This window comes from Sphingobium sp. SG1 (assembly GCF_057063145.1).
This window is the reverse complement of the sequence record NZ_JBVVOJ010000012.1, coordinates 55,795-109,810: the sequence shown is the minus strand read 5'-3', so window position 1 is coordinate 109,810 and position 54,016 is coordinate 55,795. Positions and strand designations below refer to the sequence as shown.

General features: G+C 66.0%; 58 protein-coding genes (2 of these 58 running past the window's edge). 28 read left to right on the top strand and 30 right to left on the bottom strand.

Annotation, left to right across the window (positions count from 1 at the left end):
• A protein-coding gene (gene cobS, locus AC0KVN_RS21085) for a cobaltochelatase subunit CobS (RefSeq protein WP_004208944.1) crosses the window boundary here: on the bottom strand, positions 1 to 271 show its start. The gene continues 737 nt to the left of window position 1, outside the view; only the first 271 of its 1,008 coding nucleotides appear in the window; it begins with the start codon at positions 269 to 271; its stop codon lies off the left edge, out of view.
• Between the two features lie 86 nt (positions 272 to 357).
• The gene (locus AC0KVN_RS21080) at positions 358 to 1,650 is read right to left on the bottom strand and encodes an Hsp70 family protein (RefSeq protein WP_435567772.1); all 1,293 of its coding nucleotides are present in this window, start codon (positions 1,648 to 1,650) and stop codon (positions 358 to 360) included.
• Positions 1,651 to 1,970: 320 nt separating this feature from the next.
• On the opposite strand from AC0KVN_RS21080, the gene AC0KVN_RS21075 reads away from it, so the two are divergent.
• The gene (locus tag AC0KVN_RS21075) at positions 1,971 to 2,240 is read left to right on the top strand and encodes a DUF1294 domain-containing protein (protein ID WP_435567773.1); all 270 of its coding nucleotides are present in this window, start codon (positions 1,971 to 1,973) and stop codon (positions 2,238 to 2,240) included.
• Between the two features lie 114 nt (positions 2,241 to 2,354).
• Here the strand turns inward: AC0KVN_RS21075 and AC0KVN_RS21070 are convergent, their stop codons facing one another.
• Positions 2,355 to 2,972 (bottom strand): DnaJ domain-containing protein, encoded by a 618-nt coding sequence (locus tag AC0KVN_RS21070; protein ID WP_435567774.1) that lies wholly within the window; start codon positions 2,970 to 2,972, stop codon positions 2,355 to 2,357.
• Positions 2,973 to 3,017: 45 nt separating this feature from the next.
• Between AC0KVN_RS21070 and AC0KVN_RS21065 the strand changes: the two genes are divergently transcribed.
• Entirely contained in the window at positions 3,018 to 3,305 is a 288-nt protein-coding gene (locus AC0KVN_RS21065; RefSeq protein ID WP_004208941.1) for a BolA family protein, read from the top strand.
• 22 nt (positions 3,306 to 3,327) lie between these two features.
• Positions 3,328 to 4,233: a pirin family protein gene (locus AC0KVN_RS21060; protein WP_435567775.1), complete on the top strand. Its 906-nt coding sequence runs from the start codon at positions 3,328 to 3,330 to the stop codon at positions 4,231 to 4,233.
• Between the two features lie 9 nt (positions 4,234 to 4,242).
• Here the strand turns inward: AC0KVN_RS21060 and AC0KVN_RS21055 are convergent, their stop codons facing one another.
• Positions 4,243 to 5,097, bottom strand: coding sequence for an MJ0042-type zinc finger domain-containing protein (locus tag AC0KVN_RS21055; RefSeq protein WP_435567776.1), 855 nt, complete (start codon positions 5,095 to 5,097; stop codon positions 4,243 to 4,245).
• Positions 5,098 to 5,277: 180 nt separating this feature from the next.
• Between AC0KVN_RS21055 and ftsE the strand changes: the two genes are divergently transcribed.
• The 4 genes from ftsE to AC0KVN_RS21035 are packed head-to-tail and all read left to right on the top strand — an operon-like array spanning position 5,278 to position 8,113.
• Complete coding sequence (ftsE, locus tag AC0KVN_RS21050; RefSeq protein ID WP_004208937.1) at positions 5,278 to 5,988, top strand: cell division ATP-binding protein FtsE; 711 nt, start codon at positions 5,278 to 5,280, stop codon at positions 5,986 to 5,988.
• The gene (locus AC0KVN_RS21045) at positions 5,988 to 6,890 is read left to right on the top strand and encodes a cell division protein FtsX (RefSeq protein ID WP_122928397.1); all 903 of its coding nucleotides are present in this window, start codon (positions 5,988 to 5,990) and stop codon (positions 6,888 to 6,890) included. Before ftsE ends, AC0KVN_RS21045 begins: the two co-directional genes overlap by 1 nt.
• Positions 6,887 to 7,417 carry a YdcF family protein gene (locus AC0KVN_RS21040; protein WP_010338644.1) on the top strand — a complete coding sequence of 177 codons (531 nt, stop codon included), beginning with the start codon at positions 6,887 to 6,889 and terminating at the stop codon, positions 7,415 to 7,417. The genes AC0KVN_RS21045 and AC0KVN_RS21040 overlap by 4 nt, the downstream gene beginning before the upstream one ends.
• 3 nt (positions 7,418 to 7,420) lie before the next feature.
• Complete coding sequence (locus tag AC0KVN_RS21035) at positions 7,421 to 8,113, top strand: lysophospholipid acyltransferase family protein (RefSeq protein ID WP_435567777.1); 693 nt, start codon at positions 7,421 to 7,423, stop codon at positions 8,111 to 8,113.
• A gap of 94 nt (positions 8,114 to 8,207) precedes the next feature.
• Here AC0KVN_RS21035 and AC0KVN_RS21030 read toward each other — a convergent pair whose 3' ends face one another.
• From AC0KVN_RS21030 to AC0KVN_RS21015, 4 genes are all read right to left on the bottom strand, one after another.
• On the bottom strand, positions 8,208 to 9,113 hold the full coding sequence (locus tag AC0KVN_RS21030; RefSeq protein ID WP_313393661.1) for a prephenate/arogenate dehydrogenase family protein: 906 nt from the start codon (positions 9,111 to 9,113) through the stop codon (positions 8,208 to 8,210).
• Positions 9,114 to 9,117: 4 nt separating this feature from the next.
• Positions 9,118 to 10,227 carry a histidinol-phosphate transaminase gene (hisC, locus tag AC0KVN_RS21025; RefSeq protein WP_037522150.1) on the bottom strand — a complete coding sequence of 370 codons (1,110 nt, stop codon included), beginning with the start codon at positions 10,225 to 10,227 and terminating at the stop codon, positions 9,118 to 9,120.
• Positions 10,228 to 10,273: 46 nt separating this feature from the next.
• Positions 10,274 to 11,065, bottom strand: a complete 792-nt coding sequence (locus AC0KVN_RS21020; protein ID WP_284113138.1) for an acid phosphatase — start codon at positions 11,063 to 11,065, stop codon at positions 10,274 to 10,276.
• 102 nt (positions 11,066 to 11,167) lie between these two features.
• On the bottom strand, positions 11,168 to 11,794 hold the full coding sequence (locus AC0KVN_RS21015) for a TetR/AcrR family transcriptional regulator (protein ID WP_125988648.1): 627 nt from the start codon (positions 11,792 to 11,794) through the stop codon (positions 11,168 to 11,170).
• Positions 11,795 to 11,968: 174 nt separating this feature from the next.
• Between AC0KVN_RS21015 and AC0KVN_RS21010 the strand changes: the two genes are divergently transcribed.
• Both AC0KVN_RS21010 and AC0KVN_RS21005 read left to right on the top strand, forming a co-directional pair.
• Entirely contained in the window at positions 11,969 to 14,326 is a 2,358-nt protein-coding gene (locus tag AC0KVN_RS21010) for a TonB-dependent receptor (RefSeq protein ID WP_435567778.1), read from the top strand.
• Between the two features lie 94 nt (positions 14,327 to 14,420).
• On the top strand, positions 14,421 to 15,671 hold the full coding sequence (locus AC0KVN_RS21005; RefSeq protein WP_097384764.1) for a spinster family MFS transporter: 1,251 nt from the start codon (positions 14,421 to 14,423) through the stop codon (positions 15,669 to 15,671).
• 44 nt (positions 15,672 to 15,715) lie between these two features.
• On the opposite strand, the gene AC0KVN_RS21000 is transcribed toward AC0KVN_RS21005, so the two are convergent.
• Entirely contained in the window at positions 15,716 to 17,293 is a 1,578-nt protein-coding gene (locus AC0KVN_RS21000; protein WP_017502740.1) for a peptide chain release factor 3, read from the bottom strand.
• A gap of 145 nt (positions 17,294 to 17,438) precedes the next feature.
• A complete protein-coding gene (locus AC0KVN_RS20995; RefSeq protein ID WP_435567779.1) occupies positions 17,439 to 18,320 on the bottom strand; it encodes an aldose 1-epimerase family protein in 882 nt (293 codons plus the stop codon).
• Positions 18,321 to 18,517: 197 nt separating this feature from the next.
• On the opposite strand from AC0KVN_RS20995, the gene AC0KVN_RS20990 reads away from it, so the two are divergent.
• A complete protein-coding gene (locus AC0KVN_RS20990; protein ID WP_004208924.1) occupies positions 18,518 to 19,012 on the top strand; it encodes a hypothetical protein in 495 nt (164 codons plus the stop codon).
• Here AC0KVN_RS20990 and AC0KVN_RS20985 read toward each other — a convergent pair.
• From AC0KVN_RS20985 to rpmI, 7 genes are all read right to left on the bottom strand, one after another.
• Positions 19,002 to 19,706, bottom strand: coding sequence for a DUF4386 domain-containing protein (locus AC0KVN_RS20985; RefSeq protein WP_435567780.1), 705 nt, complete (start codon positions 19,704 to 19,706; stop codon positions 19,002 to 19,004). The genes AC0KVN_RS20990 and AC0KVN_RS20985 overlap by 11 nt on opposite strands.
• A 17-nt stretch (positions 19,707 to 19,723) precedes the next feature.
• Entirely contained in the window at positions 19,724 to 22,141 is a 2,418-nt protein-coding gene (gene pheT / locus AC0KVN_RS20980) for a phenylalanine--tRNA ligase subunit beta (protein ID WP_483656372.1), read from the bottom strand.
• Entirely contained in the window at positions 22,138 to 23,229 is a 1,092-nt protein-coding gene (gene pheS, locus AC0KVN_RS20975) for a phenylalanine--tRNA ligase subunit alpha (protein WP_004208920.1), read from the bottom strand. The genes pheT and pheS overlap by 4 nt, the downstream gene beginning before the upstream one ends.
• A gap of 62 nt (positions 23,230 to 23,291) precedes the next feature.
• The gene (locus AC0KVN_RS20970) at positions 23,292 to 23,618 is read right to left on the bottom strand and encodes a GIY-YIG nuclease family protein (protein ID WP_017502635.1); all 327 of its coding nucleotides are present in this window, start codon (positions 23,616 to 23,618) and stop codon (positions 23,292 to 23,294) included.
• Between the two features lie 48 nt (positions 23,619 to 23,666).
• On the bottom strand, positions 23,667 to 24,287 hold the full coding sequence (locus AC0KVN_RS20965) for a LysE family translocator (RefSeq protein ID WP_048938155.1): 621 nt from the start codon (positions 24,285 to 24,287) through the stop codon (positions 23,667 to 23,669).
• 212 nt (positions 24,288 to 24,499) lie between these two features.
• Positions 24,500 to 24,862, bottom strand: a complete 363-nt coding sequence (gene rplT / locus AC0KVN_RS20960) for a 50S ribosomal protein L20 (RefSeq protein WP_004208917.1) — start codon at positions 24,860 to 24,862, stop codon at positions 24,500 to 24,502.
• Between the two features lie 13 nt (positions 24,863 to 24,875).
• A complete protein-coding gene (rpmI, locus tag AC0KVN_RS20955; protein WP_004208916.1) occupies positions 24,876 to 25,079 on the bottom strand; it encodes a 50S ribosomal protein L35 in 204 nt (67 codons plus the stop codon).
• Positions 25,080 to 25,238: 159 nt separating this feature from the next.
• Here rpmI and AC0KVN_RS20950 point away from each other — a divergent pair, with 159 nt between their 5' ends.
• From AC0KVN_RS20950 to AC0KVN_RS20940, 3 genes are all read left to right on the top strand, one after another.
• Entirely contained in the window at positions 25,239 to 27,401 is a 2,163-nt protein-coding gene (locus AC0KVN_RS20950; protein WP_435567782.1) for an AsmA family protein, read from the top strand.
• 68 nt (positions 27,402 to 27,469) lie between these two features.
• Positions 27,470 to 27,883, top strand: a complete 414-nt coding sequence (locus tag AC0KVN_RS20945) for a VOC family protein (RefSeq protein ID WP_069336104.1) — start codon at positions 27,470 to 27,472, stop codon at positions 27,881 to 27,883.
• A 4-nt stretch (positions 27,884 to 27,887) separates the two neighbouring features.
• Entirely contained in the window at positions 27,888 to 28,424 is a 537-nt protein-coding gene (locus tag AC0KVN_RS20940) for an O-acetyl-ADP-ribose deacetylase (protein WP_483656371.1), read from the top strand.
• A 91-nt stretch (positions 28,425 to 28,515) separates the two neighbouring features.
• Here the strand turns inward: AC0KVN_RS20940 and AC0KVN_RS20935 are convergent, their stop codons facing one another.
• From AC0KVN_RS20935 to AC0KVN_RS20925, 3 genes are all read right to left on the bottom strand, one after another.
• A complete protein-coding gene (locus tag AC0KVN_RS20935) occupies positions 28,516 to 28,707 on the bottom strand; it encodes a helix-turn-helix transcriptional regulator (protein ID WP_004208912.1) in 192 nt (63 codons plus the stop codon).
• Complete coding sequence (locus tag AC0KVN_RS20930; protein ID WP_278392277.1) at positions 28,704 to 29,291, bottom strand: hypothetical protein; 588 nt, start codon at positions 29,289 to 29,291, stop codon at positions 28,704 to 28,706. Before AC0KVN_RS20930 ends, AC0KVN_RS20935 begins: the two co-directional genes overlap by 4 nt.
• Before the next feature lie 94 nt (positions 29,292 to 29,385).
• Positions 29,386 to 29,823, bottom strand: coding sequence for an ExbD/TolR family protein (locus AC0KVN_RS20925; RefSeq protein ID WP_435567784.1), 438 nt, complete (start codon positions 29,821 to 29,823; stop codon positions 29,386 to 29,388).
• 170 nt (positions 29,824 to 29,993) lie between these two features.
• Between AC0KVN_RS20925 and thrS the strand changes: the two genes are divergently transcribed.
• A complete protein-coding gene (thrS, locus tag AC0KVN_RS20920) occupies positions 29,994 to 31,976 on the top strand; it encodes a threonine--tRNA ligase (protein WP_303759434.1) in 1,983 nt (660 codons plus the stop codon).
• 127 nt (positions 31,977 to 32,103) lie between these two features.
• Positions 32,104 to 32,637: a translation initiation factor IF-3 gene (gene infC / locus AC0KVN_RS20915; protein ID WP_029547879.1), complete on the top strand. Its 534-nt coding sequence runs from the start codon at positions 32,104 to 32,106 to the stop codon at positions 32,635 to 32,637.
• A 226-nt stretch (positions 32,638 to 32,863) separates the two neighbouring features.
• Here infC and AC0KVN_RS20910 read toward each other — a convergent pair whose 3' ends face one another.
• Entirely contained in the window at positions 32,864 to 33,052 is a 189-nt protein-coding gene (locus tag AC0KVN_RS20910) for a hypothetical protein (RefSeq protein WP_153039473.1), read from the bottom strand.
• Complete coding sequence (locus AC0KVN_RS20905) at positions 33,024 to 33,851, bottom strand: inositol monophosphatase family protein (RefSeq protein WP_435567785.1); 828 nt, start codon at positions 33,849 to 33,851, stop codon at positions 33,024 to 33,026. Before AC0KVN_RS20905 ends, AC0KVN_RS20910 begins: the two co-directional genes overlap by 29 nt.
• Positions 33,852 to 34,049: 198 nt before the next feature.
• On the opposite strand from AC0KVN_RS20905, the gene AC0KVN_RS20900 reads away from it, so the two are divergent.
• Both AC0KVN_RS20900 and AC0KVN_RS20895 read left to right on the top strand, forming a co-directional pair.
• Positions 34,050 to 34,490, top strand: a complete 441-nt coding sequence (locus AC0KVN_RS20900; protein WP_435567786.1) for a VOC family protein — start codon at positions 34,050 to 34,052, stop codon at positions 34,488 to 34,490.
• Positions 34,491 to 34,539: 49 nt separating this feature from the next.
• A complete protein-coding gene (locus AC0KVN_RS20895; RefSeq protein WP_435567787.1) occupies positions 34,540 to 34,776 on the top strand; it encodes a hypothetical protein in 237 nt (78 codons plus the stop codon).
• 99 nt (positions 34,777 to 34,875) lie between these two features.
• On the opposite strand, the gene AC0KVN_RS20890 is transcribed toward AC0KVN_RS20895, so the two are convergent.
• On the bottom strand, positions 34,876 to 35,811 hold the full coding sequence (locus tag AC0KVN_RS20890) for a ribose-phosphate pyrophosphokinase (RefSeq protein ID WP_435567788.1): 936 nt from the start codon (positions 35,809 to 35,811) through the stop codon (positions 34,876 to 34,878).
• Positions 35,812 to 36,033: 222 nt separating this feature from the next.
• Here AC0KVN_RS20890 and AC0KVN_RS20885 point away from each other — a divergent pair, with 222 nt between their 5' ends.
• The 3 genes from AC0KVN_RS20885 to AC0KVN_RS20875 all read left to right on the top strand — a co-directional run bounded on the left by AC0KVN_RS20885 (position 36,034) and on the right by AC0KVN_RS20875 (position 39,615).
• On the top strand, positions 36,034 to 37,695 hold the full coding sequence (locus AC0KVN_RS20885; protein WP_435567789.1) for an NAD+ synthase: 1,662 nt from the start codon (positions 36,034 to 36,036) through the stop codon (positions 37,693 to 37,695).
• A gap of 91 nt (positions 37,696 to 37,786) precedes the next feature.
• On the top strand, positions 37,787 to 39,121 hold the full coding sequence (gene gltX / locus AC0KVN_RS20880; RefSeq protein ID WP_435567790.1) for a glutamate--tRNA ligase: 1,335 nt from the start codon (positions 37,787 to 37,789) through the stop codon (positions 39,119 to 39,121).
• 44 nt (positions 39,122 to 39,165) lie between these two features.
• Entirely contained in the window at positions 39,166 to 39,615 is a 450-nt protein-coding gene (locus AC0KVN_RS20875; RefSeq protein ID WP_435567791.1) for a hypothetical protein, read from the top strand.
• Positions 39,616 to 39,619: 4 nt separating this feature from the next.
• On the opposite strand, the gene AC0KVN_RS20870 is transcribed toward AC0KVN_RS20875, so the two are convergent.
• The 4 genes from AC0KVN_RS20870 to hemC form a co-directional block, all read right to left on the bottom strand.
• A complete protein-coding gene (locus AC0KVN_RS20870; protein WP_048938144.1) occupies positions 39,620 to 40,369 on the bottom strand; it encodes an esterase/lipase family protein in 750 nt (249 codons plus the stop codon).
• Between the two features lie 111 nt (positions 40,370 to 40,480).
• The gene (locus tag AC0KVN_RS20865) at positions 40,481 to 41,353 is read right to left on the bottom strand and encodes a hypothetical protein (protein ID WP_037522086.1); all 873 of its coding nucleotides are present in this window, start codon (positions 41,351 to 41,353) and stop codon (positions 40,481 to 40,483) included.
• A 28-nt stretch (positions 41,354 to 41,381) separates the two neighbouring features.
• On the bottom strand, positions 41,382 to 42,041 hold the full coding sequence (locus AC0KVN_RS20860) for a uroporphyrinogen-III synthase (RefSeq protein ID WP_435567792.1): 660 nt from the start codon (positions 42,039 to 42,041) through the stop codon (positions 41,382 to 41,384).
• Positions 42,038 to 42,964, bottom strand: coding sequence for a hydroxymethylbilane synthase (hemC, locus tag AC0KVN_RS20855; protein WP_435567793.1), 927 nt, complete (start codon positions 42,962 to 42,964; stop codon positions 42,038 to 42,040). Before hemC ends, AC0KVN_RS20860 begins: the two co-directional genes overlap by 4 nt.
• A 44-nt stretch (positions 42,965 to 43,008) precedes the next feature.
• On the opposite strand from hemC, the gene tsaD reads away from it, so the two are divergent.
• Genes tsaD through AC0KVN_RS20840 form a run of 3 tightly spaced genes read left to right on the top strand, consistent with a single transcriptional unit; the run spans position 43,009 to position 46,577 of the window.
• Complete coding sequence (gene tsaD, locus AC0KVN_RS20850; protein WP_435567794.1) at positions 43,009 to 44,043, top strand: tRNA (adenosine(37)-N6)-threonylcarbamoyltransferase complex transferase subunit TsaD; 1,035 nt, start codon at positions 43,009 to 43,011, stop codon at positions 44,041 to 44,043.
• Positions 44,040 to 45,011: an NAD(P)H-dependent glycerol-3-phosphate dehydrogenase gene (locus AC0KVN_RS20845; protein WP_435567795.1), complete on the top strand. Its 972-nt coding sequence runs from the start codon at positions 44,040 to 44,042 to the stop codon at positions 45,009 to 45,011. Before tsaD ends, AC0KVN_RS20845 begins: the two co-directional genes overlap by 4 nt.
• Positions 45,012 to 45,044: 33 nt before the next feature.
• Complete coding sequence (locus AC0KVN_RS20840; RefSeq protein ID WP_017502654.1) at positions 45,045 to 46,577, top strand: lipopolysaccharide biosynthesis protein; 1,533 nt, start codon at positions 45,045 to 45,047, stop codon at positions 46,575 to 46,577.
• Between the two features lie 66 nt (positions 46,578 to 46,643).
• Here AC0KVN_RS20840 and AC0KVN_RS20835 read toward each other — a convergent pair whose 3' ends face one another.
• Positions 46,644 to 47,642: an adenosine kinase gene (locus tag AC0KVN_RS20835; protein WP_435567796.1), complete on the bottom strand. Its 999-nt coding sequence runs from the start codon at positions 47,640 to 47,642 to the stop codon at positions 46,644 to 46,646.
• Between the two features lie 119 nt (positions 47,643 to 47,761).
• Here AC0KVN_RS20835 and AC0KVN_RS20830 point away from each other — a divergent pair, with 119 nt between their 5' ends.
• Together AC0KVN_RS20830 and AC0KVN_RS20825 are read left to right on the top strand one after the other, a co-directional pair.
• Positions 47,762 to 48,436 (top strand): EI24 domain-containing protein, encoded by a 675-nt coding sequence (locus tag AC0KVN_RS20830; protein ID WP_435567797.1) that lies wholly within the window; start codon positions 47,762 to 47,764, stop codon positions 48,434 to 48,436.
• Entirely contained in the window at positions 48,436 to 48,804 is a 369-nt protein-coding gene (locus AC0KVN_RS20825; RefSeq protein WP_004208885.1) for a hypothetical protein, read from the top strand. Before AC0KVN_RS20830 ends, AC0KVN_RS20825 begins: the two co-directional genes overlap by 1 nt.
• Here the strand turns inward: AC0KVN_RS20825 and queG are convergent.
• A complete protein-coding gene (gene queG / locus AC0KVN_RS20820; RefSeq protein WP_435567798.1) occupies positions 48,785 to 49,843 on the bottom strand; it encodes a tRNA epoxyqueuosine(34) reductase QueG in 1,059 nt (352 codons plus the stop codon). The genes AC0KVN_RS20825 and queG overlap by 20 nt on opposite strands.
• Before the next feature lie 22 nt (positions 49,844 to 49,865).
• On the opposite strand from queG, the gene AC0KVN_RS20815 reads away from it, so the two are divergent.
• The 3 genes from AC0KVN_RS20815 to msrB are packed head-to-tail and all read left to right on the top strand — an operon-like array spanning position 49,866 to position 52,513.
• Entirely contained in the window at positions 49,866 to 50,831 is a 966-nt protein-coding gene (locus AC0KVN_RS20815; RefSeq protein ID WP_037522117.1) for an ABC transporter ATP-binding protein, read from the top strand.
• A complete protein-coding gene (locus tag AC0KVN_RS20810) occupies positions 50,828 to 52,018 on the top strand; it encodes an ABC transporter permease (RefSeq protein ID WP_010338686.1) in 1,191 nt (396 codons plus the stop codon). The genes AC0KVN_RS20815 and AC0KVN_RS20810 overlap by 4 nt, the downstream gene beginning before the upstream one ends.
• A gap of 18 nt (positions 52,019 to 52,036) precedes the next feature.
• Entirely contained in the window at positions 52,037 to 52,513 is a 477-nt protein-coding gene (msrB, locus tag AC0KVN_RS20805) for a peptide-methionine (R)-S-oxide reductase MsrB (protein ID WP_017503464.1), read from the top strand.
• Here msrB and AC0KVN_RS20800 read toward each other — a convergent pair.
• Positions 52,500 to 54,016: the 3' portion of a hypothetical protein gene (locus AC0KVN_RS20800; RefSeq protein ID WP_435567799.1), read on the bottom strand. It continues 253 nt past the right edge of the window; 1,517 of the gene's 1,770 nt are visible here — the last part of the coding sequence; its start codon lies off the right edge, out of view — the gene reads right to left on this strand; it ends in the stop codon at positions 52,500 to 52,502. The genes msrB and AC0KVN_RS20800 overlap by 14 nt on opposite strands.

Below are 54,016 nucleotides of genomic sequence, written 5' to 3'. Positions count from 1 at the left end.
GCTCGATATGGCTCGACTTGCCGGTGCCATGATAGCCCTGCACCATGACGCGGCGGTTGAAGGCGAAACCGGCCAGGATCGCCAGCGTCGTGTCCGGGTCGAACACATAGGCGGGGTCGAGGTCGGGCACGCGCTCGTCGGCCTGGGAAAAGGCCGGAACCTTCATGTCGATGTCGATGCCGAACATCTCGCGCACATCGACTTCGCGGTCGGGCGCCTCCATCAGCGTCTCGGAACGGGCATCGGGCTGGATGTTGGAAATGTCGGTCATGTCGTCATCATCTTCCTGCGAGTCACTCTCGCCCTAAACGATCGGGCAAGGGTGTGTCGAGACAGTGGGGGCTCGGCGTCCGGCGATCAAGCGGCCCATTCGGTCAGATTGGCCTCCTGTCCGACCAATGCCAGCCCATGGGCGATCGAAGTCAGCTCGCCGCCGGTGGCAATCCGGTCATGGCCGAAACGGCGGAAGAAGATGTCGCGGATCGCCGGGATCAGCGACGATCCGCCGGTCAGGAACACCCGGTCGATGCTTTCCGGGGCGACATTGGCCTTGGCCAGCGCCTTGTCGACGGTCGCCTCGATCGCGGCGATGTCGGCCGCGATCCAGCGCTCGAAATCGGCACGCGCTACCTCGGTCTCGATTCTGATGCCGCCACCCTCGAAGCGGAAGGTGGCGCTGTCCGCGTCCGACAGGGCCCGCTTCAGCGCGCCGACCGCGTCATAGAGCGGATAGCCCAGTTCCTTTTCGATCACGGTGATCATCCGGCCGATCGCGGCGGGATCGCGCGCCGCCTTCTGCAATTTGGCCAACTCGTCCATCGTCCGCCGGTTGCGCATCAGCGCCAGGCGCGACCAGTCGGCGAAATCGGCGAAATAGCTGCGCGGTATCTCCAGCTCCTTGCCGAAGGAGGTGTAGGCGCCGCCCTTGCCCAGCATCGGCAGCACCAGCTGGTCCATGATGCGATAGTCGAACCGGTCACCGGCGAGGCCAATGCCCGCCGATCCCAGCGGTACGCAGCGCCGCGCCGCGCCCGGCGCCTCGACCCGTACCAGCGAAAAGTCGCTGGTGCCGCCGCCGAAATCCGCGACCAGGATGGTCGCCGCGCTGTCGAGCCGGCTGGCATAGCTGAACGCGGCGCCCAGCGGCTCATAGACATAATGGATCTCGCTGCCGAAGCTGGCGAACATCGCGTCATAGCGCTGCCGCGCCAGCGCCTCGTCGGGCCGCGCGCCGGCATATTCGACCGGCCGGCCGACGACGATGCGTTCGGGCCTCTTGTCCAGCGTGCCGCCGGCATGGCCGATCATCCGCCCCAGGAACATCTGCCCCAGTTCCTCGAAGCGATAGCGTTTCTCGAAGATGCTGGCGCTTTCGAAGATCGGGCTGGCCGCCACCGACTTGAAGGATTGCAGGAACCGGCTGTCCTCGGGAAATTCCAGATATTCACTGATCGCCCAGGGGCCGGCTTCATGCGCCATGCCGCCCTTCACATGGCTGTCATGCCAGAAACACAGGGCCGACCGGAACACCGCGCCGGTCGCCTGCGCGCCGGCAAATTCGACCAGCTCCGACTGGCCGGCATCGGCGATGGCGGCGACGCTGTTGGTCGTGCCGAAATCAAGGCCCAGGGCGCGGGGCGGGGTCTGCATATATGTCTCCGGGGGAAGGGGGCGGCGCCTATGGCAGGGCTATAGCCTTGCTGCAATAGCGAGCAAAATGCTTCCTTGTCGCGGCTGCGGCCGATGCCGGTCCCGTGACTGTCCTACAGGCGGGCCAGGATGCTATGCCGAAACCGGCTCTTTCCCATCGTCGATTGTCGCAAAATTCTTGTAATGAAATTACGGATGTTGGAATTTAAATGTCAAAATGTGCGGGAAATATGCGAAGTTAAGCGTAATTTCTTCCTATTTTGAACTATCGGCAATTGGACGGAAACCGCTTGTTAAAACGGGTGGGCCATGGATGCTCGATGCTTATTGTCATCCTCACCATTCTCTTCCTGGCGATCAACGGCTGGACCATGCTGATGTTCAAGGCGGACAAGATGCAGGCGATCGCCGGCGAACGGCGCGTGCCGGAGGCGAACCTCCTGATGCTGGCCTTCATTGGCGGCACGCCCGGTGCCTTTGCTGCCCGCCATCTGTTCCGTCACAAGACGCGCAAGGAACCCTTCTCGACCCAGTTGATGGTCATCGCCGTGGTGCAGGTCGGCGTCCTGATCGGCTGGTTCCTGTTATAGAGCAGATTCCGATCCGACTGCGTCGGCTCGACTGCTCTATGCTCCCTTTTCGGCGCGTTTTCCGAGTCATCAGGTGATTCACCTGATTGGAAAACGCTCTAGCGGCGAACCTGCCTAAGCGAACACCGGTGCCTTGCGCAGATGGCCATAGGCCTCGATCACATTCTGCAGCTGCCCCTCCTTGGTGCGGTCGCCGCCATTATGGTCGGGATGATAGCGGCGCAGCAATTCGGTATAGCGGGTGCGCAGCGCTTTGCGGTCGGCGTCGATCGGCAGGCCCATCACCGACAGCGCCTTGCGGTCCTCGGATGACAGAAATTGGCCGTCCTGCCGCACCTGCGCATCGGCCCGCGCCTTGGCGACCCGCTCCTTGAACTTGGCGCCGATCGCATCGAGCGGGTCCTGGAAGTCCGACCATTTGGGCGGCGGGCTGGCGGCATTGCTGGAAAAGGCGCGGGTCTCCCGCTCCCAGCCGGCATAGGGGCGCTGGGCCGCGGCAATTTCCTCCGGGCTCATGCCGGTGAAGAAATTATAACCCTGGTTGAAGGCGCGGACATGGTCCAGGCACAGCCAGCGCCATTGCGGCCCCTCGTGATGCGATCGGTGGCCATCCTGCAATGGCGCGCGAAATTCGCCCGGTTCCGGGCAACCGGGCACGGCGCAGGGGCGGTCGCTTTCCACGCGGCCGTGAAAACGGTTGAAACGACGGGTCGAGAAGGGATCGCTGCTCAAGATTGTCCTGATGGAATGGCTGGCAAAGCAGCCTATATAGGGCGCATGACCACCGACCTCAAAGGCCCTGTCGCCACCGAAATCGAGGCGCGGCTGCGCGCCGCCCTGACTCCTGCCCATCTCGCCGTCATCGACGATAGCGAAAAGCATCGCGGCCATGCCGGTCATGACGGCTCGGGCGAAAGCCATTTCACCGTGGAGATCGTCGCCGAACGGTTCGTCGGCCAGAGCCGCGTCGCCCGCCAGCGCCTGGTCAATGCCGCGCTCGCCGACCTGCTGCGCGACAAGGTCCATGCCCTGGCGATCAAGGCCCGCGCGCCCGGAGAAGCCTGACCCCAACGACAGGAGCCGTCCCATGTCGAGCGACAATGTGCTGCTGCAGACGATCACGCCAACGACCCATGATCTGGGCGATTTCAAGGTGCATCGCGCGCTCCCGGCGAAGGAGCGGACCATGGTCGGCCCCTTCATCTTCTTCGACCAGGCGGGGCCGGCGCTATTGCCGACGGGGCAGGGGGTGGACGTCCGCCCCCATCCCCACATCAACCTCGCCACCGTCACCTATATGCTGGAGGGGACGTTCCTCCACCGCGATTTGCTCGGCACGCAGCAGTTGATCGGCCCCGGCGCGGTTAATCTGATGACCGCGGGCAAGGGCATCGTCCATTCGGAACGCACCTCGCCCGCCGATCGCGGCCATGACAAGAAAGTGCTGGCGATCCAGACCTGGCTCGCCTTGCCGGAGCGTGACGAGGAATGCGACCCGGCCTTCGAGCATGTCGAGGGCGGCGGCCTGCCGGTGCTGGAGGATCATGCCTCCTGGGCGCGGGTCATCATGGGCACGCTCTGGGGCGAGACGGCACAGGTTTCGACCTATGCCGACACCATCTATGCCGATATCCAGCTGCGTCCCGGCGGTTCCATCCCCGTCGATGCGATTGCCGAGGAGCGGGCGCTCTATCTCTGGCAGGGATCGGCCACGCTCGACGGCGTCGAGCTGCTGCCCCAGACCCTCTATGTGCTGCGCCCCGGCGTGCCGGCTACGCTGCACAGCGATCAGGGCGCCAATCTGGTCCTGTGCGGTGGCGAGGCATTCGCGACCCCGCGCCATGTCTGGTGGAATTTCGTGTCCTCGACCAAGGACCGGCTGATGCAGGCGCGCGAGGATTGGGAAGCGATGCGCTTCCCGCTCATTCCGGGCGACGATCAGGAATTTATCCCGATCCCGCAGGGCCGGCCCAAGACCATCAGCTACCCCTGACGGTCAGGCTTATTCGACGAAGGTCAGCGACAGATTCTCGGCATTCTTGGGAATGTCGATCCGGCTTTCGTTGATCGACGCTTCCTCGCCGGGCTTCAGCCGGGCCTTGTCCGCCTTGGTGGTCCAGCTGAACACCAGCCGGTTCTGCCGGTCGCGCAGCTGCACCAGCACCGGCGGCACCGGCAGCGCCTGCTTGCCGCTGTTCACGATCCGCGCGCCAAAGGCGAAATATTCCTCGCCGGTCGGCAGCTTGCGCCGCTCGGCAGGCTTGGAGAGATAGAAGAGCAGGTCCGGATCGCCCTCTTCGGCGACCAGACCCATATTCACCGCCCAGGCCGGCGGCCCGAAATAATGGAGCGCAGCGCCGGCGGCCGCGACTAGCAGGAAGAAGAGGACGGCGGCCCAGGTCAGCAGCTTGGCGCCATTGCGCCGACGCTTGGCCGGCAGCGACGGCGGCGGTGGCACCTCTTCGGCCGGCTGCGATACGCCGGCATAAATGTCGTCGAACCGGTAATCGGGTGCGATCGCCGGCGTCGGCTCGGCCGCAGGTTCGACCGGCGGCGGTGCAGCGGCCTGCGGCTGCGCGGGTGCGACCGGTTCCGGCTCGGGCGCCGGCGTGAATCGCATCGGCGCTTCGGCGGGCGCCGCTTCCACGGGGGGCGGCGGCGGTGGTGGAGGAGTGGGCGGCGGCGCGACCGGTGCGGGAGCGGCCGGTTCGGGTGCCTCTTCGCGCGGTGCGGGGGCGGGGCCTTCCTGGAACCAGCTATGCTTGCAGGCGGCGCACCGCACCTGGCGTCCGTCCGGGCCGACGGCGGTGTCGGGCACGATGTAGCGCGTCGCGCAATTGGGGCACACCAGGATCATTCTGCTTCATAGGCATGGCAGGGACTCTAGGGCAAGAGTCTGAAACACAGACCCGCTCATGGGCGCGACTCGCGGCATTGCGCGGGATAGTTTGTCGGCCTGCCCTTTACGCGTCCCCGCCGCCTGTGCCATGGCAGGGCTTCGGGGAAGCAGGGAGCGCATCGGCGCCACACGTCACTTATGTCGGCCATCGTCCAGTTCGAAAATGTCGGCCTGCGCTATGGTCTAGACAGCGAGACCCTGTCCGACGTCAGCTTCTCGCTCAACAGCGGCGATTTTTATTTCCTCACCGGCAGCTCGGGCGCGGGCAAGACATCCCTGCTCAAGCTCCTTTATCTCGCCCAGCGGCCCAGTCGCGGCGTGATCCGCCTGTTCGGCGAGGATGTGGTGACGCTCCCCCGCAAGCGCCTGCCCGGCTTTCGCCGCCGCATCGGCGTCGTGTTCCAGGATTTCCGGCTGGTCCCGCATCTGTCCGCCTATGACAATATCGCCCTGCCGCTGCGGGTCGCGGGCATGGAGGAAAGCGAGATCGACGCGCCGGTCAGCGAAATGCTGAACTGGGTGGGGCTGGGCGATCGCGGTCAGGCGCGCCCCGCGACCCTGTCGGGCGGGGAGCAGCAGCGCGTCGCCATCGCCCGCGCGGTGATCGGCCGGCCGGAGATTCTGGTCGCCGACGAACCGACCGGTAACGTCGACGCGGACATGGCCCGCCGCCTGATGACCCTGTTCGAAGCGCTCAATCGCCTGGGCACCACCATCGTCGTCGCCACCCATGACCTGCCGCTGATGGCCCAGGTGGCGAGCGCGCAGATGATGCGGCTGGACAAGGGGCGGCTGGCCGATCCGACCGGTGCGCTGCGCTATCCGCCCCGCCCGCAGGGCGGCGCCTGATGGCCGGAGGCAATCGTCGCAGCGCGGCCGCCGCGCGCCATCGCCTGCTGCCCGCCGGTCGGGTGGCGGGGCCGATGCCCTGGATCATCGCGATCATGATGTTCCTGACCGTGCTGGCCGCTGCTGCGGGCCTGGGCCTTGGCACCGCCGTCCGCGCGATGAGCGCCGATCTTGCCGGCCGCGCCACGGTTCAGGTGGTGGAGGCCGATGCGCAGCAGCGCGACCGTCTCTCCGCCCGTGTGCAACAGGCGCTGCGCGGCAATCGCGATGTGCGCCAGGTCGCACCGGTCCCGGCCGCGACGCTGGCGCAGCAACTGCGTCCCTGGCTCGGCGCAGACGTGACCAGCGGCGACCTGCCGATCCCGGCGCTGATCGACATCAGCCTGACGCCGGGCGATGCGACGGCCAAGGTCGATCGGTTGCGCCGGTCGCTCGCCACCCTGTCGCCCAGCCTGCGGGTCGAACCCCATGCCGCCTTCCTTGCGCCGTTGGCCGGCCTGCTCACCGCACTGGGCTGGCTGTCGGGCGGGCTGGTGCTGCTGATGGGGCTGGCCACCGGCGCCGTCGTCGTGCTGGCCGCCCGCGGCGCGCATGACAGCCATCGCACCACGATCGAGGTGCTGCACCTGATGGGCGCGACCGATGTGCAGATTGCCCGCCTGTTCCAGCGCCGGATCGCGCTCGACGCCACCATGGGCGGCGCATTGGGCTTTTCCTTCGCCGTGCTGGTGATCCTGCTGATCGGCGCGCGCCTGTCGGCCACCGGATCGCAGCTGATGGGTGCGGTCGCCTTGCCCTGGACCAGCTGGGCGCTGCTTGCGGCGCTGCCGATTGCCGGCATTCTCCTGTCGACGCTCACCGGCCGCTGGACCGTGCTGCGCGCACTCGGGCGCTCGCTATGATCGTCCGCCTGATCGCCGTTACATTGCTCGGCTGGATGCTGGGCTTTGCCTGGTTCGCGATGTTCCTGCCCCAGCCGCTCGACGGTCGACAGACCGACGCGATCGTCGTGCTGACCGGCGGCGCCGGTCGGATCGACCGGGGGCTGGCCCTGCTGGAGGAAGGCGCGGCCAAGCGCATGCTGATTTCGGGCGTCGACCGCTCGGTCCGTCCGGTCGAACTGGCGGCCGAATACAAGACGCGGCTGTCGCTCTTCACCTGCTGCATCACCTTGGGGCGCGAGGCGATCGACACCCGCTCCAACGCGATCGAGACGGCCCGCTGGCTGGAACGGCGCGATTATAAGAGCGTCCGCCTCATCACCACCGACTGGCATATGCGGCGTTCCGCGCTCGAACTGCGTCAGGCGCTTCCGGGCCGCATCAACCTTGTCTATGACGCGGTGCCCAGCCGTCCCAGCCTCACCATATTGGTGCGGGAATATAATAAATATCTCGCGCGCCGCGTGGCCGCGCTCTTTGGTATCTGATCCATGACCCTGTTCATTGCCCTTCGCTCGCTCGTCTTCATGCTGGCCTTCTATGTCGGCACGGCCTTCTTCGTGCTGGCGGCCGTCATCGGCGGGATGTTCAAGCCCGCGCATGTCCAGTCGGCGGCGACCGGCTGGAGCCGCTTTCATCGCCTCTGCGTGCGCTGGATATTGGGGCAGCGGATCGTGGTCGATGGCGACCTGCCGGTCGGTCCCTATCTCTACATCATCAAGCATGAATCGATGTTCGAGACGATCGACCTGCTCTGCCTGTTCGACCGGCCGGTGATCGGTGCGAAACGGGAACTGCTCGATATTCCCTTCTGGGGCGGCATCGCCCGGCGCTACGGCCTGATCCCGATCGAGCGGACCGCCGGCGCCAGCGCGCTGCGAACCTTGCGTGCCTCCGCCAAGGACGCCGTGGCGCAGGGGCGGGCGGTCTGCCTGTTCCCCGAAGGCACGCGCGTTCCCCATGGCGAAGCGCCGCCGCTCAAGTCGGGCTTTGCCGGCCTCTACAGCCTGCTCGGCCTGCCGGTGGTGCCGATCGCGATCGACAGCGGCGTCGTCTCACCGCGCGGCAAGTTCCTCAAGCGCCCCGGCACGATCACCTACAAGGTGGGTGAGATCGTCCCCACCGGCCTCGACCGCAAGGAGGCCGAGATCCGCGTCCACGCCGCGATCAACGCGCTCAATTGAACAGATTCGCAAAGCGCCCTTGGCGCTTTGCCAAGCCCGCGCGGCGCCTGAGCGTTTCAAGCTGCTGATGCGTAAGCATCATGGCAGCTTGCTATCAATGCGACCGGCCGAAGTCGGGCTTGGCGTCGTCCTGGCCCTGTTCGATGATCGACCGGCGGATCGCGCGGGTGCGCGTGAACAGGTTGAACAGCGTGTCGCCGTCATTCCAGCGGATCGCCCGCTGTAGGGTCGACAGATCCTCCGAGAAACGCTGCAGCATTTCCAGCACTGCGTCCTTGTTCGCCAGGAACACGTCGCGCCACATAGTCGGGTCCGATGCGGCGATACGGGTGAAGTCGCGGAAGCCGCCGGCCGAATATTTGATCACCTCGCTCTGGGTGACATTCTCCAGGTCGCTGGCCGTGCCGACGATCGTATAGGCGATCAGGTGCGGCAAATGGCTGGTCACCGCCAGCACCAGGTCATGATGCGCCGGGTCCATCGTCTCGACATCGGCACCGACCCGGCGCCACAGTTCCGACACCCGCTCGACCGCCGCCGGATTGGCATCGGCGGGCGGGGTGATGATCGACCAGCGGCCCTTGAACAGGGTGGCAAAGCCCGCTTCCGGCCCGCTATTTTCGGTGCCGGCCACCGGATGCGCCGGAATGATGATGCGGCCGGGCAAAGCGGCGTTGAGCTGCGCCAGCACGTCCGCCTTGCACGAACCCACGTCGCTGATGATCGCATCGGCCGGCAACTCGTCGGCAATCTCCGCCGCTGCCGCGCCCATGGCGCGCACCGGCACGCACAATATCACCAGTTCGGCGTCGGTCACCGAAGCGCTGGCCGTATCGGTGATGTCGTCGCACAGGTCGATGCGGCGGGCGGTTTCGCGCACCGCCGGATCGGCATCATGGCCGGTGACACGGACGGTCGGCATATATTCGCGGATCGCCCGCGCCAGCGAGGATCCGATCAGGCCAAGGCCGATGATGGTGACACGGGAAAAGGGCAGCATCGCGTCAGGCCGCCTCCGCCATGGCGCGCAGCTTGGCGGCGACGGCGCGGGTCTGTTCCTCGGTGCCGATGGTGATGCGCAGCCCATTGGGTAGCCCCTGGCCCGGCAGCCAGCGGGTGGCATAGCCCTCGTCCCACAGCCCCTTCATCGCCGCCTCGGCGGTCAGCTTGCCGTCGAACAGGATCAGCAGGAAATTGGTGCGGCTCGGCACGGCGCGCAGGCCGTGATTGGAGAGGGACGCGATCTCGCCCGCCAGCCATTCGCGCCATTGCGCATTATGGGCGCGGCTCGCCTCGACCCATTCATTATCCTGGATCGCGGCGACCGCGGCGGCCTGGCCGGCAGTGGTCACGTTGAACGGCGCGCGGATGCGGTGGAGGATGTCGATCACGTCCTGGCTGGCATAGCCCCAGCCGATCCGTTCGGCCGCCAGGCCATAGATTTTCGAGAAGGTGCGGGTGACGAACACGTTGGACGCGGTCTTGGCCAGTTCCAGCCCCGCATCATCCTCGTCCGCGTCCAGATATTCGGCATAGGCCTGGTCCAGCACGAACAATATATCGGGACGCAGCCCGGCGTGCAGCCGCGCAATCTCCTCCCGGCTGGTCATGGTGCCGGTGGGATTGTTGGGATTGGCGAGGAAGACGACCTTGGTCTTCTCCGTCACGCAGGCCAGCAGCGCATCGACATCGGTCGCATAATCGGCGTCGGGCGCCTCGATCGGCGTCGCACCGACGCGGCGGGCGGCAATGTCATAGACCGAAAAGCCGTAGCGCACATAAAGCACTTCGTCGCCCGGCCCGGCATAGGCGCTGGCGGCGATATGCAGCAGTTCGTCCGACCCGGTGCCATAGATGATGCGTGCGGGGTCAAGCCCATGGACCGCACCGATCGCCTCGCGCAGCTTGGCCGCGCCCGGATCGGGATAGGTGGCCAGATCCGCCGTCGCCGCCACCAGCGCCGCGCGGGCAGCCGCACCGGTGCCGAGCGGGTTCTCGTTGGCGGACAGCTTGATCAGCGGCCGGCCGTCATCGGCCGCGGACTTGCCCGGCACATAGGCATGAATGCCGAGAATCCAGTCCTTGGGGGCGGGTTTTGCTGCAGCGTCGCTCATGGAGCGCGGCTTTAGCGGCTTCCGCGCCAAAGGCAAAGCGGCTGGATCAGCGCGGCGCTGCCAATTCCTGCCGCGCCAGTTCGCGCTGGGCACGGAACACCGGATCGGACTGCAACCGCGCATAAGTGGCCGATGCCACGACCCGCCCGGCCAGCGTGTCGCTCAACCAATGGGCGCGACAGATGACCCGGCTCTCGCCAAATTCATAACCGCGCTTGAGCAGGGCATCCTGCTTGTCGGGCATGACGTCGGTCAGGACCAGCGCCAGCATCCAGCCGATCGCGGTATGGCCCGACGGATAGGAGCCGTCCTTGCGCAGCATGGGCTCGTCCTGCGGGCGGCAGGTATTGCCGTCATGCTCCACGAACGGGCGCACCCGCTGATAATGGCCCTTGGCGCGCGAGGTGGAGAAGGCGGCGTCGGCCGCCGCGCGGCGCAGCAACATGGTCAGGTGCGGGTGGCTGCCGTCCGACAGCGACAGGCCGGCGATCGGCTCGAACGACTGGACCATGTGCGGCCAGCCCAGGTCCGCGTCCGACGCGGCCAGCGCCTGGCGATCGGCCGGCGCGGCGAGCGCGGCGCGATAGGCTTCCTCATCGGCCGCCTTGGCGGCCGTGCCGGGGGCGGGCGGGGGCGGCAGCAGGGTCAGGCTGTTGGGCAGGGCGGCGGGGTCGAGATAGCCGCGCGGAAAGGGGATGGCCTTGGTCAGCTGCCCGACCGCCTCGATCGTGGTCGGCGGCACCGGGGCGCTGGCCGACGGCGGCGTGGCGGTGGTCGCACAGCCGCTGACCAGCAGGATCGATGCCAGAAGGAATGTCTGTTTATGGAGTGTGCGCATCGCCTGTCCGCCTTTTGCTTTGGGGCCTGACGCCCGGCCCTATCAGCAGGGGCAGGGCGCGACCATCGGTGCTTGTCCCGATAGGCGGCAGCGGTGCAACCCTCAAGCGCGCTTGCCGATCCCCTTCTCGATCAACGCGTTGGCGATGTCGGCAATCTCCTGCGCGGGGCGGCTGTCGTCCCACACGCCATAGCGCAGCCCCAGGAACACATTCATCCCCATGATCGCCCAGGCATGGACCTCTTCCACGTCCGCGCGCACGTCGCCCTGCTGCGCGGCCTTCTTCAGGCGCGCGGCCATGCGGGTGGCGGTATTCTCATAATGGGCGCGATAGGCGGCCTGGTCGACGAACTCGGCCTCGTCGATGATGCGGTAGATTTCCTTGTGGGCGCGGGCGAACTCCAGGAAGCTTAAGAGGCCGATCCGCTCCGCCTCGATCCCGTTACGGGCGTCGGCGATGCGCGGCGAGACATAGTCGCGCACCTGGCCCGACATGTCATTGACCAGCGCGCGGAAGATATCGTCCTTGCTGTCGAAATAGGTGTAGAAACTGCCCAGCGCACAGCCCGCCCGGCGGGTGATGCCGCTGATCGACCCGTCGTGGAAACCCTTTTCGCCAAATTCCTCGGCTGCCGCCGACAGCAGCGCGCGAAGCGTGCGTTCGCCCCGCGCGGTGCGCGGCGCCTTGTCATCGCGTCTCTCATCCCGTGGGGAAGCCGGATCGGTCATGCTCTCTCCCTCTGCCTGCCAATACGTGCCTTTTCAATCATTTGAGGACGTCTGGTGGCCTTGTTCGCCGTCCCTCATATTTGAAGTTGAAAGCTGGTTCAACTTTCATTATTCAAAGGGCAAGCAGATTGGCTACCCGGATGACCGGGGGCCGCTTCAGGAGAGGAAACGCCGATGAAGGCCCATCACAGCATTCGTGCCCTTGCCCTCGCATCCGCCGCCTGGACCGGCGCGATGGCATGTCCCGCCTTCGCGCAGGACGCGTCGGTGCCCGCCGCCGATGCCGAGGAGGCCGGCATCATCGTCACTGCCCGTCGGCGTGAGGAAACGCTGGTGTCGGTGCCGATCGCGGTCAGCGCCTTCTCTGGCGCTGATCTGGAACGGGGCGGGGCGATCGACATCAGCGACCTCGCCAATGTCACCCCCAACACCACGCTGGAGGCGTCGCGCGGCACCAATTCGACGCTGACCGCCTTCATCCGCGGCGTCGGCCAGCAGGATCCGGTTTCCGGCTTCGAACAGGGCGTCGGCATCTATCTCGACGATGTCTATCTCAACCGGCCGCAGGGCGCGCTGCTCGACATCTATGACGTCGAACGGATCGAGGTGCTGCGCGGGCCGCAGGGCACGCTCTATGGCCGCAACACGATCGGCGGCGCGGTCAAATATGTCACGAAGATGCTGCCGCAGGACTTTTCGCTCAAGCTCAAGGGCACTTATGGCAGCTATGATCAGGCCGATGGCATCATCAGCGTGTCGGCGCCGATCGGCGACCTGATGCGCGTGGGTGGTGCCTTTGCCCGCCTGTCGCGCGGCGGCTTCGGCAAGAATCTCACCACCGGGCAGGACAATTATAACAAGGATATCTGGGCCGGCCGCGCCACCTTCGAAATGGGCGGCTATGGCGCGCCGGTGCTGATGCGCATCACCGGCGACTATACCAAGGATAACAGCAACCCGCGTGGCGGCCATCGCCTGATTCCGGGGCAGGCATCGGGCGCGCCGGTGCTGGACGATGTGTTCGACACCCGTGGCGGGCTGGTCGATCCCAAGCAATATGTGAAGTCCTACGGCCTGTCGATGAACCTGACGGCCGAACTCAATGATGCGGTGACGCTGCGCTCGATCAGCGCCTGGCGCAAGGATGACAGCGCCTCGCCGATCGACTTCGACGCGCTGCCCGCCGTCGATGTCGATGTGCCGGCCTATTACAAGAATGAGCAGCTCAGCCAGGAATTCCAGCTGCTCTACGACAAGGGTCGTCTGCACGGCATGGTCGGCTTCTATTATCTCGATGCCAGCGCCGACACCCAGTTCGATACCCGCATCTTCACCACCGTGGCGGGGCTGACCGCCTTCACCCAGGCCAATGTCGATACCGAAACCTATGCCGTGTTCGGCGACATGAGCTTCGACCTGACCGATCAGCTCAGCCTGTCGGCCGGTGGCCGCTATACCTGGGATACGCGCCGGGCCAATATTCTGCGGCAAAGCTATCTGGGCGGCGGCTCGCCGGTGTTCGACGGGGCGGGCATTCCCTTCGGTGCGCCCAGCACCAATTTCCGGGGCGAGCGCGAGTTCAAGAAGTTCACGCCGCGCTTCTCGGTCAGCTACAAGCCGACCGCCGATCACAATATCTATGCCAGCTATTCCAAGGGCTTCAAGGGCGGCGGCTTCGACCCGCGCGGGGTCGGCACCAACGCGCCCGACCTCAATGGCGACGGCATCCGCCAGGACAGCGAAATCGCCTCCTTCCTCAGCTTCGCGCCCGAACAGGTCGACAGCTATGAAGTCGGCTATAAGGGCAATCTGATGGATGGCGCCCTCTATGTCGCGGTCGCCGGCTTCTATGCCGATTACAAGGATGTGCAGATTCCCGGTTCGGTCGCCTGCACCGTCAATGTCGGCGGCGTGGCGACGCCCTCCTTCTGCGGTGTCGTGTCGAATGCCGGCAAGGCGCGCTTCAAGGGGCTGGAGTTCGAAAGCAATGCCCGCCTTGGCCGTGACATCTTCAGCGGCGGCGACCGTCTGAACCTGCAGACCGCAGTTGGTTTCATCGATGCCGATTATCGCGAATATATCGCCAATATTGCCAGCGTGCCGACCGATGTCGCCGACTATCGCCGGGTGCAGAACACGCCGAAATGGACCGCCAGCGGCACGCTCAGCTATAATGTCCCGGTGGGCGATGGCAGCCTCTATTTCGGCAGCACCGTCTCCTGGCGCTCGAAGACCTATCAGTTCGAAATCCCCAACCCCTATATCGATCAGAAGGGCTATGCGCTGTGGGACGCCAGCCTGGTCTATACTGCCCCCAGCGATCGCTGGAGCATCGGCGTCCATGGCAAGAACCTGCTCGACAAGGAATATAAGACCTCGGGCTATACCTTCGTCGCGGCCAATCCGGTGACTGGCGCGATCATCAACAATGCGGCCGGCTATCCCACCCCCTCGCTCGGCAAGGAAGGCACGCTGACTGCCTTCTACGGCAACCCGCGCCAGGTGTTCGTGACCGGTTCGGTCAAGTTCTAAGCTGCGTTTCCCATCCGTTCGGTTCGAGCTTGTCGAGAACCCCTGCGCAACGGTTCTCGACAAGCTCGAACTGAACGGAGATGGGTAGCCGTCTATGACCGACCGAACCTCTTCCCCCGCCTATCGCGGCGTCGTGCTGGCGATGCTGCTGCTGGTCTATACCTTCAACTTCCTCGACCGACAGATCCTCGGCATCCTCGCCGGGCCGATCAAGGCGGAGCTGGGGCTGACCGATACCCAGCTCGGCGCGCTGGGCGGCATCGCCTTTGCGCTGCTCTATTCGACGCTGGCGATCCCGCTGGCGCTGCTGGCCGACCGGACCAGTCGCACCTGGGTCATCACCGTCAGTCTGGCGGTGTGGAGCGGCTTCACCGCGCTGTGCGGCATGGCCGGCAATTTCATGCAGATGTTCCTGTTCCGCATCGGCGTCGGCGTGGGGGAGGCGGGCGGTGTGGCGCCCTCCTATGCGGTCATCTCCGACTATTTCCCGCAGCATCAGCGCGCCCGCGCCCTCTCCATCTATTCGCTCGGCATTCCGCTGGGTTCGGCCGGCGGCGTGCTGCTGGGCGGCTATATCGCCCAGACCGTCGAATGGCGCACGGCCTTCATCGCGGTCGGCATCATGGGCATCCTCATCGCGCCGCTCTTCCGCCTGGTCGTGCGCGAACCTGCCCGCCCGGTGCAGTCTGGCACGCCCGTGCCGGTCAGCGCGGTGTTCGGCATTCTCGCGGCCAAACGCAGCTTCTGGTTCCTGGCATTGGGCGCCGCGTGCAGCTCGATGTGCGGCTATGGCGTCGCCTTCTGGCTGCCCAGCCTGCTGATGCGCAGCTTCGGCCTCGACCTGCTGGGCGCGGGCCAGTTTCTGGGCGGGCTGCTGCTGCTGGGCGGGGTCGCGGGCGTGCTGCTCGGTGGCTTTCTGGGCGATGCCATGGGCAATCGCGACAAGGCCTGGTTCGCCTGGGTGCCCGCGATCAGCTATGTGATCGGCATGCCTTTGTTCGTGGTCGGCGTGCTGTCGTCCAGCGTCGGCTTCGCCTTCGCCCTGTTCCTGATCCCACAGGCCTTGGTCTATGTCTGGCTCGGCCCGGTGCTGACCGCCGTGCAGCATCTGGTGCCGCCGCATATGCGGGCCAGCGCCTCGGCGACCTTCCTGCTCATCAACAATCTCGTCGGCCTCGGCCTTGGCAGCTGGAGCGTCGGCGCCCTGTCCGATGCGCTGACCCCGACTTATGGCAATGAAGCGCTGCGCTACGCCATCGTCGCGGCGCTCGGCTTCTACCTGCTCGCCGGCCTGTTCATGGCGCTCGCCGGCAAGGCGCTGCGCAAGGATTGGGTGACGGCCTGACGCTTGAAGTGACAGGGCATTGCCCTGTCACTTTCGCTGTCCGCTTAGCGCTCCTTGGTGGCGCTGAACTTCACCTTGGGATGGCGCTCCTGCTGATAGCCGATGTCCCAGGCACTGCGCGCCATGAACACCAGATTGCCGTCGCGGTCCTTGGCCATGTTGGCGCCATTATAGGCGACCAGATCCTTGATCGCCTGATCGTCGCCGCTGATCCAGCGGGCGGTGTCGAACGGCGACGGCTCCAGCACCGCCGCGACCTTATATTCGGCCTCCAGCCGGCTGATCAGCACTTCCAGCTGCAGCTGGCCGACGACGCCGACGATCCAGTTGCTGCCGATCTCGGGATAGAAGACCTGGATCACGCCCTCTTCGGACAGGTCGTCCAGCGCCTTGCGCAGCTGCTTGGTCTTGGTCGGGTCTTTCAGCTGGACGCGGCGCAGGATTTCCGGCGCGAAATTGGGCAGGCCGGTGAAGCGCAGGCCCGGCTTCTCGCTCAGCGTGTCGCCCACGCGCAGCGCGCCATGATTGGGGATGCCGATGATGTCGCCGGGAAAGGCCTCGTCCGCCAGCTCGCGGTCCTGCGCGAAGAACAGGATCGGCGAATGGACGGCCAGCGCCTTGCCGCTGCCCGACGGGGTCAGCTTCATGCCGCGGCGGAACTTGCCCGACACCAGCCGCATGAAGGCGATGCGGTCGCGGTGCATCGGGTCCATGTTCGCCTGCACCTTGAAGATGAAGCCGGTGACTTCGCTGCCTTCGGGCTCGACCGGCGCGGGTTCAGCCGGCTGCGCGCGCGGCGGCGGCGCATGGGCCGACAGCGCGTCGATCAGCTCGGTCACGCCGAACAGCTTGAGCGCCGACCCGAAATAGACCGGGGTCAGGTCGCCATGGCGATAGCGTTCCAGGTCGAACTCGGCATAACCGCCCTGGGCCAGCTCGGCTTCCTCGCGCAGCTTTTCCAGGCCCCGCTCGGACAGATAATCGGCGAGCTTGGGATCATCCAGGCCGCTGAACTGGTGGCGGGTGCCGTCAAATTCCTTGGACGGGCCAGTGGGCTGCATCAGTCGATTGGTGGCGAAGTCGTAAATCCCCTCGAACTCGCCGCCCATGCCGACCGGCCAGCTCATCGGGCAGACGTCGAGCTGCAACTGGTCCGCCACCTCGTCGAGCAGGCCGAACAGCTCGCGGCCCTCGCGGTCGACCTTGTTGACGAAGGTGATGATCGGCACGTTGCGCAGGCGGCAGACCTCGAACAGCTTGCGCGTCTGCGGCTCGATGCCCTTGGCCGCGTCGATCACCATCACCGCCGAGTCCACGGCGGTCAGGGTGCGATAGGTATCCTCGCTGAAATCCTCGTGGCCCGGCGTGTCGAGCAGGTTGAAGGTGATGGTCTCGCCATCGCGCGTCCGCTCGAACGTCATGACCGAGGATGTGACGGAAATGCCGCGCTGCTGCTCGATCTTCATCCAGTCCGACCGGGCGCGCCGGTTCGCGCCGCGCGCCTTGACCTCGCCGGCCAGATGGATCGCGCCGCCTTCCAGCAGCAGCTTTTCGGTCAGCGTGGTCTTACCGGCGTCCGGGTGGGAAATGATCGCGAAGGTGCGGCGGGATGGGATGCTCATGATGCTGTTTTCTGGGGTCCGAGTAAAATAACCCGTTCGCCCTGAGCGAAGTCGAAGGGCCTTGCCGAGCGGAGGCGAGGCACTTCGCTGCGCTCAGTGGAGGGCTTCGACTTCGCTCAGCCTGAACGGAACTTGGGAAAGCCCGTTACACGTCGACCAGCGTCACGTCCATGCGGAAGGATCGGCTGTCGCCCGGCAGCAGGGTCATGACACCCTGCTTGTCCCAGACATCGCCGGTGAAGCCGACCGGGTCGGCCATGCCGGCCCAGGGTTCGACGCACAGATAATGGGCGCCCGGCTTCTGCCACAGGCCAAGCCAGGGCGTATCGGGGAAATCGATCTTCAGGTGCGGCCTGCCGGGCACGCCCCAGCTCAGCGATCGACTGGCGAGATCGTCCCAGATCAGCGCGTCACCGGCGAACATGGCATGGGTCGGCGCCAGTTCCTTCCCCTCGACCGGCGAGGGGACGCTTTCCAGCGCGATCAGCCCCGGCTCGCTGCCGACCTTGCGGATCGGCGCGGGTTCGGCCTGCGCGAAGCGGATGCGGTGCTCCTCGACGCTGCCGCCATAGGGCAAAGGCCAGGCGAAGGCGGGGTGATAGCCAAAGCAGAAGGGCATCGCGGTCTCGCCCCGGTTCATGACGGTGGCGGTCATGCGCAGGCTCGGCCCCTCCAGCACGAACCCCATGTCTAGCCGAAAATCGAACGGATAGACGGTGCGCGTATCCCGGTCCGCTTCCAGCCGGAACAGGGCGGCTTCCTCGTTGCGATGGACCAGGGTGAAGGGGCTGGTCCGGGCAAAGCCATGCTGGCCGATCGGATAGTCGACATCGTTCAGCCGATAGACGTCGCCGCGCGATCGGCCGACGAAGGGGAAGAGCAGGGGGGCATGGCCGGTCCACCATTGCGGGTCGGCATCGGTCATCAGTTCGCGGCCCTGTGCATCGGTCAGCGAACAGAGTTCGGCGCCCAGCGGCGATATGCTGGCGGACAGATTGTCGGAGGCGATGGCGATGCGGTCGTTCATGGCGAAACACTCCTGTTTGCCCAGCGACATAGAGCCGGATCGTCATCTGTGGAAGCGCCTTGGACTTCCACAGATGACGTGAATCAGGCTCTATTCCAAGGTCCGATGCGGCAAATCCCGACTGTCTCGCCCGCCGCGCAATCGTTACGTTGCGGAACCGACATGGGGGCTGGCGGGTTGAGCCAGCGGGAGGACCAATGATGAAAATTGCCGTATCGACCGCCACGATCCTGCTGCTGCTCGGCACGTCGGCGCTCGCCCAGGAACAGGGCAAGAAGAGGGACGACACGCTCGACAAGGCGGGCGAAATCGCGTCCCAGCCGGCCCGCGATGTCGGCATCGAAAAGACGCAGGTGCCGCCGATCCTCGTCGCGGCCGAGGAAAATCCCTATGCCGCGCCATCGGGCAAGACCTGCAAGGCGCTGAATGGCGACATGGCGGCGCTCAACAAGGTGCTTGGTCCCGATTTCACCATCGGCCGCGAAGCCAATGAGGATCGCACCAGCAAGATCGCCGAGGGTGTCGGCAAGTCGCTGGTCAATTCGCTGATCCCCTTCCGCGGCGTGGTGCGGGAAATCAGCGGCGCAGCCCCGGCGGAACGTCGACTGCGCGCCGCGATTGCCGCCGGTCTCGCCCGGCGCGGCTATCTACGCGGCATGGCATCGGCCAAGGGGTGCAAGATTACGGGCTGATCTCCGGCGCCGCCGGGCGCGGTGCCCCGAACAGCAGCAGCCAGATGGCGAAGGCGCCTTCGCCCAGCAAAGGCACGAAATCGAGCTGACCGGGGATCGCCTCGCCAATCGCCGGCGACAGCAGCGCCAGGGTGCGCGCGACCAGATGGACCGCGCCGCCCGCCATCAGCAGGGCACCAACCGCCACCGGCAATCGGCGCGATCGGATCGCCAGCCAACCGGTCAGCAGGCAATAGATGCCGAAGAAGATCAGGCTGATGCCGTAGAGGTCGTTGTGGAGGCTGAGGCTGATCCGCACGAGCGACTGCACCTCTGCCATCGGGATACCGGGATGTGGCGCACCATCGATCAGCGCAAGCGGCAGCAGATGGAGCAGGCTGTTGCCCGCCAGCACGGCAATGCCGGTCAGGCTGAACAGCGCGGCTATGCGCGCCAGCACCCGCCCGGTCGGCGCGAACAGGCCATAGAGCAGGGCGGTGACCGCCAGATAGCAGCAGAGCATGGCGACATCGCTCGCCCCGCCGGCGCGATAGAGCCAGGGATAGTCGGCGATGTTGCGCATCGTCTCGCGCCCGTTGCCCGGCACGATCAGGGCCGCGCGCACCACCGCCTCGGCAAACATGCCGCAGCCAATGGTGCCGATGTAGAAGAGGCCGGCGAGGCGGGCCTGAAGTCGTTCAGCCTTCCCGTCCATCGCCGGCCTTTCTCGCTTTAGCCGCGCAGGCTCGCGCCCAGCTTCTGCGCGGCCTTGACCACGGCGGCGCTGATCGCGTCCAGCTCTTCCTGGGCGAAGCTCTTCTCGCCCGGCTGCAGCGTGATTTCTACCGCCAGCGACTTGTGGCCTTCATCCACGCCGGGGCCGGTGAAGACGTCGAACAGGCGCGCGTCGACGATCGCCTTCTTGTCCGCGCCCTTGACTGCGCGCACCAGCGCATCGGCCTCGACGGCTTCGGGCACCAGGAAAGCGAAGTCGCGCTTCACCGCCTGCAAGGCCGGCGGGGCGTAAGGCGCGCGCATGAAGCCGCTCTTGCGCTTGGCCGGAATGGCATCGAGGAAGATCTCGCCCGCGACCACCGTGCCCGACAGGCCGAACTGCTTGGCCAGGCTGGGGTGCAGCACGCCATATTCGGCCAGCACCACCTTGGGGCCAAGGCGCAGCGTGCCCGACTGGCCCGGATGATAGGCTGCCGATGCCTCACCCATGCTCTGCAGATTGCCGACCGGCGCACCGGCGGCCGCCAGTAGTGCGATCACTTCGCCCTTGGCATCGAAGGCGTCGAACGGCTGGGCCTTGCCGCTCTGCCAGCTGCGCGCGGTCTTCTCGCCGGCCAGCACGAAGCCGACGGTGGCGCGCTCGCCCTGCTTGAAATAGCGCCGGCCCAGTTCAAACAGTCGGATCGACGTGGCGCTGCGATCGACATTGCGCTTGGTCGCCGACAGCAGGCCGGGCAGCAGCGAGGGCCGCATGACCTTCAGGTCTTCGGAGATCGGATTGGCCAGCGTCCAGTCGCCACCGCCAACGCTCGCGGCTTCCTTCTCGGAAATGAAGGACCAGTTGATCGCTTCAGCCAGGCCCCGGGCGGCGGCGGTGCGGCGCACGCGGCGCTCGACCAGCTGCTCGGCCGTGGCAGTCGGGCGGGCGACGCCCGGCACGCGCGGCAACGGGGTGGACGGCACATGATCCAGACCGACGATGCGCACCACTTCCTCGACAATGTCGGGCCAGCCATCGACGTCACGGCGCCAGGTCGGCACGGTGATGGTCCAGCTGACGGGCACCGAAACCGGCACGCCGTCCTGATATTCGATTCCCGAGGATTCGCCTTCGACTTCGAAGCCCAGGCTTTCGAGGATGCGCCGCTGGGTGTCGAACGGCACGTCGACGCCGGCCAGCGCCAGGCACTGGTCGGGCGCATAGGCGACCGTCCTGGGCGTGGCGGGCGGGGTGCCGGCACGGGTCGCTTCCGACGCGGTGCCGCCGCACAGGGTCATGACCAGGCTGGTGGCGATCGACAGGCCATTGTCCAGGAAGGCGGGATCGACGCCACGCTCGAACCGGCCGCGCGCATCTGAGGTCAGCGCCAGCTTCTGGCCGGTCACCGCGATCCGCTCGGGCGTGAAATAGGCGCATTCGATCAGCACGTCGGTGGTGCCGTCCTGCGCGCCCGAATGTTCGCCGCCCATGATGCCGCCAATGTCATGCACGGCTTCGTCGTCGGCGATGAGGGTCATCGTCTCGTCAATGGCATAGGTCTTGCCATTGAGCGCCAGCACTTCCTCGCCGGTCTTGCCTTTGCGCGCAACCAGACCGCCCTTGAGCGTCGCCATGTCATAGACATGGAGCGGCCGGCCGAGGTCGATCATGATGTAGTTGGTGATGTCCACCAGCGCGCTGATCGGCTTCTGGCCGATCGCCTTCAACCTGCGCGCCATCCATTCGGGCGAGGCGCCGTTGGTCACGCCCTTGACCGAGCGGGCGAAGAAGGCGGGGCAGCCGTCGACATCGTCGGTGCGCACATCCGGTCCCGGACCCACGCCGGCAATCTCCGGCACGATGATGGCGTTGAGCGTGCCGAGGCCCGCCGCCGCCAGATCGCGGGCGATGCCGCGCACGCCCATGCAGTCCTGACGGTTCGGCGTGATCGACACATCGATGACCGGATCGTTGAGGCCGGCCCAATTGGCATAGACCTCACCCACCGGCGCGTCGCCGGCCAGTTCGATGATGCCGTCATGGTCGTCGCCCAGCTCCAGTTCGCGGGTGGAGCACATCATGCCGTTGGATTCGACGCCGCGAATGGCGGTCTTCTTGAGCACCATGCCGTTGACCGGCACCACCGCGCCCTCGACGCCGAACACGCCGATCAAGCCGGCGCGGGCATTGGGCGCGCCGCACACGACCTGCAACGGATTGCCGTCGCCATGGTCGACGCTCAGCACCTGCAGCTTGTCGGCCTGGGGGTGACGCTCGGCGGTCAGCACCTTGGCGATCTTGAAGGCGCCCAGCTTCTCCGCCGGGTTCTCCACATCCTCGACTTCCAGCCCGATGGCGTTCAGCGTCTTGAGGATGGTGGCCAGGTCCGCGTCGGTCTTGAGGTGCGTCTTGAGCCAGCTCAGGGTGAACTTCATGCGCCGACTCCTCCCGACAGCGTGGGCACGTCGAGTGCCGAGAATCCATAATGTTTCAGCCAGCGCAGATCGCCGTCGAAGAAGGCGCGCAGGTCGTTCATGCCATATTTCAGCATGGCGAGGCGATCGACGCCGGTGCCGAAGGCAAAGCCCTGCCATTCGTCGGGATCAAGCCCGCATGCCTCGATCACGCGGCGGTTGACCATGCCGCTGCCCAGCACTTCCAGCCAGCCGCCACCGGGTGCATCGCCGTCGCCGCCGATGACGCGCTGGCCATTGGTCAGCGTGTAGCCGACATCGACTTCCACCGAGGGTTCGGTGAAGGGGAAATAGCTCGGGCGCAGGCGCAGGACGATGTCCTCGCGCTCGAAAAAGGCCTTGAGGAAGGTCTCCAGCGTCCACTTCAGATGACCAAGCGTGATGCCCTTGTCGATCACCAGACCCTCGATCTGGTGGAACATCGGCGTGTGGGTCGCGTCGGAGTCGCTGCGATAGACGCGGCCGGGCGCGATGATGCGGATCGGCGGTTCCTGCGTCATCATGGTGCGGATCTGCACCGGCGAGGTGTGGGTGCGCAGCAGCATCTTCTTCTGCCCTTCCTCGTCCGGGAAGTAGAAGGTGTCGTGCATCGCGCGCGCCGGGTGCGTCTCGGGGATGTTGAGCGCGGTGAAATTATGCCAGTCGTCCTCGATCTCCGGACCGGTCGCGACCGAGAAGCCTAGGTCGGCGAAGATTTCCGCCAGCTCGTCCATCACCTGGCTGACGGCATGGACGCTGCCCTGCGGCCCCAGATCGGCGGGCAGGGTCATGTCGACCTTTTCCGAGGCGAGGCGGGCGTCGAGCGCGGCCTGCTCCAGCGCGGCCTTGCGGTCGGCGATCGCGGCGGTCACGCTTTCGCGCAGATCCTGGATCGGCGGGCCCTTCTCCAGACGCTCCTCGGGCGACATGCCGCCCAGCGTCTTGAGCAGGCCGGTGACGACCCCATTCTTGCCCAGCGCGCCCACGCGCAGCCCTTCCAGCGCGTCCAGCGTGTCGGCAGCCTCGATGTCGGCGATCAGGCCGGCTTTCAGTGCGCTAATTTCGGTCATATCATTCGTCATTCCCGCGAAGGCGGGAATCCATCTCCCGCGCTAACCAATCATCCTGACGCTCAATCGATGCGCCGACTGTCCAATGGCTCAAAGCCCAAATCGATAGCCAGATCGCGCCAATCGGGATTGCTCCGTTCGATCAGGTCGATCTTCCATTGCCTGTTCCACTTCTTGATCTGCTTCTCGCGCCGGATTGCTTCCTCCATGGATGCGCCGCATTCGAACCAGACCAGTCGCTTGACCCCGTAGTCGCTGGTGAAGCCTTCGATCAAGCCAGAACGGTGCTGATACAGGCGTTGCACGAGGTTTGATGTGACGCCGATGTAGAGCGTGCCATTTTTATGGCTGGCTAATATATAGACTGTCGGATCGAACTCGCGTTGCATCGGCCCCGTCCGGAGATGGATTCCCGCCTCCGCGGGAATGACTTGGCTTTAGGCGCGCGCCCCCAGCAGCGCGCCGCCAAAGCCGATGAACATCAGGCCGGTGCCGCGGTTGAACAGCTTCTGCCGGTTGGCGGGCGCCAGCCAGCGGGCGAGGCGCAGGCCGCCCAGCGCATAGACCGAATACCAGAAGCTCTCGATCACCACGAAACTGACGATCAGGATCGCGAGCTGCAGCCAGAAGGGGCGGGCCAGGTCGATGAACTGGGGGAAGAGCGCGGCGGCGAAGATGATGAGCTTGGGGTTGGACAGGCCGGTCAGCAGGCCGGTCGCATAAAGCGCGCGGGCGGAGCGGACCGGGCCGGCATCGCCGCCGTCCGCATTACCGACCGGCGCGCGCCAGGCCTTGATCCCCAGCCAGATGAGATAGGCGACGCCGGCATAGCGCAATATGTCGAACAGGCGCGGCGAGGCTTTCAGCAGCGCGCCAAGGCCCAGCGCCGACGCGATCAGGCACAGCAGCACGGCGCTCATCAGCCCCGCCATCGTCACCAGCGCCTTGCGCGGCCCATGGGCGATGCTCTGCGTCATCACATGCAGCATGTTGGGACCCGGCGTGGCCGAGATCAGGAAGACCGCCGTGACATATAACCACCAGAGATGCAGCGACATGGGATGGTTCCTCAAATGTCAGGCCGTCCCCAAAAATCCGTTCGGGCTGAGCCTGTCGAAGCCCCCGCCAGAGCGCAGCGAAGGCACTTCGCTGGCGCTCAGTGATGTCCTTCGACTTCGCTCAGGACGAACGGGGTAAAACGGAAAAAACAAAAAGGGCGCCGAAGGCATCTGCCCCGGCGCCCCTTTGACGATCTTGCGATCGATCAGCTTCAGGCTGCGGGCAGCGCAGCCTTGGCCTGGGCGATGATGGCGCTGAACGCCTCGCCTTCGTGCATCGCGATGTCGGCCAGGACCTTGCGGTCCAGCTCGACGCCGGCCAGCTTCAGACCGTGCATGAACTGCGAATAGGTCAGGCCTTCAGCGCGGACACCCGCGTTGATGCGCTGGATCCACAGGCCACGGAAGGTGCGCTTCTTGACCTTGCGGTCGCGATAAGCGTACTGGCCGGCCTTTTCGACAGCCTGGCGAGCGACGCGGATCGTATTCTTGCGACGGCCATAATAGCCCTTCGCCTGAACCAAAATCCTCTTATGCTTCGCCTTGGTGGTTACACCACGTTTTACGCGTGCCATTGTCCTCTACTCCTTACTTCAGGCCGTAGGGTGCCCAGAGGCGGACGTGAGCCACGTCGGCATCGGACAGCACGGAAGTGCCACGGTTCTGGCGAATATACTTGGCGTTGTGCGAGATCAGGCGGTGACGCTTGCCAGCGACGCCGTGCTTGACCTTGCCGGAAGCGGTGAACTTGAAGCGCTTCTTCACACCGCTCTTGGTCTTGAGCTTGGGCATTTTCGTCTCCTTGTTTGGCGCGACGATTACAGACAGCCACGGCAGCCCTAGTTAGCCGGGCGGTCTCACTGAATATCGCGAAGGGCGGCCCATAGTCGGCCGCGCCCGCAAAAGCAAGCGATTCGGACCCAAAGCCACTATGCCTGCGTTGACCTCGCCATGGCCGATGTCGAACCTGTGCCGCCCAGCGCGTCCAAGCCCGCCCAGCCCGGCGGCGCGGCTGGGCATCTGCGCCGCGCGCGCGACCGCTGGCGGCGCCTGCCGCTGCCGGCCCGCATCCTGCTGTGGATCATCGGCATCCTCTTCGCCCTGTGGCTGATTCTGTTCATCACCAAGGGGCGCTTCCTCAAGGGGCCGTTCGAGCGCATCCTGTCCGCACGGCTGGAACGGCAGGTGCAGGTCGGCGGCGACTTCCAGCTCTATTTTGCGCCGATCGCGATCAAGTTCCGGGCGGAGGGGATGCGGATCGCCAACCTGCCCTGGGCCAGCCGGCCCGACCTGCTGCGCGCCGACCTGATCGATGCACGGATCGCGCCCTTGAGCCTGATCTTCGGCAGCAGATACCGTGTCCCATGGCTTGAACTGCGGGGGGCCGCCGCCGACCTCGAATGGTCGCGCGACCGGCAGCATAATACATGGACGCTGGGCGACCCCGACCGAAAGGGCGAGCCGATGGCCCTGCCGCTTGTTCGCCGCGCGCTGCTCGCCGGCACGACGATGCGCTATCGCGATCCGGTGCTGCAACTGTCGACCGATATCGGCTTCGAAACGGTGAAGGCGCAGGACACCCGCTTTGCCAGCGACGTCCGCCTGTCCGGCACCGGCACGATGCGCGGCAAGCCCTTTACCCTCAAGGGCGGCCTGCTGTCGCCCAACGCCACCGTCACCGGCGGCAAGAACAGCCTGGTGCTGCGGGCACAGGCGGGCGCGACCGTGCTGGAGATAACCGGCACGCTGCCCGGCGCGACCGAGTTGGAGGGCAGCGACCTGCGCGTCGTGGCGCAGGGCCCCAATCTCAGCCATTTGTTCGATTTCCTGGGCGTGGCCATTCCCGGCACCCGCCATTATCGCTTCACCGCGGCCCTGACCAAGGCGGGCGAGGAGTGGCGCTTCACCCATTTGAAGGGCCGGTTCGGCGCTTCCGACCTGGCCGGGCGTTTCACCGTGTCGCTGCCGAACAACCGGCTGCTGCTCGACGCCGATCTGGCGACGCAGCGGCTCGACATTATCGATGTCGGCCCCTTCATCGGCTATGATCCGCAACGGCTGGATGCGCAGGGCGGGGCGGGTGCGATCACGACCGTGCAGGGCACCCCGCGCCTGCTGCCCGACGCACCGCTGCGGATCGAGGCGATCCGCAATTTCGACGCCAATGTCCGCTACAGCGTGAAGACCATCCGCGCGCCCAATGTGCCGATCGCCAATGCCGCTATGACGGTGAAGCTCGACCATAGCCTGCTGACGCTCTCGCCTTTGACCTTCGACATGGCGGGCGGTCATGTCGCGTCGGACATAGAGATCAACGCCCGCAACCAGCCGGTGCGCACGAGCTATGACGTCCGCCTGGCGCCCACGCCGATGGGTATGCTGCTCGCCCGATGGGGCGTCGAGCAATCGGGCACGACCGGCATGGTCAAGGGGCGGATGCAGATGACGGGGCTGGGCGATACCGTCCATGATTCGCTCGCCACCGCCAATGGCCGCATTGCCGTCATCCTGCCGGCGGGCAGCATGTGGGCGCGCAATGTCCAGCTTTCCGAAATCGATGTCGGCACCTTCATCACCAAGATGTTCGAAAGGAAGCTGAAGGATCCGGTGCAGATCAATTGTGGCCTGATCGCCTTCACCGTGCGCAACGGCGTGGCGGCAGCCGACCCGATCCTGATCGACACGCGCAAGAATGTGATGGTCGGCCGGGGCGGCTTCTCGTTCAGGAATGAGAGCCTTGACCTCGCCTTCCGCGCCGACGGCAAGAAGATCAGCCTCTTCTCCGGCCAGTCGCCGGTCGGCATTGGCGGCTATTTCGCCCGGCCGTCGATCAATGTCATCAGCCCCGACCTGATTGCGCGCGGCGGCGCGGCGGCGGCGCTGGGCATTGTCGCGACGCCGATCGCGGCGACGCTCGCCTTTGTCGATGTCGGCGATGTCAAGGCAGCGTCCTGCGGCCCGGTGCTAGCCGGCGCCGATGCCGCTGCCCAGCGCACCCGGGGTGGCAAGCCGCGCGACGATGTCGGCCGCGGCACCACTGCGAAGGATGAAGCGGGCAAGGGCAGCAAGGCCGAGAAGAAGACCCAGGACAAGAAGTTCCTCGGCATCTTCTGAAGGTCATGCGTCGGGCCTATCCTGCGGCCCTGCCGACTCGATCAGGGGTCGGACCGAAGGAGAGGATCATGAGCGACACGCCGTTCGTCCTGCCGGGGGTCACGCCCCATCTGACCATCGCCGACGGCAAGGCCGCCGACGCCATCGCCTTCTACAGCGCGGCTTTCGGAGCGACCGAACAGAGCCGCCATCTGGAAGAGGATGGCACGCGGATCATGCACGCCCATCTGACGATCAATGATGGCGGGCTGATGCTGAACGATCATTTTCCCGAAATGTGCGGCGGCGCCCCGGCGGAAAAGCCGGCCTCGGTCACGCTGCATCTGGAAGTGGACGATGCCGATCGCTGGTGGGATCGCGCGCTGGCCGCCGGCGCGGCGATCCGCTTCCCGATCGACAACCAGTTCTGGGGCGCCCGCTATGGCCAGCTCACCGATCCCTTCGGCCATGTCTGGTCGATCGGCGGGCCGATCAGGGACTGATGCGATGATGGTCGGGACGACGCGCTGGGACGTGGTGACGGGCGACATCACCCGTTGCGCGGTCGACGCGATCGTCAACGCCGCCAATAACAGCCTGCTCGGCGGCGGCGGCGTGGATGGCGCGATCCACCGCGCCGCCGGGCCGGAGCTGCTGGAGGAATGTAGGGGCATCGGCTGCTGCCCGACCGGGGAGGCGCGGATCACGCGCGGCTACCGGTTGCCGGCCCGCTACGTCATCCACAGCGTCGGCCCGGCCTGGCAGGGCGGCAATCAGGGCGAGCGCGACCTGCTCGCCAGCTGCTACAGCCACAGCCTGTCGCTCGCCCGCCATCATGGCCTACGCAGGGTCGCCTTCCCGGCAATCTCGACCGGCGTCTATGGCTATCCCAAGGCGCAAGCCGCCAAGGTCGCCGCCCGCGCCGTGGTCGAGGTGCTGCGCCGCGACCCCGATGCCTTCGACCAAATCCTCTTCGTCTGCTTCGACGAAGAGAATCGCGCCCTCTACGACGCTGCCGTCAGGGATGCGGTGGCGGGGGATTAGGGTGTTTGGCTATCATTCCCTCTCTCCGCTTCTACGGCTATAAGGCGCGGGATGAGCGCCATGGCATCTGCATGACGCCTGCGCCCCGGCCTCAGTCGCGCAGGAAGATATCCTCGATCTTCAAGCCAAACAGGTCGGCGATGCGGAAGGCGAGCGGGAGCGAGGGGTCATATTTGCCCGTCTCGATCGCGTTGACGCTCTGGCGCGAGATGCCGAGCTGGGCGGCGAGATCGCTCTGGTTCCAGTCGCGCTCCGCCCGCAAGATCTTGAGCCGGTTCTTCATGCGCGGCCGCCCGGCAGGATCGGCGCCAGCAACAGGCCCAGATTCCACAGGATGAAGGCGGCATAGGCGGGCGCATGGGGGGCAAGGCCCGATCCTTCGAGCAGGCCCCAGACGGTGGTGATGACCAGCATGAAACCGGCCGCGATCAGCGCGCGCCGGGCATGGACCATGCGCAGATATTCGTCGGCCTCCTCCACCAGCAGCCGGCCCATCGCCCAGATGAAGCCGATCAGCGGCGGCGCCGGCAGCAAGGCGACGAGCACGGCCCAGATGCCCGCCGGATGCCATTCGCGCTGGATGGTGATGGCCGCGACCACGGTGACGATATTGGCGATCATCAGCGGCACGACCCGGCCGATATAGCGGGCGATCGCCGATCCCGGCACGCCGCGCGCCAGCCGCATCGCTTCCCAGATCAGCCAGCCCAGCGCCAGCAGGCCCGGCACCATCAGCGGCAATTTGCCATTGCCGCTGATGGTGAAGATGTTGGCGGCGACGGCAGCGGCCACCATCAGCACCGTGAACAGCGCGGCGGCCGCGCAGATGCGCCAGGGAAAGGGGTGGATGGGTTCCGGGGCGATCATGACTCGTGCCTCCTGCTCTGAAATGGTCAAGTGCCCTTTACAGAAGCAGGAAGCAATGAGTCAACTTACCTTTACATTTTATCGTGCACGCTTGTCAGAACTGGCCATAGCGCTCATTGCCGACAAAGCCGAGCTTGGTGACGCCGGCACGGCGGATGTCGGCCAGGGTCTGGTCGACCACCAGATAACGGGCGGCGGCATCCGGCTGGAATTGCAGTTCCGGCTCGACCGGCATGGCCAGCGTCTGGGCGAGATAGCGGCGCAGCGTCAGGGCATCGACTGCCATGCCGTTCCAGCGGACCACGCCCGATGCGTCGATCGTCACCTTGTTCTTGATCGGATCGGGTTGGGGCAGGCTGGTATCGACCGGCGCCTGGGGCAGGTTGATGCCCACGCTGTGGGTCTGGATCGGGATGGTGATGATGAACATGATCAGCAGCACGAGCATGACATCGATCAGCGGCGTCGTGTTCATCTCGCCCATCGGCGCGTCATCCTGCACGCCACGGGATTTTGCAAAGCTCAAAGCCATAAGTCCCTCCTGTGCTGATAATGATATATCAGCACATAAAACATGCGCCCCTGGGTGACTCTTGGCAAGAGGGCTTCTATTGACAGGGCAGACCGCCCATTTATGGGGAAGGCGCGGCTTTTTGGGCCGCGCAACCTGAACATTTCACAGAAAGACCCCCCGTGTCCGCCATGCTCAAGATCACCCTGCCCGATGGTTCCGTGCGTGAAGTCGCGCCCGGCACTACTCCGGCGGACATTGCAGCGGCGATCGGGCCGGGCCTGGCCAAGGCGGCGATCGCCGCGAAGGTCGACGGCGAGCTGCGCGACATCATGCGCCCGCTGGAACAGGATTCGCAGCTCGCCCTCGTGACGGCGAAGGACGAGGCCGACGCGCTGGAACTGGCGCGCCACGATTTCGCCCATGTGCTGGCCGAAGCGGTGCAGGCGCTGTTCCCCGGCACGCAGATCACCTTCGGCCCGGCGACCGACGATGGTTTCTATTATGACTTCGCGCCCAAGGATCGCCCTTTCACCGAGGAAGACCTGCCCGCGATCGAGGCGGAGATGCGCAAGATCATCGCCGCCAACAAGCCGCTGCGCCGCGAAGTGATCGCCCGCGACACGCTGATCGCCCAGTGGGAAGCGGCCGGCGAGACGTTCAAGGCGCAATGGGCGGCCGAACTGCCGCAGGGCGAGGAACTGACCGTCTATCATTCGGGCGACGGCTGGTACGACATGTGCCGCGGCCCGCATCTGGCCTCCACCGGCAAGCTGGACCCGGCGGCGTTCAAGCTGACGCGCGTGTCGGGCGCCTATTGGCGCGGCGACCAGAAGAATGCGATGCTGAGCCGCATCTACGGCACCGGCTGGCTCAACAAGAAGCAGCTCAACGAGCATCTGACGCGGCTGGAAGAGGCCGGCAAGCGCGACCATCGCAAGCTGGGCGCGGAGATGGACCTGTTCCACCTGCAGCAGGAAGCGCATGGCAGCGTCTTCTGGCACCCCAAGGGCTATCTGATCTGGCGCGAGTTGGAAGCCTATATGCGCCGCGCGATCGACGATGCCGGCTATCGCGAGGTGAAGACCCCGCAGGTGATGGACGCGCGCCAGTGGGAACAGTCCGGCCACTGGGGCAAATATCGCGAGAATATGTTCGTCATCCCCGACGAAGTGCCAAATGTGGCCGACGAAGGCCCGCTGGTGTCGGACGATGTCGACTGGATGGCACTCAAGCCGATGAACTGCCCGGCGCACATCCTGATCTTCAAGCAGGGGATCAAGAGCTATCGCGACCTGCCGCTGCGCTTCTATGAAAATGGCTGCTGCCACCGCAACGAGCCGCATGGCGCGCTGCACGGCCTGATGCGCGTGCGCCAGTTCACCCAGGACGACGCCCATATCTTCTGCCGCGAAGACCAGATCGTCGAGGAAGTCCGCGCCTTCTGTGCGCTGGCCGACCGGATCTACCGGGATTTCGGCTTCACCTACTCGATCAAGCTGGCGCTGCGCCCGGAAAAGCGCTTCGGCACCGAGGAAATGTGGGACAAGGCGGAAGAGGAACTGCGCAACGCGGTTGCCGCCGCCGGCCTCAACACGCCCGAATATGGCTGGGAAGAACTGCCCGGCGAAGGCGCCTTCTATGCGCCCAAGCTGGAATGGCACCTGACTGACGCGATCGGCCGCACCTGGCAGGTCGGCACCATCCAGTCGGACCGGGTGCTGCCCGAACGGCTCGACGCCAGCTACATCGCCGAGGATGGCGAGCGCCATCGGCCGGTGATGCTGCACCGCGCGATCTTCGGCAGCTATGAGCGGTTCATCGGCATCCTGATCGAACATTATGCCGGCAAGTTCCCGCTGTGGCTGGCCCCCGTGCAGGCGGTGGTCGCGACGATCGTGTCGGATGCGGATACTTATGCGCTGGACGTGGTCGAGAAGCTGCGCGCGGCCGGCATTCGTGCCGAGGCCGACGTGCGCAACGAGAAGATCAACTACAAGGTGCGCGAACATTCGCTGGGCAAGGTGCCCAACCTGCTGGTCGTCGGCCGCCGCGAGGCGGAAGAAGGCACGGTGGCGCTGCGCGAACTGGGCAAGGATGGCCAGACCATGCTTTCGCTCGACGAAGTGATTGCCCGCCTTGAAAAAGAAGGTCGCGCACCCGATATGGGTTGAGGCAGCAATGCCACAGGGTGCGTGATTCCGTTACGACGGAGACACGCACCCCTTTCAGTTTTGTAGAAAAGCCGCTAAGAGCCACTCGTTTTTAATAGACTCAGGAGAAGCTGCTATACGTCCCCCGATGATGCGCCGCCCGCTGGCGCCGCCGCCGAAGTCCGGCCCCCGGTATAACGAATTCATCACCGTACCCAAGGTGCGCGTGATTGATGACGAAGGCGAAAATCTGGGCGTGATGTTTACGCAAGAGGCGATCGAGCAGGCCGCCGACGTTGGCCTGGACCTGGTCGAAGTGTCGCCCAACGCCGATCCGCCAGTCTGCAAGTTCCTGGACATCGGCAAGTTCAAATACGAGGCCCAGAAGAAGGCGAATATCGCCCGCAAGACCCAGAAGACGCAGGAGCTCAAAGAGATCAAGATGCGTCCGAACATCGACGATCATGATTATGATACGAAGATGAAGAAGGTCCATGATTTCATCGGCGATGGCGACAAGGTGAAGATCACCCTGCGCTTCCGCGGCCGCGAACTCAGCCACCAGCAGCTGGGCATGAACCTGCTGCAGCGCGTGGCGGAAAATGTCGCCGAGATCGCCAAGGTCGAAGCCTATCCGCGCATGGAAGGCCGTCAGATGCTGATGGTGCTCTCGCCGAAATAAGCGGCGCCGCGACATCGAAGAACATGCGTATCGGGCGGGGTCTGGCAACAAACTCCGCCCGATACGCATTTGGAGGCACGCTCTTAGGGGCGATCGACAATCGAATTAAACGGCAATATTGGTTTTCGTAGCCCTTGAGACGAGTCGCATGTCTCGTTTCAAGGCAGCATATTTAAGGCGCGTAATCACAGGAGCGCGGAAAAGCACCAGTTGCAGATCGTCAGCGCTAAATGTCATCGCCCCCGGACTGCATGAGCATATTCGGCGTCCGCAATATGGCCGGGGTGGATGAAATGGCGGATGGTCCGATAATCCCTTCTAAGCTTGTTTGGGAAGAAACTGGAACCGTCTGCTTCTGATCATTGGCAGATTGCTCAACGCCACCCTCAATGATCGTGATGATGCCCATGGTCATGCCCATCACCCGCGCCATGGATCGTCTCCAGCACATCCTCCAGCCGCGCCGGATCGCCCAGCGCCAGCACATGGCCTTCGCTTTCGGCGGTCAGCGGTTCGCCATTCCAGTCGCACATCAGCCCGCCCGCGCCCTCGACCACCGGCACCAAAGCGGCGAAGTCATAGCTTTGCAGTCCGGATTCGATGACGATGTCGAGGAAGCCCGACGCCAGCAGCCCATAATTATAGCAGTCGCCGCCATAGACCGGCCCCTGGCGCGGCGATCCGCCCGACACCGCGCCGACCAGCGCCATATAATGGGGCACGTCACCTTCCGCGAACAGGTGCGGGCTGGTGGTGGCTATCCCCGCCCCCTCCAGCGCCTTGCACGCGCGGGTGCGCACCGGCTTGCCGTTGAAGGTGGTGGGCTGTCCGCTCATCCCGGCCCAGCGTTCCTGCGCGATCGGCTGGTCAATGATGCCGATCGTCGGCCAGCTGCCTTGCGTCAGCGCGATCAGCGTGCCGAAGATCGGCCGCCCGGCGATGAAGCTGCGCGTGCCGTCGATCGGATCCAATATCCACACCCGCTCGGCATCGGTGCGGACCGATCCATATTCCTCGCCGATGATGCCGTCGTTCGGCCGTTCCTTTTCCAGGATCGCGCGGATCGCGGCTTCGGCGGCGCGGTCGGCCTCCGTCACCGGCGACTTGTCGGCCTTGATCTCCAGATCGTAGCGCGCGCGGAAAAAGGGGCGGATGGCGGCGCCGGCGGCGTCGGCAAGGCGGTTGGCAAGGGCCAGGTCATCGCGGGTCGTCATGCCCCTTCGCCTAGCCGGTCGGCGCGCGCTAGGCTAGAGCCCGATCGTCTGAGGGGGAAGCGCTTCGCGCTTGCACCGATGGCGTGAATCGGGCTCTATTCCTTGATTCTGGACCTTGATTCACGCGTCGGGCCGGTTCAGCCTGACGCGATCAAGGTCCAGCCTGCGCCATCCTGATTCACCGAAGGGAGAGGAAAGATGCCCGGTTCACCCGTCATCCCGTGCCTGCGCTATGCCGATGCGCCCGCCGCCATCGATTTCCTGTGCGCCGCCTTCGGCTTCGAGCGGCATGCCGTCTATCCCGACGATTTCGACAACAGCATCATCCATCATGCCCAGCTTGTCCTGGGTGAAGGCATGGTGATGCTGGGCAGCGTCAAGGATATGGAGGGCGAATCGCTCTACACCTGGTCGACGGTGCGCGACCTGGGCGGCATCACCGCCTGCGTCTATATGGTCGTGACCGATGTCGATGCCCATTGCCTTCATGCCCGCAACGAAGGCGCAGTGGTGGTGGACGAACCGCATGACAATCCGGGCTATCCGGGCCGCGGCTACACCGCGCTTGACCCCGAGGGGAATGTGTGGAGCTTCGGCAGCTATGACCCCTGGGAGCCGATCCCCGAAGACGGTGATTAAGCTTTTGGAAACCGTGCCGTTCTAGCCTTCCGGAAGAAAGGGGGGCGTCATGGCGCTGCTTGGCTGGATCTTGAGCTTCATCTGCCTGTTCGCAGGCCTCGCGCTGCGGCAGGACATGCCGATCGGCGGATCGGTGGCGATCTCCAACATCCTCGTCGTCTTCGCCCTGCTCGCCTGCCCGATGGTGTGGCGCGAACTGCCGCTGGGCGTATCGCGCGGCCAGCGCGTCGTTTCCGGCCTGGCGCTGGTCTTCGCCCTGCCGATCATCCTGTTCCCGACGCACTGACGTCAGATACGACAACGCCGGCCGAGCGAGGCTCGACCGGCGTAGGTCTGTGACAGTCACAGGAAAGGCAACCGACCGGCTGCCCGCCCATTGTCGCGATCAGTCGAACAGGCTCGACACCGAGCTTTCGTCCGCGATGCGCTTGATCGCTTCGCCAAGCAGCGGGGCGATCGGCAGGTGGCGGATACGCTTGGCATCGTTCACGGCGTCGGTGCCCTGGATCGAGTCGGTGATGACCAGTTCCCGCAGTTCCGACGCCTCGACGCGGGCGACCGCACCGCCCGACAGCACGCCATGGCTGACATAGGCGACGACTTCCTCGGCGCCCTGTGCCTTCAGCGCGGCGGCGGCGTTGCACAGCGTGCCGGCTGAATCGACGATATCGTCGATCAGGATGCAGAAACGGCCCTTCACGTCGCCGATGATGTTCATCACTTCCGACTCGCCGGCGCGCTCGCGGCGCTTGTCGACGATCGCCAGCGGAGCGTTGTCGAGCCGCTTGGCGAGCGCACGGGCGCGCACCACGCCGCCGACGTCGGGCGACACGACCATGATATTCTTGTCGCCGAAACGGGCCTGGATGTCGGCCGACATCACCGGCGCACCGAACAGATTGTCGGTCGGGATGTCGAAGAAGCCCTGGATCTGGCCGGCATGGAGATCGACCGAGAGGACGCGGTCGGCGCCGGCGGTGGTGATCAGGTTGGCGACCAGCTTGGCGCTGATCGGCGTGCGCGGGCCGGGCTTACGGTCCTGGCGGGCATAGCCGAAATAGGGGACGACGGCAGTGATTCGCTTGGCCGATGCGCGCTTGAGCGCATCGATCATGATCAGCAATTCCATCAGATTGTCGTTGGTCGGATAGGCCGTCGACTGGATCACGAACACGTCTTCGCCGCGGACATTCTCATGAATTTCCACGAAAACTTCTTCGTCGGCAAAGCGGCGGACGCTGGCCTCGGTCAGGGGGATTTCGATATAGTCGGCGATGGCGGCCGCGAGCGGCTTGTTCGAATTGCCGGTCATGAGTTTCATGGCGAAAATCCCCAGGCTAATTGGCGTGACGAATTGATGACGATGCGCGAAACGCGGCCCCTTTAGCGGCGCATGTCCCATGTGGAAAGGCGCTTTTGCGCCCTGCGACAAAATGGCCGGAGCATTTTCAGGATGATCGCGAAGCGGGTGTTCGGTTCGAAAATGCGGCATCGGAAAACAGAGCATTTTCGCAAATAGGCAAAATGCTCTAGGGCGCGGTGCATGACCGACAAACTCGTGATCGCGCTCGCCCAGATGACCCAGACGATGGGCGACCCCAGGGCCAATGCCGACGCCATGCTGGAATGGCGCGCCCGCGCCAAGGGCGCAGACCTGATCGTCTATCCCGAACTGCAACTGATCGGCTATCCGCCCGAGGATCTGGTGCTCAAGCCCGCCCTGCTCGACCAGGCCAATTATCATCTTGATCGGCTGGCGCAGGAAAGCGCCGATGGCGGCCCGGCGATGCTGGTCGGCACCGTCGTCGCCTCGCAGGGCGTGCTGTTCAATGTCGTCGCCCTGATCGAGAATGGCGCCGTCACCGCGATCCGCCAGAAGCGAGAACTGCCCAATTACGGCACGTTCGACGAAAAGCGCCTGTTCGCGCCCGGCCCGCTGCCCGCGCCGATCACGTTTCGCGGCGTGAAGATCGGCGTGCCGATCTGCGAGGATATCTGGTTCCCCTTCGTCACCGCCCATTTGCGGGCCGAGGGTGCGGAAATCCTCATCAGCCCCAATGGCAGCCCGTTCGAGGTCGACAAGGATGATCGCCGCCTGAACGTCGTCGCCGGCACCCGCGTGCGCGAAACCGGCCTGCCGCTCGTCTATTTGAACCGCGTCGGCGGCCAGGACGAACTGGTGTTCGACGGCGCCTCCTTCGTCATGAACGGCGATCTCTCCATCGCCCAGCAACTCCCCGACTGGGAGGAAAAGCTGGTGCTGACCCAGTGGGAGAAATGGGACGGCCAGTGGGTCTGCCTGCCCGGCGAGCGTCATGAACTCGATCCGCGCCCGGCCGACATCTATAATGCGATGGTGTTGGGCCTGCGCGACTATGTGAACCGCAACCGCTTCCCCGGCGTCGTCCTGGGCCTGTCGGGCGGCATCGATTCCGCTCTGTCCGCCGCCGTCGCGGTCGATGCGCTGGGTGCCGACCGGGTCTGGTGCGTGATGATGCCCTCACGCTTCACCAGCCAGGAAAGCCTGGACGATGCGGTCGAATGCGCCCGCCTGCTCGGCGTCCGCTACGACACCATCCCGATCGAGCCGGCGGTTGCCGCCTTCGACACGATGCTGGCCCCGGTGTTCGAGGGCAAGGCGCGCGACCTCACCGAAGAGAATATCCAGTCGCGCATTCGCGGCCTCACCCTGATGGCCCTCTCCAACAAGTTCGGCCATATGCTGCTGACCACCGGCAACAAGAGCGAGATGTCGGTCGGCTATGCCACCATCTATGGCGACATGGCGGGCGGCTATTCGGTGCTGAAGGACGCCTACAAGACGACGGTGTTCGACCTCTGCCGCTGGCGCAACGCGCACATGCCCTCGCTCGGCGAAGGCTTCGGTCCGGCCGGCCCGGTCATGCCCGAACGCGTCATCACCAAGCCGCCCAGCGCCGAACTGCGCGACAATCAGAAGGATGAGGACAGCCTGCCCCCCTATGAGGTGCTGGACCCGATCCTCTATGGCCTGGTCGAGGAGGAATTGTCGGTGGCTCAGCTGGTCGAGCGCGGCTTTGACAAGGCGGTCGTCACCCGGATCGAGCATCTGCTCTACATCGCCGAATATAAGCGTCGCCAGTCGCCGCCCGGCGTGAAGCTCGGCATCCGCAACTTCGGCCGCGACCGCCGCTACCCGATCACCAACGCATTCCGCAGCGTATAAGTAACATCCGTTCGCCCTGAGCGAAGTCGAAGGGCAGGCTGAGCATGGCGAAGCCCCTTCGTTCGGGGCGCACGGGTTTGGAAATAAAGATATGACCGTCATCACCCGCTTCGCCCCGTCGCCGACCGGCCATCTCCATGTCGGCAATATCCGCGCCGCGCTCCACAACTGGCTGTGGGCGCGCAAGTCCGGTGGTCAATTCCTGCTGCGCCTCGACGACACCGATCTGGAGCGCTCGCGCCCCGAATATGCGGACTCGATTCTGGCTGATCTGCGTTGGCTCGGCCTCGACTGGGACGGCGAGGAAAAACAGTCGGACCGCTTCGCCCTCTATGAGGCGCGGTTCGCGGCGTTGAAGGCCTCGGGCCATGTCTATCCCGCCTATGAAACCCAACAGGAACTGGAACTGCGCCGCAAGGTGCTGCTGGGGCGCGGCCTGCCGCCGGTCTATGATCGCGCCGCCCTGGCGCTGACCCCGGACCAGATCGCCGCTTATGAAGCCGAAGGGCGCACGCCACACTGGCGCTTCAGGCTCGACCATGAGCAGCCGATCATCTGGACCGACCTCATTCGTGGCGAGCAGCGCTTCGACCCCAAATTGCTGTCCGACCCGGTGATCCGCCGCGCCGACGGCTCATGGCTCTACATGCTCCCCTCGGTGATCGACGATGTCGACATGGGCGTCACCCATGTGCTGCGCGGCGAGGATCATGTCTCCAACACCGCGACCCAGATCCAGATGTTCACCGCGCTCGGCGCGCCGCTCCCTGCCTTCGCGCACGAAGCGCTGCTGACCGGCAGCGAGGGCAAGCTGTCCAAGCGCCTCGGCTCGCTCGGCGTCGCCCATTTCCGCGAGATCGGGCTGGAGCCGGCCGCGATCGCCTCACTGCTCGCCCGCCTCGGCAGCTCGCAGCCGATCGAGCCCTTCGCCGACCGTGCGCCGCTGATCGAGACGTTCGACTTCGCCCATTTCGGCCGCGCCCCCGCCCGCTTCGACGAAGCCGAACTGGCCAGCCTCAACCAGAAGATCGTCCACGCCCTGCCCTATGAGGCGGTCGCCGATCGCCTGCCCGCCGGCATGGACGCCGCCGCCTGGGCCGCGATCCGCCCCAATCTGGAGACGGTCGCGGGCGCCACCGCTTGGTGGCAGATCATCACCGGCCCGATCGCCGCGCCCGAAGCGGCGCAGGAAGACCGCGATTTCCTCGCCGCTGCCCATCATATTCTGTCCGCCGTCCCCTTCGACGCCGACATCTGGCGCACGCTGACCAATGCGCTGAAGGAAGAAACCGGCCGCAAGGGAAAGACCCTGTTCCACCCCCTGCGCCGCGCCCTCACCGGCCTGGACCATGGCCCCGACATGGGCCAACTCCTGCCCCTGATCGGCCGGGAAGAGGCATTGAAGAGGCTGGCAGTGGCCGGTTGATCGGGTTAGGCTGGCCGGACCGGACCATTCTGGAGGCCAGCCTGATGCGTTATGCTCTCATCCTGTCGTCCGGCCTGCTGCTCATGGGAGCCGCAGCGCCGTCTGCTTCCTATAATATCTTTCCCGAACAGGCGGTGATGAATGCCGCGGCTGTCGCCCCCGATGGGGTGAAGGGGGTGTTCGAGCTGCCCGTCCGCGCCACTGGGCGCCAGGGCGGCTGGTTCTATCTTAATTCTCAGCAGGATTATCGCGATCCCCGCAACCTGACGATCGCCATTCCCGGCGCCATGGCCGATGCACTGGCACAGCGTTTCGGCGCGGAACTCGATCAATATCTGACGGGCAAGACCATCGCGGTCCGCGGCGAAGCGAAGCGGGTGAAAATTCATTTTCTGGCGGATGGCCGGCCGACCGAAAAATATTATTATCAAACCCATGTGCGGCTGACCGATTCCAGCCTGCTGACGGTGGAGGGCGAACCAGTCCGTTACTGACCGTTCAGGCGGCCATCATCTCCAGCGCCTTGCCGACGGCCAGAATGCCCTCCGGCGCGGCGGCGAAGCCCATATGGGTGCAATCCACCTCGATCGCGCGGTCGCGCTCGCCGGCACGGCCTCGCGCGCATTCGGGCAGGATCACGCCGTCGCGCTGCGACCAGAGCGCCACGGTCGGCACCGGCGGCTTCTCCTCGCGGGTGCAGGGGAAGGGCGGCGTATCGACCGGGAAGCCCGACACCAATTGATAGAGGCGCCAGGCGTGGTTGGCGCGCGGGTCGCCGGAAAAGGGCGTGCCCATCGTCACCACGCCGCCGACCTTGGATCGCGCGAACTTGGCATATTCGCGCGCATAAAGGCCGCCCAGGCTCCAGCCGACCAAAGTCACCGGCTTGCCGCTTGTCCGACGGATCGCATCGACGCGGGCGTCGATCTTCTCCAGCGTATCGGCGCGCGGCCCGAAATTGCGGCCCATGTCCCAGCCATGGGCCTGATAGCCCGCCGCGTTGAGGATCGCGCGCAGCGGCTCCATCCGATGTTCCGATGCCATCAGCCCCGGCACCAGCAATATATGCCGCCCGTCGCCGCGAATCGCGCGGCTCAGTTGTTCGGCCTGGGCCTTGGTCCGGTTGATGTCGAACGGCACCGAGGCATTGCCCAGCAGATGCGACAGCGACGGGCGCGCGGACGCGCGCGGACCGCTGGCGAGGCGGCCCTTCCAGAAGCTGGCAATGGCATCGGCATAGGGTGGCACGAGAGATATTGTCCTGAACCGGGCGGAAAAGGTGACATTCTCGTGACAAACGCAGGGTGCGTCCATGGGTTTCATCGCAAGCGATGAACGGTGTGTCTCAGGAAATGAAGCTCAGGGGGCGAGGGGCGATGTCTGGGCGACGCTGGCGCCCTCGGTCGTGCGCAGCTGGCGCGGCTCCAATATCGCCGCTGTCTCGATGAGGTCGAGCGCCCGGCGCGCCTCCAGATAGCGGCGGGCATATTGCATCCAGCGATCGGCCGCAGCGCGATCGGGCATGCGCTCCACCTCGGCCAGCGCCGCGCCGACGCGGCTGGCGTCGATATAGCGCAGCGCCCGCTGCATCGCCATTTGCGGCCGGGGCGAGGGGGTGGAGGATTTGCGGATGATGATCAGCTCGCGCGCCTCATGCTCGAAACTGTCCCACCAGCTGGCATCGGCCGGCGGCGACGTGACGCGGTCGGCGACATCGACCAGGCCGGCGCGGAGGTCGGCCAGCGTCACCGGCTCGCGCGCGGCATTGATGATGGTGGCGACGGCGCGGGGCTGGGCCTGGCCGAAGCGCAGCCGCAACTGCCCCTCGACATAGCCGAGCGGGGCGCCGGTATCGAGCGCGCGGCGCGCGGCAAAGGCGACCAGCAGCCCTTCGGCGCGCGCGGCATTGCCCGACGCGGCCTGCGCCTCGACGGTGATGCGGTTGAGCCGCTCCTCCAGCTGGATCACGCGGGCGTCGAGCATCTGCGCGGCATCCGCCGTCAGCGGACGGCCCGACGGGATGGCGTTGCTGCCCAGCAGCGGCGCAGGCAGGGCGGGCGCCGCCGCCTCGTCCTGGCCCCAGCGCCGTTCGATCTGCGGCATCGCCCAGATGGTGACGCCGATGCCGATCAGAAACGCGAACAGCAGCAGCACGGGCGTCAGCCAGGATGTGCGTCGGCGCGCGGGCGGCGGCGTTTCCTGCTGAATTTCCACACTCTCCTGCTCGTTCATCAAGTCTCTCTCGTTTGCGACCGGCGTTTCATTCGCACAATCGACGGGCGAGGGCCAGTACCGCCGCATCATTGGGCGCATCGGCGGCCTGCGCGCTGCGCCATCCGCTGCCGCAGGCGGCGAGGGCGGCGGGACTTATCGCCACCACGTCGCTGGTTGTGCGCTGATTCTCCGGAACAATCTCTGCCAGCCGGGCGCCAGCCGCCGCAGAATGGACCAGCAGCACGCCGCCGCTCAGGTCCAGCGGATCGCAGGACAGGGGCATCATCCGATAGACCGGGACGCGCGTCACCCGCAGCGGCCCCGCGTCTATCGGCGCCGCCGCCTCGCCCGACAGATGCAACACGGCCCGGTGCCCGTCGGCCGCGATCCGCGCGGCGATCGCGCTGGCATCGCCATCCCCCGCCACCGGATCGGCAAATCCTGCCGCCCGCAGCGCCTCGGCCGTCGCTGCGCCCACGGCATAGGTCGGCAAGGCGCGATAGGCCTGCAGCTCGGCCCCGCCGAATCGCACCGTCTGCGCGCTCGTCACCAGCAGCGCGTCGAAATCCCCGGCGGGTGGCGGCGTCCAGGCCAGCGCCTCGGCCGCGAACAGCGGGCACAGCCGCACCGCCAGCCCTATGGCCATCGCCTTGTCCGCCGTCCTGCCGGCGCCGGGCGCGGGCCGCAGGATGATGAGCGGTCTCACCCCTCGAACAGGCTGCGCAGCGCCGGGCTTGCCCGCTCCAGCAGGCCCCGGCCGATCGCCTCGGCCGCGTCGAAATCGCCGCGCGCCAGCCGCGCCTCGTCCCGCACCGTCTCGTCGCCTTCCGTGCTGATGATCTCGGCGCGCAGATGAATCTGTCCGCCCTCCAGCAGCGCCAGCGCGGCGATCGGCGAATGGCATGTGCCGCCCAGGCCCCGCAGCACCGCGCGCTCGGCCATCACGGAATCGAATGTATCGCGATGGTTGATCGCCGCCAGCCAGCCCAGCATGACGTCATTGTCGGCCAGCGTCTCGATGCCGACCGCCCCCTGTGACGGCGCCGGTAACATGGTGTCGATCTCGACCGTGGCGCCAATGTCCGCCTGGCCCAGCCGGTCGAGCCCGGCGGCGGCGAGCAAAGTCGCATGGGCCTCCCCGGCTTCCAGCTTGGCCAGCCGGGTGGCGACATTCCCCCGGAACAATATGATCTGCGCATCGGGACGCAGTCGCTTCACCTGCGCGGCACGGCGCGGCGAACTGGTGCCGACGATCGGCAGCGGCGGCAGCGCGGCAAAATTTTCCGCGCCGACCAGCCGGTCGCGCACATCGGCGCGCGGCAGCATCGCGGCAATGCGGATCGCATCGGGCCGGATCGTCTCGACATCCTTCATGCTGTGGACGGCGCAATCGATCTCGCCCTCCGCCAACGCCCGGTCCAGTTCCTTGGTCCACAGCGCTTTTCCGCCGATTTCCGCCAGCGCGCGGTCCTGGATCCGGTCGCCGCTCGTCTGGACGATGACGGTGGTGATGGCGTCCTGATCCCAGCCATGGGCGTCGCGCAGCGCCTGCGCGGTCATATGGGCCTGGGCCAGCGCAAGCGGCGATCCCCTGGTGCCAAGGCGCAACGGTCGTTCGGGTCTTTTCATAAGCGGCTTGCTCTAATGGCCACGGGCACTAGATGGAAGCGGCAATGACCATCATCCTCGGCCTGGAATCAAGCTGCGACGAAACCGCGGCGGCGCTGGTGACGGCCGACGGGCAGATATTGGCCCATCGCCTCGCCACGCAGGAAGACGCGCACCGTCCCTATGGCGGCGTCGTGCCGGAAATTGCGGCCCGCGCCCATGTCGAGGCTTTGGCCCCGCTGGTCGAGGCGGCGCTGGCCGACGCAAAAATGACTTTGGCCGATGTCGATGTGATCGCCGCCACCGCCGGCCCTGGCCTGATCGGCGGCGTGATGGTCGGCCTCGTCACCGGCAAGGCGCTGGCCCATGCCAGCGGCAAGCCGCTGATCGCGGTCAATCATCTGGAGGGGCATGCGCTCTCGCCGCGCCTCGCCGACCAGAATCTGCAATTCCCCTATCTGCTGCTGCTGGTGTCGGGCGGCCATTGCCAGCTGCTCAGGGTGGAGGGCGTCGGCCAGTATCGCCGCCTCGCCACCACGATCGACGACGCTGCTGGCGAAGCCTTCGACAAGACTGCCAAGCTGCTCGGCCTCGGCTTCCCCGGCGGCCCGGCGGTGGAAAAGGCGGCGGCCAAGGGCAATCCCCGCGCCGTGCCGCTGCCGCGCCCGCTGGTCGGCACTGACGAACCCCATTTCTCCTTCGCCGGCCTCAAGAGCGCGGTGATGCGCGCTGCCCAGTCGGGCCAATATGCGGTCGAGGATATCGCTGCCAGTTTCCAGCAGGCGGTGATCGACTGCCTGCTCGATCGCACCCGCCGTGCGCTCGCCGCGAGTGAAGGCGTGACCGCGCTGGTCGTCGCCGGCGGCGTCGCCGCCAACCAGTCGGTGCGCGGCGCGCTCACTGCGCTGGCCGGGGACCATGGCCTGCCCTTCGTCGCGCCGCCCTTGTGGCTCTGCACCGACAATGCGGCGATGATCGCCTGGGCCGGCGCGGAGCGCTATGCGGCCGGCATGACCGACGATCTGACCATCCCCGCCCGGCCGCGCTGGCCGCTCGATCCGACGGCGGAAAAGGCGCGTGGAGCAGGAGTGAAGGCATGAAGGCGGGAGTCATCGGAGCAGGCGCCTGGGGTACCGCGCTGGCGCAGTTGCTGGCGGCCGACGGGCAGGATGTGCGCCTCTGGGCGCTCGAAGCCGATGTGGTCGATGCGATCAACGGCGCCCATGAAAATCCGCTCTATCTGCCCGGCCTGCCGCTTTCGCCCTCGATCGGGGCGACCGGCGTCCTGGCGGACCTAGCCGATCGCGACCTGATCCTGGTGGTCAGCCCGGCCCAGCATCTGCGCAGCGTCGTGGCGCAGGCGCCGGCCGGCGTGCCGCTGGTTCTCTGTTCCAAGGGGATAGAGGCCGGCACCGGCCTGTTGATGTCGGAAGTCGCGGCGCAGGCGCAGCCAAGCTCGCCGATCGCCGTCCTCTCTGGCCCCACCTTCGCCCATGAAGTGGCAAAGGGCTTGCCGACCGCCGTCACCTTCGCCTGCGCCGACCAGGCGTTGGCCGAAAAGCTGGCGGCGCGCATCGCCCGCCCAACCTTCCGCCCCTATCTGTCGGACGATGTCGTCGGCGCGGAAATCGGCGGCGCGGTCAAGAATGTGCTCGCCATCGCCTGTGGCGTGTCGGAAGGTGCTGGCCTCGGCCTCAATGCGCGCGCCTCGCTGATCAGCCGGGGCTTTGCCGAAATGACCCGCTTCGGCCTGGCGCGCGGTGCTCGCGCCGAAACGCTGGGCGGCCTGTCGGGCCTGGGCGACCTCGTCCTCACCTGTTCCTCCACCAATTCGCGCAATTTCTCGCTCGGCAAGGGGCTGGGCGAGGGGCAGAGTGCCGCCGAGCTTCTCTCCAACCGTCGCACCGTGGCCGAAGGGGCGCACACCGCACCGGTGCTGCGCGATGCGGCTCGCGCGGCCGGCGTCGAAATGCCGGTGGTGGAAGCCGTCTGTGCCCTGCTCGGCGACGCCGCACCATTGGCACAGGTCATCGACGCGCTGCTGGCGCGCCCGCTGCGGCCTGAATAAGCATCGCCGCGACACAATAGATCGCCTATAGACATGAGCATGACAATCGAGGGGGACCAGGGTCCTGTGACCGCGCAGGCGACCCCTGCCGAACAGAAGGATGACATCGCCGCCCTGGCCAAGGGCGGACGGACCAACGTCTTCGGCTTCCTGCTGCGCCTGGCTGCGCGCCTGCCTTTCCTGTTCATCGCCGGCCGCTGGTACGGTGCCGATGCGCTGGGACGCTTCGCCTATGCCGTGCTGGTGGTGGAGTTCGTTGCCCAGATCGCGACGCTGGGGTTGAAGCGCGGCCTGGCCGGTGCGCTCGCCCAGACCGAACGGCCGCACAGCCATGTCGTGACCGACGCGATGGTGGTGACGCTGATCGCGTCGCTGCTCGGCGCGGGCCTGTTGATCGCCTTCCCCCAGGCGATGTTCCCCAATAGCGGCATCAACGGACTCGACCGATTGCTGGCGCTGATCGTCATCGCCGTGGCCACCTCTGACGTTGCGCTGGCCGCCTGCGCCTATCGCTTCGACATCGGCGCCACGGTCCGCGCGCGCTCGATCATCGAACCCTGGGCGATCAGCATCGGCGCCTTCGGTTTCGCTTATTATTCGCTGCGCGACGGTCTGATCCTCTCCTATGTCGTGTCGATGGTCGCGGCGATGATCGCCTCGATCATCCCGATGTGGCGCCATTATGGCCGGCCGCATGGCTGGCGTCCCGATGCCGGGCGGCTCTGGCGTCTGGCGCGTCGTAACCTGCCGCTCGCCGCGGCGGATGGTGTCGAATGGGGCTCGCGCCGGCTCGACATGGCGATCCTGGGCCTGTTCGTTAGCCCGGCGATCGTCGGCATCTATTATGTCGCGCAGCAGGTCGCCTCGCTGCCGCAGAAACTCAAGACCAGCTTCGACCCGATCCTTGGCCCGGTCATCACCCGCAACCTGGCCGAGGGCAATCTGGCGGCGATCGCGCGCCAGGTCAGCCAGGTCGGCTTCTGGATCATCGCCGCGCAGGCCGGTATCGCGCTTGCGCTTGGCATTCCGGGCGAGGCCGTCATGGGGCTGGTTGGTCCGCATTTCGTCGGTGGCACCGGCGCGCTGGCCTTCCTGTTGCTGGCCGAAGTGGTCGCGGCGACCGCCGTGGTCAGCGAATCCGCGCTGGTCTATATCGCCCGCCATCGCAACCTGATGATCTCGCTCAGCATGATCGCGTTGCAGGCGGCGCTCAGCTTCGGCTTGATCCTGCTCGGCAAGCGGTTTGGCCTCACGCCGCAGGAACTGGCCGCCGCGCCCGCTCTGGGCCTGTGCATCGCGCTCGGCGCTGGCGCCTTCGTCAAGGCGCGGCTGCTCTCCAGCCTGCTCCACGCCCGCGTCAATGCCTGGCGCTGGCCGCTGCTCAGCGCCTCGGGCGTCGCCTGCATCGTCGGTGCGGCCTTCGTCGCCCTGCCGGCGCGCTTCGAATGGGTCGAACTGGCGGTCGGCGTCTGGGCGATCCTGGGCGCCTATGGCTTCGTCATCTGGCGCTGGGGCTTCGGCCCGGACGACCGCGCCCTGTTCCGCAAGCAGAAGGCCCCGGCCTGATCCACCCAATAAAAAAGCCCGCCTCTCGACCGGAGAGGCGGGCTTTTTTGTCAGTGTCTGTCGCGATCAGGCGAACAGCTTGGCGCGGATCAGGTTCAGATCTTCCTCGGGACGCGCGCCCCAGTGCGAGATCACTTCGGCGGCGGCCGCCGCGCCCAGCGCCAGGCAATCCTCGACGCTGCGCGCTTCCAGATGTGCGGCCAGATAGCCGGCAGCGAACAGGTCGCCCGCACCGGTGGTGTCGATGATCTGGCTGACCGGAGCAGCCGGCGCCTCGTGACGCACGCCATCGATGATGGCGACCGCGCCCTTTTCGCTGCGGGTCGACACCAGCACCGGCACCTTGTCGGCGAAGCGGGCCAGCGCTGCATCGAAATCATCGACCTGCGCCAGCGACTGGATCTCGCCCTCGTTCGAGAAGAGGATGTCGATCAGCCCCTGTTCGATCAGGTCGATGAAGTCGGCGCGATGGCGGTCGATCACGAAATTGTCGGACAGGGTGAAGGCGACCTTGCGGCCGGCGTTGCGGGCGGCGTCGATCGCGGCGCGCATCGCGGCACGCGGCTGCTCGGGATCCCACAGATAACCTTCGAGATACAGGATGCGGGCCGACTGGATCAGTTCCAGGTCCAGCGCTGCTTCGGGCAGGAACTGCGAGGCGCCCAGGAAGGTGTTCATGGTGCGCTGCGCGTCCGGCGTCACCAGGATCAGGCAGCGGGCGGTCGGAATGTCGCCCTGCATCACCGGCGTGTCGAACTTGATGCCCAGCGCGCGCACGTCATGGGCAAAGACCGCGCCCAGCTGGTCGTCATTGACCTGGCCGATGAAGCCGCACTTGGCGCCCAGCGCGGCGAGGCCGGCCAGCGTGTTGGCGGCCGAACCGCCGCTGATTTCCTTGGCCTGGGGCATGTCGGCATAGAGAGTTTCGGCCATTTCGGCGTCGATCAGCTGCATGCCGCCCTTGGTCAGCGCATGCTGCGCCAGAAAGGCGTCGTCGCTGCGGGCCAGAACATCGACAATGGCATTGCCGATCGCGACAACGTCAAGCGTGGGGGAAGAAGTCACGCGGGCTCCTGTGAAAGATGATAGGAAAATAGCGGTAAATTGGGCCGTCTCTACCGGTCCGGGGCCGCTGGCGCAACGCTGCTGATTGACGGAGCCGCCGGGGCGCAGGATATCGGGCCATGATCATCACCGCGGCGCTGCGCGCCTTCCCCCTGATCTTCCACGCCGCGGCGCGCCGGCTGCTGGTCAAGACGCTGGCGCTGACCCTGTTGCTCTTCGTCCTGCTGGGTGTCGGCCTATGGGCGGCCTTTCACGCCACGCGCCTGCATTTCGGCTGGGGCGAGGGCGACGGTTGGGGGGGCATGGCGGAGGCGGCAGCGACCGGCCTTGCCATGATCGCGGCCAGTTGGCTGCTGTTCCGCACCATCGCCATGCTGGTCATGGGCCTGTTCGCCGACGATGTGATCGAGGCGGTGGAGCGCGATACTTATCCACAGGCTGTAGGCCGGCCGGTGGGCTATGCGCGCAGTTTCCATTATGCACTGCGCTCGGTCGGCCGAACGCTCGGCTGGAACCTGCTGGCGCTGCCCGCTTATGTGCTGCTGCTGGTCACGGGGATCGGCACGATCGGGCTGTTCCTGGCGGTGAATGCCTATCTGCTCGGTCGCGACCTTGCCGACATGATCGAGCCGCGCCATCCCGGCCTGCCGCCCATCAGCCGCGGCAACCGGTGGCTCATGGGCCTCGTTTCGGCGCTTCTCTTCCTCATTCCCCTGGTCAACCTGCTTGCGCCGATCTGGAGCGCAGCTATGGCGGTCCACATGTTGCTAGGGTCCAGGAGGAAGCCGGTCTGATGTCGCCCCGTTTCGCGCTCGCCGCGCTCCTGTCGCTGCCGCTCGCGGCCTGTGGCGGCGTCGTCCCGCCCGCCACCAGTTACACTCCGCCGCCCGCCGGTCCGCCGGCCAGCGCCTTCACCAAGACCGGACCGCTGATGGGCATGGACGCCAAACGCCTGACCCAGATGTTCGGCACGCCGCGCCTCGACATTCGCGAAACGACCGTGCGCAAGCTGCAATTCGCCAATGGTCGTTGCGTGCTCGACGCCTATCTCTATTCGCCCGGCAAGGGGAAGGAGCCGGTGGTGACTCATGTCGATGCCCGCACGCCCGCCGGCACCGATGTCGACCACGCTTCCTGCGCGGCTACGCTCCAGCAGCGCTGAGCAATTGGCCTAGCGCCCATTCGGCCGCTTCCGCCACGACCGGATCGGGATCGGAGGTCAGCGGTCGCAACCGGTCGACCAGCCCCAGGTCGCCGCTATTGCCTGCCGCGATCGCGGCATTGCGCACCATCCGGTCGCGCCCGATCCGCTTGATCGGCGATCCGGAGAAAATCTCGCGAAAGCCCGCATCGTCGAGGTCCAGCAGGTCGCCCAGCGCCGGTGCCGCCAGCTCCGCCCGGCCGATGAAGGCGCGGTTGGCCGCTGCCCCCTGCGCAAACTTGTTCCACGGGCAGGCCGCTAGGCAATCGTCGCAGCCATAGATGCGATTGCCCATCCTCGCCCGGAACTCCTCCGGGATCGGCCCCTTATGCTCGATCGTCAGATAGGAGATGCAGCGCCGCGCATCGACGATATAGGGCGCGGGAAAGGCATCGGTCGGGCAGGATGACAGACAGGCCGTGCAACTGCCGCAATGGTCCACCTCCGGTGGATCGGGCTCCAGCGCGATCTCGGTATAGATGGCGCCCAGGAACAGCCAGCTGCCATGCTGGCGGCTCACCAGATTGCTGTGCTTGCCCTGCCAGCCCAGCCCCGCGCCCTGCGCCAGCGGCTTCTCCATCACGGGCGCTGTATCGACGAACACCTTGAGCGCGGTCGGCTGCTGATCGACCAGCCAGCGGGCCAGCGCCTTCAGTGCCTTCTTGACCACATCATGATAGTCGCGACCCTGCGCATAGACGGAAATGCGGCCCCGATCGCCGACCTCGGCCAGCGCCAGCGGATCACGGCCGGGGGCGTAGCTCATCCCCAGCATGATGACGCTCCGCGCCTCGGGCCACAAACCGGTGGGCGATCCGCGCTGCTCGGCCCGCTCCTCCATCCACAGCATGTCGCCATGATGGCCGGCCTCCAGCCATTGGCGCAGCCGCTCGGCCGTGCGCGGCGCGGCGTCGGCGCGCGCGATCGCACAGGCGGCAAAGCCCAGCTGCGCGGCCTGCGCTTTCAGGCGCTGCTCCAATGTTTCGTTTTGCACTGGCATGGTCCGGGATTATCAGGGGCGGATGATCGGTGACACTCCGGCTCCTGCCGCCCCCTATGCCGTCGAAGGCCATGCCCTTGTCAAGGCGTTCGGCGATTTTCGCGCGGTGGATGGCGTCGATATCGCCGTGCCCGCCGGCACCATCTATGGCATTTTGGGGCCGAATGGCGCGGGCAAGACCACCTTGCTGCGCACCCTGCTCGGCATCATCGACCCTGACGAGGGCCATCGCACCCTGCTGGGCGATAGCGCGCCGCTGCGCATGGCCAAGCAGGTCGGCTATCTGCCCGAGGAGCGTGGCCTCTACCCGTCGATGAAGGCCTATGAGGCGATCGCCTTCATGGGGGCGCTACGCGGCCTGCCGCTCCATGTCGGGCGCGAACGGGCGCGCGCCATGCTGCAGGACTATGGCATGGGCGCTTCGGTCGAAAAGCCGATCCGCCAGCTCTCCAAGGGCATGGCCCAGACGGTGCAATTGTTCGGCACGATCGTCCATGAACCGCGTCTCATCGTCCTCGACGAGCCCTTTTCCGGCCTCGACGCGATGAACCAGGAAAAGCTGGAGGCGCTGATCCGCGATCAGGCGCGCAAGGGCGTCACCATCCTCTTTTCCACCCATGTCATCGCCCATGCCGAACGATTGTGCGAACGCATCGCCATCGTCGCGGGCGGCCGCATCCGGTTCGAAGGATCGGTCAGCGACGCGCGCGACCGTCTGCCGCCCCAGGTGACATTGCGCACGCGGCTGAGCGACGGTGCATGGCGCCGCGCCTTGCCGACCGACACGCTGGCACAGGATGGCGCCTGGCATTTCGCGCTGCCCGATGATGGCATAGAACCGCTGCTGCGCGCCCTGCTCGACGGTCAGGCCGGCATTGAAAGCCTGTCGATCGAACGACCGGGCCTGCATGACGCCTTCGTCGCGATCGCGGGGGAGGCTGCTGCGCGCCAGATGCGCGATGACGCCACGCAGGAGGCCGGGGCATGAAGGAATTGCTGCGCGCCGCCAGCGTGATCGCCCGGCGGGATTTCACCGCCGTCGTTCTGTCACGCACCTTCATCCTGTTCCTGATCGGGCCGCTGGTGCCGATCGTCATCGGCATGGTCTTTGCCGGTTTCACCCAGAAGATTTCCAGCACCGACCTGCGCCCGGTCGTCGGCATCGCCATGGCGCCGGCCGATGTCGGCGCGCTCGAACGGGCCCACAAGCGCCTGACCGAACGCATGGGGCCACAGGCGCTGCCGCGGCTTCACGCCGTTTCTCCTGATACCCCGCCGCGTATCTTGCTGGCCCGACCGGAATCGGACGTCGTCGCCATCCTGTCGGGCACGGTCTCCCGCCCGGTCCTCACCGGCAAGCCCGAGGATCTGGACCGGCTGCAGGGGGATCTCAGCCTGATTGCCAGCGCGGCGCAGGCCGAAAAGGTGCTGCACATGGTCAAGGTCGAACGGCAGGAAGTGGCGACCAGTCTCGGCGCCCAGTCTCAGGCCCGTCTGCTGATCGGTCGCACCGGCCAGATCGTCATCTTCTTCCTCACCATCTTGCTGGCGGGCATGATCCTGTCCAATCTGGTCGAGGAAAAGACGAACAAGATCATCGAGATATTGGCCGCCGCCGTGCCGGTCGACGCGATCTTCCTTGGCAAGCTGATCGCCATGCTGGGGATGAGCTTCGTCGGCATCGCCTTCTGGGGCGGCACCGCCTTCACCATCTTCATGGCGTTGAAGGCACCCGGCACGGTCCTGCCCGATCCGGCGGTGGGCTGGCCCGCCTTCATCGCACTCGGCATCATCTATTTCGCCATGGCCTATACGCTGCTCGGCTCGCTGTTTCTGGGCATTGGCGCACAGGCGGCGACCGTGCGCGAGGTGCAGACGCTCAACATGCCGATCACCATGGGGCAGATGATGATCTTCTTCTTCGTCTCCTACACGGTCGACCATATGGGATCGCCGCTCGAAGTGGCGTCGGTGGTCTTTCCCTTCTCCTCGCCCTTCGCGATGATCGCGCGGGCGGCGCAGGATGCGGCGCTCTGGCCGCATCTGGTGGCGATCCTGTGGCAGGGCGTCTGGGTCGCCCTCATCATCCGCATCGGTGTGCTGCTGTTCCGCCGCCATGTGCTCAAATCGGGCGGCCGCTGGTGGAAGCAGTTGTTCAGGAGCTCGACAGGCTGAACAGGCTAGGGAGGGATAATGAACCGGCGGCATTTTCTCTATGGCGTCGCGACCGGCGCCTCTGCACTGGCCCTGTGGCAATTCCGCCCCGACGCGGCGGAAGCCGCCTATCCCTATCGCCTGACCGACGCGCAATGGCGCAGCAGGCTCAGCCCCTGGGCCTATAAGGTGCTGCGCCAGGGCGCGACCGAATTTCCCGACAGCAGCCCGCTCAACCGGGAACATCGCGCCGGCACCTTCACCTGCGCCGGCTGCGCGCAGAATCTGTTCAGTTCCAAGACCAAGTTCGACAGCGGCACCGGCTGGCCCAGCTTCTATGCGCCCTTGCCCCGTGCGATCGGCACGTCGCGCGACTTCAGCCTGGGCGTGCCCCGGACCGAAGTCCATTGCGCCCGCTGCGGCGGGCATCTGGGCCATATGTTCGATGACGGGCCCCGGCCCACGGGCCTGCGCTACTGCATGAACGGCGTCGCGCTGGCCTTCAGTCCCGCCTGACCTTGTAGATGTGCAGCGGTCCCCTGGTGGGCAGCGACTGCAGCCAGCTCGGAACATTGTTTCGCGTCAGTTGCGCCGACAGGCTCTGGGGACGCTCCTTGGCATAGAGCGCATATTCGGTCAGGCCCGCGCAGGTCACGACATAGTCGGCGCCACGCTCGCCATTGACCGAGCGGACTACCGCGCGCGCCTTGTCCGGCGTCGCCATATAGCCCTCGATCACGGCGGTAATGCCGGCCGCATTGCGATGATGGGCGGTGCCGATCACGCGGTGCGGCGTCTGCACCAATATGTCGGGGCCAAGGTCCAGCGGCGCGAACAGGGTGGACGGGGGCAGGGCGTGCAGCGGCGCAAGCGTGGCGGCGGCCCGGCAATTGACGGCGCTGGTCTTGGCCGACGGAGCTTCGGGGATCAGGGCAATCCATAGCGCGCTGATCCCGGCGGGAGACAGCAGGATCAGCGCCACCGATCCCAATACGCGAACCAGCGCCTGCGACGACGCCTGTACCTTGCGGAACAGGGCGATCAGCAACCAGGCGACACCGGGCAGAGCATAGACATGGGCGACCGACACGGCGCGCATAACCAGCAGCGATACCGCCATCGCCCCCAGCAGCAACAGGGTCAACGCCAGCCAGCGCATGCGCGCATCGCGGTTTACGGTTTGCCGCGCGGCGACCGTTGCGCCGGCCAGTCCGACCAGCGCGGGCAACAGGATGACGCCGCGCAGCGACAGGCTCTGGTCCCAGATCGGCCGGCCCTCCATCACCTGCAGATACCAATATTTATAGGCCAGTGGCCCCAGTGCCTGAAACGGATCGCCCGACAGGCAGGGGCCACCGATCGCCAGCAGGATCGCAATGGCGGCCCCGCCGCCGATCGCGGCGATCAGGAAGCGCCGGGTCATGCTGGCCGTGCCGATCAGCTTGCCGGCCAGCGGCACCAGTACCGCCAGCGCGACGAGCGGCCAGACATAGGCGGCCGACAGCGCGTCGCATTGGTCATGCAGCAAGGCCGCCTTTCCGCGCAGCAAAGCCAGCAGCGCAACCGCCGCCCCACCCAGCGTCGCCGCAAAGGCCATGAAGCGCGACGCATCCCGGCCGTCGAGCCATTGGCGCAGCGCAAACAGTCCGGCGAACAGCGCGACATAGGGCAGGGCTTCACTCGAAATCTGCAACCAGACCGCCAGTGCCAGCGCGCTCGTCACGCCGCCACGCACCCGGCTGCTATCCAGTGCGCCGGCCAGCGCGATCGTCGCCATCCAGATCTGCCAGCCATGATGGTCGATCCGCAGCGGCGTGAACTGCACCAGGATCGACGGTGTCGTAAGCAGCAAGGCCACGGTCACCAGCGCCAGAACAGGATCGCCAAGCCGCCGTGCGGCCAGATGCACCGCGCCGGCCAACCCGCCCAGCAACAGCAGCGGCACGGTGATACAGGCGACCAGTTCTGCGGTTGCCGGCCCCAATAGCGGCCGCGCCAGCAGGATCAGTCCTGCCACCG

Excerpts from the sequence above, each read along its gene's own strand:
- AC0KVN_RS20965 (WP_048938155.1), bottom strand. The coding sequence starts at position 24,287 with ATGTCGCTGCATCTCTGGTGGTTATATGTCACGGCGGTCTTCCTGATC.
- AC0KVN_RS20970 (WP_017502635.1), bottom strand. The coding sequence starts at position 23,618 with ATGCAACGCGAGTTCGATCCGACAGTCTATATATTAGCCAGCCATAAA.
- AC0KVN_RS21005 (WP_097384764.1), top strand. The coding sequence starts at position 14,421 with ATGACCGACCGAACCTCTTCCCCCGCCTATCGCGGCGTCGTGCTGGCG.
- hisC (WP_037522150.1), bottom strand. The coding sequence starts at position 10,227 with ATGAGCGACGCTGCAGCAAAACCCGCCCCCAAGGACTGGATTCTCGGC.
- msrB (WP_017503464.1), top strand. The coding sequence starts at position 52,037 with ATGAACCGGCGGCATTTTCTCTATGGCGTCGCGACCGGCGCCTCTGCA.
- pheS (WP_004208920.1), bottom strand. The coding sequence starts at position 23,229 with ATGACCGAAATTAGCGCACTGAAAGCCGGCCTGATCGCCGACATCGAG.
- AC0KVN_RS20910 (WP_153039473.1), bottom strand. The coding sequence starts at position 33,052 with ATGACCATGGGCATCATCACGATCATTGAGGGTGGCGTTGAGCAATCT.
- AC0KVN_RS20845 (WP_435567795.1), top strand. The coding sequence starts at position 44,040 with ATGAAGGCGGGAGTCATCGGAGCAGGCGCCTGGGGTACCGCGCTGGCG.
- AC0KVN_RS20895 (WP_435567787.1), top strand. The coding sequence starts at position 34,540 with ATGGCGCTGCTTGGCTGGATCTTGAGCTTCATCTGCCTGTTCGCAGGC.
- AC0KVN_RS20930 (WP_278392277.1), bottom strand. The coding sequence starts at position 29,291 with ATGATCGCCCCGGAACCCATCCACCCCTTTCCCTGGCGCATCTGCGCG.
- thrS (WP_303759434.1), top strand. The coding sequence starts at position 29,994 with ATGCTCAAGATCACCCTGCCCGATGGTTCCGTGCGTGAAGTCGCGCCC.
- hemC (WP_435567793.1), bottom strand. The coding sequence starts at position 42,964 with ATGAAAAGACCCGAACGACCGTTGCGCCTTGGCACCAGGGGATCGCCG.
- AC0KVN_RS21065 (WP_004208941.1), top strand. The coding sequence starts at position 3,018 with ATGACCACCGACCTCAAAGGCCCTGTCGCCACCGAAATCGAGGCGCGG.
- AC0KVN_RS20875 (WP_435567791.1), top strand. The coding sequence starts at position 39,166 with ATGCGTTATGCTCTCATCCTGTCGTCCGGCCTGCTGCTCATGGGAGCC.
- gltX (WP_435567790.1), top strand. The coding sequence starts at position 37,787 with ATGACCGTCATCACCCGCTTCGCCCCGTCGCCGACCGGCCATCTCCAT.
- AC0KVN_RS20935 (WP_004208912.1), bottom strand. The coding sequence starts at position 28,707 with ATGAAGAACCGGCTCAAGATCTTGCGGGCGGAGCGCGACTGGAACCAG.
- AC0KVN_RS21055 (WP_435567776.1), bottom strand. The coding sequence starts at position 5,097 with ATGATCCTGGTGTGCCCCAATTGCGCGACGCGCTACATCGTGCCCGAC.
- rplT (WP_004208917.1), bottom strand. The coding sequence starts at position 24,862 with ATGGCACGCGTAAAACGTGGTGTAACCACCAAGGCGAAGCATAAGAGG.
- AC0KVN_RS21045 (WP_122928397.1), top strand. The coding sequence starts at position 5,988 with ATGGCCGGAGGCAATCGTCGCAGCGCGGCCGCCGCGCGCCATCGCCTG.
- AC0KVN_RS21075 (WP_435567773.1), top strand. The coding sequence starts at position 1,971 with ATGCTTATTGTCATCCTCACCATTCTCTTCCTGGCGATCAACGGCTGG.
- AC0KVN_RS20830 (WP_435567797.1), top strand. The coding sequence starts at position 47,762 with ATGATCATCACCGCGGCGCTGCGCGCCTTCCCCCTGATCTTCCACGCC.
- AC0KVN_RS20950 (WP_435567782.1), top strand. The coding sequence starts at position 25,239 with ATGGCCGATGTCGAACCTGTGCCGCCCAGCGCGTCCAAGCCCGCCCAG.
- AC0KVN_RS21015 (WP_125988648.1), bottom strand. The coding sequence starts at position 11,794 with ATGACCGATCCGGCTTCCCCACGGGATGAGAGACGCGATGACAAGGCG.
- AC0KVN_RS21020 (WP_284113138.1), bottom strand. The coding sequence starts at position 11,065 with ATGCGCACACTCCATAAACAGACATTCCTTCTGGCATCGATCCTGCTG.
- AC0KVN_RS20900 (WP_435567786.1), top strand. The coding sequence starts at position 34,050 with ATGCCCGGTTCACCCGTCATCCCGTGCCTGCGCTATGCCGATGCGCCC.
- queG (WP_435567798.1), bottom strand. The coding sequence starts at position 49,843 with ATGCCAGTGCAAAACGAAACATTGGAGCAGCGCCTGAAAGCGCAGGCC.
- AC0KVN_RS20940 (WP_483656371.1), top strand. The coding sequence starts at position 27,888 with ATGATGGTCGGGACGACGCGCTGGGACGTGGTGACGGGCGACATCACC.
- AC0KVN_RS20885 (WP_435567789.1), top strand. The coding sequence starts at position 36,034 with ATGACCGACAAACTCGTGATCGCGCTCGCCCAGATGACCCAGACGATG.
- AC0KVN_RS20865 (WP_037522086.1), bottom strand. The coding sequence starts at position 41,353 with ATGAACGAGCAGGAGAGTGTGGAAATTCAGCAGGAAACGCCGCCGCCC.
- infC (WP_029547879.1), top strand. The coding sequence starts at position 32,104 with ATGATGCGCCGCCCGCTGGCGCCGCCGCCGAAGTCCGGCCCCCGGTAT.
- rpmI (WP_004208916.1), bottom strand. The coding sequence starts at position 25,079 with ATGCCCAAGCTCAAGACCAAGAGCGGTGTGAAGAAGCGCTTCAAGTTC.
- AC0KVN_RS20890 (WP_435567788.1), bottom strand. The coding sequence starts at position 35,811 with ATGAAACTCATGACCGGCAATTCGAACAAGCCGCTCGCGGCCGCCATC.
- AC0KVN_RS20925 (WP_435567784.1), bottom strand. The coding sequence starts at position 29,823 with ATGGCTTTGAGCTTTGCAAAATCCCGTGGCGTGCAGGATGACGCGCCG.
- pheT (WP_483656372.1), bottom strand. The coding sequence starts at position 22,141 with ATGAAGTTCACCCTGAGCTGGCTCAAGACGCACCTCAAGACCGACGCG.
- AC0KVN_RS20990 (WP_004208924.1), top strand. The coding sequence starts at position 18,518 with ATGATGAAAATTGCCGTATCGACCGCCACGATCCTGCTGCTGCTCGGC.
- AC0KVN_RS20905 (WP_435567785.1), bottom strand. The coding sequence starts at position 33,851 with ATGACGACCCGCGATGACCTGGCCCTTGCCAACCGCCTTGCCGACGCC.
- AC0KVN_RS20995 (WP_435567779.1), bottom strand. The coding sequence starts at position 18,320 with ATGAACGACCGCATCGCCATCGCCTCCGACAATCTGTCCGCCAGCATA.
- AC0KVN_RS20945 (WP_069336104.1), top strand. The coding sequence starts at position 27,470 with ATGAGCGACACGCCGTTCGTCCTGCCGGGGGTCACGCCCCATCTGACC.
- AC0KVN_RS20825 (WP_004208885.1), top strand. The coding sequence starts at position 48,436 with ATGTCGCCCCGTTTCGCGCTCGCCGCGCTCCTGTCGCTGCCGCTCGCG.
- AC0KVN_RS20810 (WP_010338686.1), top strand. The coding sequence starts at position 50,828 with ATGAAGGAATTGCTGCGCGCCGCCAGCGTGATCGCCCGGCGGGATTTC.
- ftsE (WP_004208937.1), top strand. The coding sequence starts at position 5,278 with ATGTCGGCCATCGTCCAGTTCGAAAATGTCGGCCTGCGCTATGGTCTA.
- AC0KVN_RS21040 (WP_010338644.1), top strand. The coding sequence starts at position 6,887 with ATGATCGTCCGCCTGATCGCCGTTACATTGCTCGGCTGGATGCTGGGC.
- AC0KVN_RS20815 (WP_037522117.1), top strand. The coding sequence starts at position 49,866 with ATGATCGGTGACACTCCGGCTCCTGCCGCCCCCTATGCCGTCGAAGGC.
- tsaD (WP_435567794.1), top strand. The coding sequence starts at position 43,009 with ATGACCATCATCCTCGGCCTGGAATCAAGCTGCGACGAAACCGCGGCG.
- AC0KVN_RS21080 (WP_435567772.1), bottom strand. The coding sequence starts at position 1,650 with ATGCAGACCCCGCCCCGCGCCCTGGGCCTTGATTTCGGCACGACCAAC.
- AC0KVN_RS21030 (WP_313393661.1), bottom strand. The coding sequence starts at position 9,113 with ATGCTGCCCTTTTCCCGTGTCACCATCATCGGCCTTGGCCTGATCGGA.
- AC0KVN_RS21060 (WP_435567775.1), top strand. The coding sequence starts at position 3,328 with ATGTCGAGCGACAATGTGCTGCTGCAGACGATCACGCCAACGACCCAT.
- AC0KVN_RS20985 (WP_435567780.1), bottom strand. The coding sequence starts at position 19,706 with ATGGACGGGAAGGCTGAACGACTTCAGGCCCGCCTCGCCGGCCTCTTC.
- AC0KVN_RS21010 (WP_435567778.1), top strand. The coding sequence starts at position 11,969 with ATGAAGGCCCATCACAGCATTCGTGCCCTTGCCCTCGCATCCGCCGCC.
- AC0KVN_RS20840 (WP_017502654.1), top strand. The coding sequence starts at position 45,045 with ATGAGCATGACAATCGAGGGGGACCAGGGTCCTGTGACCGCGCAGGCG.
- AC0KVN_RS21000 (WP_017502740.1), bottom strand. The coding sequence starts at position 17,293 with ATGAGCATCCCATCCCGCCGCACCTTCGCGATCATTTCCCACCCGGAC.
- AC0KVN_RS21035 (WP_435567777.1), top strand. The coding sequence starts at position 7,421 with ATGACCCTGTTCATTGCCCTTCGCTCGCTCGTCTTCATGCTGGCCTTC.